Origin of the sequence: Photobacterium proteolyticum (assembly GCF_001939735.1) — a bacterium.
GTDB lineage: Bacteria > Pseudomonadota > Gammaproteobacteria > Enterobacterales > Vibrionaceae > Photobacterium > Photobacterium proteolyticum.
Window position 1 is genome coordinate 1 of the sequence record NZ_MJIL01000071.1, and the last position, 48,913, is coordinate 48,913.

The following is a 48,913-nucleotide window of genomic DNA, read 5'->3' on the forward strand; positions in this document are numbered from 1 at the left end:
GTGGTTACTGTGGGCTTAGTTTTATCCAGCGTGGCCGTGTCCGTCACCGCCGCCGCGGCATTGCCCGCGCTGTCGGTCACTGTCACCGACAGCGTCAGGGTACCGTCGTTCAGGTTACCCAGGTTGATATTGTCGATGCTTTGCGTCGCTGACGTCAGGGTGCCGTTGCCGGTCACATCAGTCCCGCCGTTGGAGCTGGAGATGGTATAGCTATAGCTGGCCCCCACCTCGCCCCCGGTAAAGCTGAAGCTTGCCGAGCTGGCTTCAGAGCTGTTGTAGCTAGTGTCATTCAGCGCCACACTGTGGCCGCTCGGCACCGCGGTATCCAGCGCACTGGCTGCCGTCACCGCTGTCGCCGCATTGCCCGAGGCATCCGTAAGCGTCACCGACAGTGTCAGATCACCGTCATTCAGGCCGCCCAGGTTAATGTTGCCGATACTTTGCGTGGCTGACGTCAAGGTCCCGTTGCCGGTCACATCAGTCCCACCGTTTGAGCTGGAGATGGTATAACTGTAGCTGGCCCCCACCTCGGCACCGGTGAAGCTGAACGAGGCGCTGCCTTTCTCCGAGTCGCTGTAGAGGGTATCGCCAAAGGCCACGCTGTGGCCTGTCGGCGCTGCAGAGTCTATAGTCACAGCCAAAGTCGACGAAACAGACGTATTCCCTGCCGTATCTGATATCATTGCTGATATATTGTGTACGCCAGTCGTTAATGCTGAACTAGGAGTAATACTCCAAACACCACCACTCACCACTGTATTGCCAACGGAGCCATCAACACTAGAGAATAGTGTAACGGTATCACCATTTGTACCGGTGCCAGTGAACGTCGGAATGTTGTCGTTAGTTATGTTATCCGAGTTTGAGGAGCCAGAATCACTGCCCGTACTCAGATCTGGAGTGCTTGGTGTACTCGGTGCGATATTGTCCAAAGTAATATTAGTGCTATCACCAGTTGAGGTGTTACCAGCAATATCAGTCTGGGTGGCCGACACCGTCAGTGTACCGTTATTAAAACCGCTGACATCCAGCTCACTTCCGCTCAGCGTCCAGTTGCCCGAGCCGTCGGCGATGACCGTACGGCTCACCGAGCTGTTAAAGTCGGTAATGGTCACCGTCACACTGTTGCCAGCCTCGGCCCCAGAGCCGGCGATCAACACATCGTTGTCTTCTGCTGCATTAACGATGCCATCACCCTCAATCGGCGTGGAGATGCTCGGGGCGCTTGGCGCTGTGTTGTCCAGGGTGATACTTTGCGTGGATGCCACCGAAGTGTTGCCCGCCGTATCGGTCTGGGTGGCTGACACCGTCAGGGTGCCATTGTTCAGACCACTGACATCCAGCTCGCTGCCGCTCAGGGTCCAGTTGCCCGAGCCATCGGCGGTCACGGTGCGGGTGGCGGTATTGTTGTTATCGGTGATGGTCACGGTGACACTATTGCCTGACTCGGCCCCAGAGCCTGTGATCAGCACATCGTTATCTTCCACGGCATTGACGATGCCGTCGGTTTCTATTGGGGTGGTGATAGTCACGGCGGATGGCACTATTGTATCAATGGTGACACTCAGCGCGCCGGATGCCGGGCTAACGTTGTTGCTATCAGAAGCCGCTTTTGCTGTGATTGCGTGCGTCACACCAGCCGCGAGTGTGCTGGTCGTGATCTGCCAGTTTCCGCCGGTTGCAGTGCCCGTACCAATAACAGTTGCGCCCCCATCCACTTGATCACTATATAAAGTAACAGTCGAGCCACTTTCAGCAGTCCCACTCAACGTCAGAGTTGTATCGCTAGTGATGTTATCGCTGTTTGATGTACCGGTATCCGAGACAGCATCCAAATCCGGTGTAGATGGCGCATCCGGCGCAGTACTCACCGTGGTAAAGCTGAAGGTGGCATCGTCACTGATCCCGGCAAAGCTATTGCCTGCGGTGTCATCAACGGCAGTGGCATCAACGCGGATGGCATAGCTTTTACTGCCAGTTAAGTTGTTGGTGGGATTGATATAAATTTTATCGTTGGTAATGCCTATACGCCCAGCCGAAGGCGCTGTGGTGGTGCCATCACTCTCGGTGGCAACATCAAACACCTCAAAGTCACTGCTATCGGTCACATTACGAATGGTGATATTGCCGCTGCCAAGCGCGATATTTTCATCAAAGTCGATAACAATATTATTGCTGACAGAAACATTAGTAGCGTTGTCAATTGGCGTCGAGTTACTGCTGTCAAAAACGGGTGGGGTTAAATCTGATGTAACTGAAGATTCAAAGTCTATAGTATCGATAATGACAAAAGTCACATTTGAACTTTGGCCTGACGTGGTAAATCGTACCTCATCAATATTGCCCCATTGGTTATCAAACGAAAGTATACCATCGTTGTAGTTGGTATTTTTAGTATAAGTAACTGAACCACTGCTATCCGATTGGGTAAAGTCTATCGTATCAGAAACAATACTGTTGCCATCTTTGTAACCTGTGATGGTTACTACATGATTAATGGTATTCGTTACTGTGGATGAATCTGTTATCGAGCCGGCCTCCATTGAAACCAGTTTAAACTCATCACCACCGCTAGATTTAAAACGGAAATCAATATCACCCACAGAGGCATTAAAACTACCACTATCTGATAAGTGATACAACAACGCATTATCAGCATTTGCACTATCAATTATCCCAAAACGATCACGGCCATCGATAGAGTCATTATATCTGGCCATTTTTCCAAAAGCCGGGGCAGCGCGAGAGTAATCGACGCCATCAAACGTGGTTGGATTAGATAATAACGCGGGGCCACCATTTTCAAAGGTGACATCATTCGGCGGCGTTGCAACTGCCACGGCAGGTACTAAAGCCACTACGGTCAATCCAACTGCAACCATTGCCTGTGTAATTTTATTTAATCTCACTTCCCTGCTCCAACAGTTTCTGTTTTATCTTAATTTCACTATCAAACTCACAACCTACAAAGGAAGTACAATAACCGATATCTTTCAATTGACTCAAATTCTCAACTCAATTTAACGAGTGGATGTATACTTTCTGAAATAACGAGTAGCTGGACCCTTATTTACAAGAAACCCGGATTTAGGGTAACAACTGATACGCTAATTATGGTATTACAGCTCATTACACCTATATTCCCTCAGCGCTCAAACAAACCTTGTAATCACAGTCAGAGGCCACTGAGTATTTAAACCCTCAATTGGGGTACCAGGGGTGGGAGTCCCCCTGGAAAATACAGCTAACTTAATTACGGCTCGGATAAATCCCATCAATACTGATGGCATAGTTCATAACCTTACTCGGCGGGTTAATCGGGAAAGAAAGACCTGATCCCGTAGCACCAATGGACACATTTGGCGCAGGAATGTTACTTGCGTCAACAGTAACCGTAACGGAATCACTTGCCATCGTTGTATTTTTTGCTTTTGAATAGGCTTTTTGTATCGGGGTCACATCAAAACCACTCGGAGTGCCACCGGTTGCCCAGTAGGCATTTTCCGCATCATTGGTGTCCCCTGTTCCATTAAAGGCATTAACCTTAGCTTGTCCTGCCAGAACTGCTCCAGGACTACCCTGGGAGGTTGCCACCGCAGGATGACTGTGCATAGGAAGATTCTCAATATACAATGCTTGAGTCTCAGAACCATAAAAATAACCCAGATACCTGGGTTCTAAACCTGGTCCAGTGCCTTGACCTACCGCAACCCGACCACGTAAGTCAGGTATGCCAAATGTAGCTCTTCCATCTCCTCCATGAAATGTACCTAACAAAGAAAACAATGCGGTGTATGATTGGATACTTTCATTCTGGCCGTAACACAAAACAAAACCACGTGGGGCAAAGTTAAATCCATATAGCTCAACTTCTCCTAAAAAGGCTTCTGTACTCATTTTCATTCCTTTGGCTCAAGATAATAGAACACCCGCTTGCAACCCAACCATTTGGGCAAAGCGGTACCCATCAAAAACACCTTGTGGCGTCGCAACAATATCCAGCTTGGCAGCACTCTCTTTAGTCGCTACCACCAAGCCTGAATTCAATCCCACTTCAATCACCGTACCCGGCGCTATACCTGCCAGATTCAGTTTCTGCTTGCTTGCTTGTATAAGCTGAATTTCATTAGCGTTAAAACGGATCCGTACACTTGCGAAATCCCCACTCCCGGCTCGAGCCATATTTACGATCTCTGTTGCAGTGTGTTGCTCCCAGTTCACGACAAGCTCTTCCGGTTGAGGAAAAGGCGCAGATGGATACTCGCCACTTTCCTGTGGCCGCCATTCAATTGTTTGGTTGTCCAATTGCTCAATAAATTGGTGTAACAATTGCGGAATAAACTGGGCACTCTTTTGATAAACGCACATCAGATTTTCAAAAGGGTGAATCGGCATATCGAGTTGTACACCAACCTCCCCTGAATCAATTTCTGTGGTTACCTTATGTACCGTCAGTTGGATACTGGATAGGCCATGCCTAACCTGCCAATATAAAGGCATTGGTCCTTTATACTTAGGTAAATCACTGGGATGGATATTATAAATATCATGATGAAAGTAATTGAGCAGTTCTTCACTAAGTATGTGGCGAAATAAATACACCATGCCATAACTTGCCGATAACGCATCCAGCTCTGCAATTAAGGGAACGGCATTCGTTGTCGAATACTTGAGTACTTTTATATCCAGCTGTTTTAAAACCTGAGTCAGTTGTAATAGATCTGGATTTGGTTCTGCATCAAACAACACAACACACGCCAAGCGCCCCTGTGTCTGTAAATACTGGATGGCCGGTAGCGAAAAGCTACTACCGGTGAAAAATGCGAATTTCCCTGTCATGCTTCGATTATCCTTTTGTTGCGATGAAGCCAGGAAGGCCTGTAAGTTGATAATAAAACTGCACCTTTTCACCACTGCTTACCACAAAATCATGAGGATTCATGGCTCTGGGCTGCATATCCACATAAAAGGTCATATCCGGACAAGGATGAGTAATTCCGGAATCATACTGACCGACAGATTCACCAGCATATGTCTCAATATGAGCGTAAATCGCCAGGATCCGATCTTTCATATCCGCAACACCGGTAGGAAGCGCTATCTTATTTGCCTTGACGACTTTCACACCACTTTGTAGCTCAATCTCAGCCATGCCCAGCAGACTGGATTTAGTAATTTTAAAAATCTCGCCTAATTCGATCCGATCAGCTTGGGCTTGCTCTGACAGATTATCAGAGTGAGTATATTCCGTCGTTTTCCATTGTTGATTAAACTCAGTTTCGCCATGAATTAACATTCCACGCACCGATATTTCTTTCGGAATTAGCCAGCCATCAATGGAGAGAAACTGGATCAAATGCTTTGCAATACTTAGTTGCCCTTCTTTTGTAAAACCATGCTGCATAGCCTCCAGCACCAGCAGATCGATATCATGTTGAGGGATATACTTAGTTGCATCCTGCTCAACAATCTCCTCAATATAATCACTGATAGAAAGATCTGCGACAAGCTGGCGAAGGGCTATTATTGCTCCTGGCTGAATATCAACTAAAGTCACTTTTAGTTGCTCGCTCGTAATATTTCCCTGTTCTTTATAAAACTGCAACAACGGCAACAATAACGGAGCGAATGGCCCACAAGCAGGATATAAAATATGAATTTGTTTTTTATGTTTTAACTGCCCTTTAACTGCTTTATCAACACCGCGGGCAAACCCACTTATACGGTAGATATCTTTAATCGTGGTACGGCAATTTAACGGGGACATAATTAACCCCGATTCGCTCACGAACTGATAAGTTAATAGTTCCTGGCTAAGCTCAGCCTGCGCCATAGACAAAACGGCACAGTCGTACATGTCCGTAAACAACTTGGTTAATGTTTGATGTTCTACTTTTTCTTCTAGCAAAACAGCTTCAATCGCTTTGGTAAAACTCTTCTGCAATAAGTCTCGTCGCTCCCAATCAGACAACTTAGCTTTAGTCAAAGACTCTAGCTGTTCTCTCAGCGAGTGTTTCAATAAATCATCCACTACAGGTTCAGCAAAACCGAGCTGCTGAGCTTGTTGCTGCTGTTTTTGTCTTATCATTCTAATTCACTTACTTATCACTAAACCTGAAATGACCAGACTTGGTCTCCACTATTACCACCAACCACCACGATAGGATCCCGACCATCAATACTTTTCACCATCTGTACCGGGTTTAATCGTGCCCGCCCGTACTGGCGTACAAATTGGTTGTCGGGTGTGAATACTTTGATTTGTCGTGCCCCCGAATCCCAGACATGAATATTGCCCAGAGAATCTATCGTGAGTGAACCTGGCCCGTTTAGCTGCTGCGGTTTATCAATACCAAACTCACCAATAGCCTGGACGAAAGCCCCGTTTGAGCTTAAGTGAGTAATAGCGTGCTGGCCGGTAAACAGCGCAAATACATCGCCGCTTTCGCTCACGGCAAAGTCTTTTAATATGCCTAATTGGTCACTAAATGGGATTTCGAATCGAGACTGCAAAGAGGCCGAATCATAAACGTGTATTGAAGACTCGTTCTGGTATGAAAGATATAAGAGATCCTGATATCGACGCGCCATTCGAAGCTGGCGTGTCAATGTCAGCGTCTCACCTTGTGGCGCTTCAACGGCAAAAGTTGGCACGTTGATTCCCAATGCAGCAACTTGCTGCTCGGTCAAGCGACTGCAATTATCTTGAGCGGCACCGTCTGTTGATAATTGATTATTGGCAAATACCGGTGCTGATAATCCCGCGACACTGGCCACGCCCAAAGCAGCAAAGCCCGTACCGATAATCTGACGACGTTGCTGATCTAATTCTGCAGGTGATCCTTTTCGCATTATTCTTGACCCTCGATTGCTGTCGTATCAGTGGTTAATGGTGTAAACGATAAGGTGTAGCCCGGCTCTGAACCTGTCGAATAACCCAGCTGCACAACACCTCTGGCCTTCGACGTCTCAGAACCGCTAATGAATTGCTGCGTCGACGATGAAAAAGGGATCACGAAAGGAAGGTTAAGGCTACAGTCATAGCCGGCTAAACTGTGATGCCCATAAACCTTAATCTCGGTGCAAATCTCGATGGCCTGAATACTACTCTGCTCGGGTAGAGCTGCACTCATGTTCAATGCCTGTTGATTACCGCTAGCGAAATCAGACGCCGTTGCACGATCCAGCCGCCCTTTCGCCGCTAACGGTATGCGTTCTCCGTTGAGATCTAGCCCATACGCAGACAGCTCAACAGCCTGCGGAATCAATGATCCTGTCGGTTTAAGGGATGATACCAAGTGCGAGAAAATACTGACCTGCGGCTCTGTCGCCAGCGCTGCCTTCATGGTTTCCGAAACAACCAAATCAAACTGGACTTCAGGCTGCCAACGGGTTGCATCGGCACAGGTATAAACTGCCACGCGATCTCCCAAGCCAAACGCATCGACTAAAGCTTGGAGCTTCTCCAAGGACTCGGCGTGAATATCGAGCATGGTTACCTGAAGCTGCTCTGCTGAAAACATCCCCATCAGCGGCAGTAATAAAGTCGCAAAAGGACCGGTTCCGGCATATAACACAGAAACGGGTTGTTCAGGGTGTAATCTTTCGCTAATGGCCTGATAGATACCGCGTACAAACACCGCGGTGCGCAACACTTCTTCCGCACACTGCGCCGCCGTTGTCATTGATACCGCCTTCCCATAGGGTGTCATGGTAAATTCGGTGTCCAGGAAAATATCGGGGTGCAAGTCCAAAGCGCTCAAATTGGCTAGGCTGGTTGCCAGTTCCCTTACCGGCTGACGTAATCCATAACGTTCTTCGTGCGGACAGGACACAATCTGCTCAGCCAACTTAGTTAACCAGGCTTGTCGCTCTGGGACTGAATAATCTGCCAGCTCACGATGCTCCGGCAGGCCAAGCATATTTCGCAGCCAGTCGTTGGCAATACAGTCAATCACCACATGGATACGGTCTTTGCTTCCCCGGTGATATACCGCATGTTCCATATCAGCATTGAGGTACCACAACTCGCCCTCGCTCATATGGGCCGACTCGCCCTCGATGATAAACTCAACATCGGGATCGGTTTGCAGGCAGAGATGAAGCCGGGCCTGACCTTTCGAGAAACACAAGCCGTGATCCCGGTGCGGTGCAATTGTTGCTCCTGGGCTCAAGCGCATTAAGCGAACAGAAAGAATGGGGCAACTTAGCTGAGCGAGAAAAGCGGTAAGTTCCGGGCAGCTCTGTAACGAGGCATAATTATCAAAATCCGCCTCAGATTCTGACTCTTCCAGCGCAAATGCCTGCAAGATCGGTGATTGGTCCTGATACTTGGCAAGACCGCGCAATGGGAACACATCCCATTCGCCGTCATAGCAAGCACGGTTAACATGGGCTAACCACTCACTATCCGACAGCGCTTCAATAGAAGCCAGCAGGGTTGGAGAGACAGGAAAGTCTAGCGGCAGACGACGGAAACCAATGTCTAACATTTGACACCAAGATACAAATAAACACATACACAATGGTAATCAAAGTTCATACTGGCGCAAAATATATAGGAATCAATCGAGATGCAAAGTTCAACATATGCAATGTTGTTCACACTTTTATCGATGCTCTGAATGTATTGTGATGAATTTATCAACAAGCTATCGGCTTTTTTCGTCCTCACTCCGAGCATCTAGCAAGCCCTAAGCCAGCCTAGTCCGCTTAAACCCCTAGCCTTTCCCCCTCACTAACTGGTAAAATCCGCCCTCAACAAAAGTCCCAAATATCAACATAGAGAGTTATTCCTCATGGGAAGAAAGTTCGAAGTACGCAAATTGTCGATGGCAAAAACGCAAGGCGCCAAGATCAAGGTTTACTCAAAATACGGTAAAGAGATCTACGTCTGTGCTAAGAACGGTAGTCCTGATCCAGAAAGCAACCTTGCACTACGCCGTTTGATTGAAAAAGCTAAAAAAGACCAAGTACCATCTCACGTTATCGAAAAAGCGATCGATAAGGCCAAAGGTGGCGGTGGTGAAGATTTTGCGACTGCGCGCTACGAAGGTTTCGGCCCGGGTAACTGCATGGTTATCGTTGACTGCCTAACTGACAACAACAACCGTACTTTCATGGATGTTCGTCAGGCATTCGTTAAGAACCACGCCAAGATTGGTGGCCCAGGTACCGTTGCTCACATGTTCGAGCACCAGGCCGTATTCCAGTTCAATGGTGACGACGAAGAAGCCGTTCTTGAAAACCTGATGATGGAAGATGTTGACGTTAGCGACATCGAGTGCGAAGACGGTATCATCACGGTTTATGCACCGCACACTGAGTTCTTCAAGGTCAAGAATGCGCTAACGGCAACAATGCCAGATGTAACGCTGGATGTTGAAGAAATCTCTTTTGTCCCTCAGACAATGGCTGAGATTTCTGGCGATGATGTAGCATCATTTGAGAAATTCCTTGATGCGCTAAACGACTGTGACGACGTTCAGAACGTTTACCACAACGCTGAAATCGCTGACTAATTAATATTTAGTCTGATGAATAGCCAAAAGCCGAGCACTGCTCGGCTTTTTTGCTTTCTAGCCTTGTTCCATTCGTTCGCACAAAAAAAAGCGGCGGCACAAGGCCACCGCAAAACTGAAGATTACTCTAAAAAATCACAAGTTTAAAAGGCTGCTCCAAAAGATTCATGAATGCGATTTATTGCATCCGACTAGAACCAAGTTTCCATCTGTAGGGCAAAGATCATTTCACCACCTTCACCCATAGTGCTTGCATCATTGTCCAGGCTCACTGAGTAGTTGTTCAGATCTTCGCTCCAATCAACATATGATGCTGCAAAACGGATTTCCGGACGCTGGAAGAAACCACCAGACGTATCTAGCTTGAAGGTTGGTGCAATAGTCGCCTTGTAGAAGCTACCGTCAGCCTGCTCGGTACCGTTGTCTAAATCCATGTACTGGTAAGAACCTTCGTACACCATCTCGAAGTTTTTGGTTAGCTCTTGAGCCAGACGAACGTTCGCCGTCGCCCATAGGAACTCATCGCCGTCTTTAACACGATCTTTGCTAAATTCACCCAGGAAAGCAGGCGCAATACGCCAGTTATCGGCAAAACGGGTTACACCGTAACTGAACAAACGCACAGCCTGAGCATCTTCGTTCAGGTTGCCGTTTGAACCAATACCCTTCAGCTCAGCACCCAGGCCCTGACCGACAAGAATACCCGTTTTGGAGAAGCCTTCACCGCCGCCGTAGAAGTTGTTGCCATGATAGGCGAGTAAAGCGTGGTAACCGTTTTCGGCACGTTTGGTCGGTGATGATGCAGTTTGATCTCTGTCTTCGTTATCAGCCGCTGTCATTGCGTTAAGCATTAACTGCCACTGGCCGATGTAATTGTTCATCGTAACAATGTAGTTTTCAACTTCCAGGCTTGAGCTATCAATGGTGCCGAAGTCACGACCATAAATAGAGAAGTTGCTCTGCCAGTCTTCGCTAAACTGAACATCATAAATACCCGCACCGGTACCAGACAAGAAGACAATGTCTGTATCCATGAAGTGAATATCGAAGTTATCGCGGTCAAAACGTTTACCAGCCCAAATGGATGCATAAGCCAGCGCACCATCAAACGAGTCCAGGCCTCCTAGCTCGGCAAAAATCTGGCGAACGTTCAGCTTAGAATCATCAGCTGTCCACTCGTTGTTGGTTTCGGTGCTGTCCGCTATCATCACGCGGTATTTTGACCATGAACCGTCATCCTGACTGATATTATGATCAAGGATGACTTCTACATAGTTGTCATCTTCAATACCCAGACGACCAACCGCTCCGCCCAGCGCACCTGCCGCTGTCATATACGGGCCTGTGCCTGATGCGCCGTTCAGGTCGTCATTAATTAGCAAACCTGAGCGAGCATAGCCGTGAAATTCAAACGCAGACGCCTGTTTCTCAGCATCAACTGCCACCTGCTCGGTCTTTTCCAGACGCTTCTCTAAATCAGCAATCCTTTGCTCTAAGCTCGCTGTATCGCCTTGAGCCAAAGCGGCACCAGAGCAAGTTACGGCAAAAGACACTGCAAGTGATAAGAGGCTTTTTTTCATCATTCTAATTCCATCTATCCATTAATTTGTAAACCACTAAACAACGGAGCTGATTATTGCTAAACCGGTTTAGTTGATCGAGCAAAACCTGCTAAAACCGTTTAGCTTTGTGATCGTAGTGTCAAAATTGCGCATTATGTGATCTAGATATATGCAGGAAAGGAATATGATTCAGCATATGAATTGCGCATAAATCACGCATAAACTCCGGTTATGCTGAAAATTTGTCAGATCGGCTATTAGACGCGTTGAGTTGTTTTTTTTGGAGCTGAGAGTTGAGGAGAACAAGCCACAAAATAGTGCAACTGATAGTGCACCCGCTCTCAAATGGTGCAACCACATTGTGTGCTGAGCACTTGTCTTAAGGAGCCCCCGAAATATCAACACAAAAACTGGCACTTTATTGCACCAATTATCCTGCTAACACTGCATTGCCAGCGCAATTCTCTGCGCTATGTTCGTTTTCCGACAATGGCACCAAGATTGCTTTAAAGGTATCAATATCATTGAGTTAGGGAAGACATAAGATGAACTTGTCGGAAAAAGAAATGCGCTGGTTGCCGTTCTGGGGATCGACGGGAAAACTAGCCATGCGAAAGGCCTGCTGGCTTAACCGTTCCCGTAGTTCGACACTTGAGCAAACGTTTGAAAGTATTGCGAACAACCGCGTTCACATACTCCAGTCATGGGTAAATAGCCAATGGGACTTCCTGCAAAATGCCGCCCTGTATGTTGCTACCAAACCTGACGACGAGAAAAACAGCGTACTAAAGCACTTACTGGAACGTAACGGTGATTTCTCAGAGCTTTTCATTGTTCAGACAGCCGGTAGCGTGAGTTTCTCAAGCTATGAAAGACATATCGGTACCCGGCACGAAAATAAAACGATACTCGAACAGGGACTGAAAGCGCCGTTCCTTCACGGGCCCTATGTCGACAAAGCAACCTTACAAATCGGCCCCTCGAGCTCAGCATTTCATGATGAAGTCACGTTGATGTTCTACCAGCCCCTCAGTGTCGACAACCAGATTATCGGTTGCCTCTGCGGCCGCGTACCCAACGATGTCATGGGGGATTTGATCCAGCGTGAAGCCGGCCATATCTATAATGAGTCCGGCGATAACTACATTTTTATGGTCGACTCTCGTCTCGATCCCACGATCCTGCCGGGTACCGCCCTCTCCCGATCCCGTTTCGAAGACAATACTTTTTCTCATGGCGAGAACCTAAAGTCCGGCGTGAACACCAACTGGGGGATGGTCAAGATACGCCAGCATACCGAGTTTGAGATCCGGTTTACCGATCCGGCGACCAACGAACTGCATCCCGGCGTGCGGGAAACCATCGCCAACGGCTCCAACCTTTATATCGATTATCCGGGCTACTCCGATTACCGGCACATTCCGGTGATCGGCAAAGGCGTGACCTTCCAGCTCAAAGGATCGCCTGATCGTTGGGGAATGATGTGCGAAGCCGATCTGGAAGAAGTCTACCGTCACCGCTCGCTTAGCTTTACCCTGAGCAAGCAATACACCCTGGCACTGATTTTCTCCCTCCTCACACCACTGCTGCTGACCCATTGGTTATCACTGCCGATCTATCAGCAGGGGCTGGTCACCCTGCTTACGATCATTCTCAGTACACTGAGTTTTACCTTCCTGGCAGCCAAACCCATCGCCCGGCAGCTACAGCAGATGTCGGATGTTATCCAGACCATCGCTGAGGGTAATGGCAACCTCAAGCAACGCTTGGATACCGTTCAGTTCAAGCCTGACGAGTCTGGAGATATGGGGCGCTGGATCAACAGTTTCATCGACAATCTCGACGGCATTATGAGCGAGATGATCCATGCATCCAGCGAGGTGAAACAGGTCAGCGAATCCATGCTCAGACGCTGTGATCTGGTTGATCAATCCACCATTGCGACAGCCAACTCAATCGATGCGATGCTGTCTCTTGCCGACAGCCAGCAGCAGGAGATTTCCAATGCAACCGTCGCAGCCAATACCATGCAGCATGAGATGCACAGTACAGTTGATAACGCCCAGAAGGAATACCAGCAAGCTGTCAGCAATACCAATAAAATCAAGGAGATTGTCGAGGCCTCGGCACGCAGTGTCAATGATGTAAACAACCAGATGCAAGAGATTGACGACATCGTCAAACTGATTTCGGAAATCACCGATCAGACCAACTTGCTGGCCCTTAACGCGGCTATCGAAGCTGCCCGCGCCGGCGAGCATGGCAGAGGTTTTTCAGTGGTGGCTGATGAGGTACGCAACCTGGCTACCAAGACATCACAGGCAGCCAATCACATCGGCAGCATTATGACCAAGTTACGGCAGGAGTCGGAAACAGCTGTCAACTTCATGGAGCAAGGAGTCAAGAATGTCGAGCAGAATACTTTCCGTCTGGATGACGGACAACGAAGCCAGAAGCTTCAGCAAGCAGTCGACACTATGTTCGATAATATCAGTCACATCGCCAGTTCAAGTGAAGAACACGCCAACACCGCTAAAAGGGCTCAGACCACCACACAATCGCTGGAGATTTCATCACAGCAGCTAGCCCGTAGAACAACGCTGCTCAAAAATGCAATCAGCCGACTCAACCAGTTGGTCGACCGCTTTGAGGTCTCAAAAGCAGCCTAAAAATCGCGCGGGTACCTATTGGCTACGCCAGCAGATATTGGCATCAAGTGCAAAAGAGGTTGGCGTTACGCGTTGACTCGACAACAATAGCCGGATCAGCTGAAAGCTGGTCTGGGCTATCTTTTCGCTGTCCTGGGCAACGGAATCAATATTAAGCGGCAGACAATCCAGCAGATCATGGTTATCAAAGGTTGCCAGCCGCATTTCTTTGCTTTCCAGCGCCTCCAAACAGTTGTGCTCTTTCAGGTAACGTAACACCCCTTCAAGCAAGGTGTACGAGGCAGTAAACAAGGCTTCTGGCAAGCGCCCAAGCTCCTGATGCAGTTGTTGCATCATTTCATAACCCGATTCCGGCTGATAGTCACGGTGACGGATCCACTCGGGGTTTTCTTCGATGCCAGCCCGCTTCAGGCCCAGCTCGAAACCCGCCAAACGGTGACGACTTGGAGACAGTTCTAACTGACCGCCGAAATAATAAAACTCGGAGACAGGGGAAACCGCGATTTTCTCAATTAGATCGGCCGTCACTTTGGCTGCATCCGTCAACACCAGAGGCAATGCTGACTGGCCAATATGCCTGTCGAGCAGCAAAACCGGGATCTGCTTGGTCAGAGTCTGGTAGAACTCATCAGATGTTTGGCTAGAAGCTACGATCAAGCCATCAATCTGACGACGGACCAGGCCATCGACGACCTGACGCTCAACGTCCGGATCATCTTCCGAGCAGGCAATCAACAATTGCAGCCCTGCCTGGCGACAAAGCTTTTCCAATTCACGAGCAATCGAGGCAAAACCAAAGTTCGTCAAGTCGGGAATAACCAAACCAATTGCATCAGAGCGGTTGGCCTGCAATGACTTTGCATGCAGATTCGGCGAATAGTGGTTTTCTCTTGCGACAGCCATCACCCGTTCACGGGTTTCTTCTTTGATCCTGAACGTCGATGCTCGACCATTGAGAACCATACTTGCTGTTGTTTTAGAGACACCCGCCAATTTGGCAATGTCGGCAATTGTTATACGTTTTCTTTCTTCCACGACTAAACCGTTTTAGCTGCTACCATCAACCTATTATCTGGCCTATTAACGCGAATGGAAAGCAAAACGAATTAAAACTGGCTTTGGATCAAAAGAAATTAGGCAGGGTTAGTACTAATTCTGGGCTATCAAGGCGTTAGTCACATTTTAGAATGGACTTTCTTTATCAAGTTCACCGCAGATGCCGGCGTTTATAGACAAAAAAAGCCAGCAAGAAACACCTGCTGGCTAGATAGACTCACTCTTCAAACGGAGGATTCAGTTCCTCGGTACGGTTACAGCCTCAATGCATTGAGCTTCACCTGAGCCTGACCATACACGGAATCAAGCGGATAGGCAGTGTCGTCAGACACAGTACCGGCCGGTTTGCCTGTCAGGATCTCAATCGCCTCGGTGACATGGCTGATAGCCCAGATCTGAAATTCTCCTTTCTCTACGGCAGCTACGACATCTTTACGGAGCATCAAGTTGTGTGCATTCGACTTGGGAATAATCACACCTTGTGTTGGCTGGCGACCTTTGATGCCACAGACATCGAAAAAGCCTTCAATCTTCTCATTTACGCCACCAATTGGCTGAGCCTCCCCGAACTGGTTCATAGAACCGGTGATAGCCACATCCTGTCGTATCGACATGCCCGAGAAAGCGGAGATGATTGCACATAGCTCAGCCATCGAAGCACTATCGCCATCCACCCCGCCATATGACTGTTCGAAAGTCAGGTGAGTGGTCAACGGGATCTTCTTCGCCTTGCCAAAAATGGAGGCAAGGTAAGCCGACAAAATCATGACACCTTTGGAGTGAATACGGCCACCAAGCTTCACATTGCGTTCGATATCAAACACTTCCCCTTCACCATAAGCCGTTGTCGCAGTAATGCGATTAGGGGCACCGAACTGGTAGTCCGTCGTCGAGATGACAGACAAACCATTGATTTGGCCAACGACCGAGCCTTGAGTATCAATCAAAGTAGTGCCGTTGGTGAATGTCTGCATCACATGATCTCTGAGCCTGCTGACCCGCTTCTCCTGACTCTGCAACGCCTGCTCAACATGGTTAGCGCGGATCATGGTGGCTTTCGACGATTTCGCCACGTAATTACTTTCGCGCAGCAAGTTGGCAATATCGGCAGAATGCAGTGACAGTTTGTTCTGATCATCCGCCTGGCGTGAACTGTAATCGATGATCCGGGCAATCGCCTTTCTGTCGCAATGCAACATTTCGCTGTCATTCACAATACTGGAGATAAAACGGGCATACTGCACTTCAGATTCGTCGGTACGCGGCATCTCATCTTCAAAATCAGCCGTCACTCTAAACAGTTCGCTAAAATCAGGATCGTAGTGCTGAAGCAACTGGTAGGTCTGATAGTCTCCAAACAAGATAATCTTCACATTCAGCGGAATATCTTCCGGCTCCAGCGAAATGGTGCCCGACAGCGTCACCTCACGCTCCAGTGAACTCACATTCAATTTTCTGGCCCGCAATGCACGCTTCAAACCATCCCAGACATAAGGACGTTCCAACACTTTCACCGCATCCATAAGCAGCACGCCGCCGTTTGCCCGGTGCAGACTGCCTGAACGGATCAGAGAAAAATCGGTAAAGACCGTTCCTTTGTAGGTGGCATTTTCCACATAGCCAAAGATGGAGTGATAGCTCGGACTGTCTTCAACCACGATAGGAAATTTCTGATCCGGCTGGCTCACCACCACATTGACCTGATAGCGCCGCGGCATTTTCTTGTCGAGCGCCGCATAGGCAAGCGCGACCTGCTCTTCGCTCTCTTCGAGGAAGATATCCAGATTATCCAGAATATCTTTCTGCATTGCAGTCAGATACGCCTTGACCTCAGATTGCCCTTTATAGGCCTCTTTTAGCGGCTTGATAAAGTGCACCACCACATCGAGGGCGACTTCTTCATTAAGCTTCTGAATTTTATCAGAGAACTCTTCTTCCAGCTCGGTAAGCTGACGAACGATACCACGAAGCTTTTTCTCCAGATCGTTAATCGTCTCTTCGAACTGTTGCTGCTCGTCTTCGGACAGTTTGGCAAAGCTCTCTTCGGTATGGGGTTCCTCACCGTTCAGCGCCACCAGCTGATACTCACCCTGAGTGGTCAGCGACAGGCTGACACTCTTCTCTTTTGCCTCATTGGTCAGGGTTAGCAATGAGCTTTCCTGCTTCTGGGTCAGCTGGTTTTTCAGCGTTTCGGAACGGCTGTAATACATTTCGTTGTCGAATGCCAACGGCAGGGCCTTGACCAGCCTCAGCATCAACTTCTCGATTTCTTTCTTGAACTTCTGCCCGGTCCCTGCCGGCAGCTTGAGCACTTTCGGGCTACGCGTTTCCTCGAAATTCGCGACATAGCACCAGTCATACAAAGGCACGCCATTGCCATTCGGATCATGACGGTTCAGATAACGAAGTACCATGGTACGCTTGCCAAGGCCATTTCGGCCGATAGCATAGATGTTATAGCCCTTCTCTTTGATCGACATAGCAAACTCAACGGCCTGCTGTGCCCTTTCCTGCCCGACAATTTCGTCAAGCGGCGTCAGGTTCTTGGTCGACTTGCAATCAGCCGCCAGTCCATTCAATTCTGATGCGCGATACAGCTTGTCACTGCTTAGAGGTGTAATTGACATAAAGATCCCTCTTTTTATGACATAAGTTACCTCCAGTGTAGACAGTAAATTATTATCTTTTAGTGACTTATCTACCGTTTAGGGGGGCATTGGCACAACTTCCGGCGCGATCGCTCACTTTATAACCATATTCTGCACGTTTTGCAGTGGCCTACGTTACGAATAGCGCAGTACTTGCCTTGAGCTACCGCTCTGCGTTGTGCTTTGATAGAATGCCGCGCTCTTTCACACCTGGTATGCGGAAAACATCGATGAAAAAAGCCCGAGTCACAATTGGTCTAAGTAACCCCAAAAGCCCTTCTAACGTCGGTGCCGTCATGCGTGCTGCAGGGTGTTACCGTGTTGATTCGGTCTGTTATACCGGTAAACGTTACGAACATGCCGCAAAATTTCACACCGACACCAATAACATCTCGGAAAAAATCCCGCTTATCGGGACGGACTCGCTGCTCGATGGCTTGCCTGACGAGACAAAAATTGTGTGTGTAGAGCTGGCTGAAGGCGCGATTCCCCTGCCGCATTTTCAGCATCCGGAAAACGCAATGTATGTCTTTGGGCCGGAAGACGGATCGATTGCGCAGGATGTCGTAGACAGAGCTGATGCCGTTGTCTATGTCCCGACAGTTGGCTGTATGAATCTGGCAGCGACTGTCAACGTGTTGCTCTATGACCGCCTGGCAAAGTCCGAAGAAATGCTAGCTGGCGATGAACTTATCCGCCAAAGCCGAGACAACCGCAATCGTCTGATTGTGAAAACCCAAGCTCCAGCAACAGCAACTGAATAAGCCATTCATAAACGTTATCTGATCCACGAAAAGCAGGCGCACTCTCAGCACCTGCTTTTGATTTTACACACACCGCTCTAGTGCCAAACTCGGCATCTCAAACTCAAACCAAGCCAGCCATTTTGTTATTAAACGCTACAAGTATTCTTTATGGCGATTACTACCAATTACCTTGACTTAACAACTACTTATTACAAGACGCATTAAACCTTACTTTTTACAAGGCCATGCTGCTTTTGTGTGATGAATGTTTGGTTGCGAGAAATATTAAACAGATATCATGTGCAACCAAATTTTTTATTTACCTTAAACGCTGTCATCAAGGAGATTGATGTGTTTTTTGTTGAGTTTTTAATTGTACTCGTCTGTATTTTAATCGGGGCGCGGATCGGTGGTATCGGTCTGGGTGTCATGGGGGGCGTTGGCCTTGCCGTCTTAAGCTTCGTGTTTGGCTTGCAGCCTACCAGCCCACCTATCAATGTGATGCTGATGATCATGGCAGTGGTTGCCGCGGCGGCATCCATGCAAGCTGCCGGTGGTCTCGACTTCCTGATCAAAATCGCCACTAAGATCCTGCGTAAAAACCCTAAATACATTACTTTTATCGCGCCGGTTGTTACCTACGTCTTCACTATGATGGCGGGTACAGGCCACGTTGCCTATTCTGTTCTTCCGGTTATTGCGGAAGTCAGCCGTCGCAGCGGCATTCGTCCTGAACGCCCGATGAGTATGGCGGTCATTGCTTCCCAGTTCGCCATTGTTGCCAGCCCAATCGCTGCTGCCGTTGTTGCACTGGTTGCCTTCCTTGAGCCTCAGGGGATCACTCTTGCCGACGTGCTATTGGTCACCATTCCGGGCACCAGCCTTGGTCTGACGGCTGCCTGTGTCATCGTCAACAAACTGGGTAAAGAGCTTAAAGATGATCCTGAGTATCGTCGCCGCATGGAAGATCCAGCTTTCCGACAGGAAATGGAACAAGAAGTGCAGGTTGAAGAGCTTGAAGTGAAACCTGAAGCCAAAAAAGCTGTTTCACTGTTCTTATTCGGTTCTTTGGTCGTCGTTCTGATGGGGGCCTTCCCGTCACTTCGTCCGAGCTTTGACGGCAATGCGATGGGCATGGCCCATACAATTGAAATTGTTATGCTGTCTATCGCCGCCCTGATCATCCTGATCTGCAAACCTGACGGTTATGCCATCACCCAAGGCTCAGTGTTCCATGCCGGTATGCGCGCCATTGTTGCTATTTTCGGTATCGCCTGGCTCGGTGACACCTTCATCGGCGGTCATGGTGTGATGGTGAAAGAAACGGTTGCCGGTCTGGTCGAAATGGCTCCTTGGACCTTCGCTTTTGCGCTGTTTGCACTTTCTGTCATGGTTAATAGCCAAGGCGCAACAACGGCTGTACTGGTACCGGTAGCCATCACCCTTGGCCTGCCGCCGGAAGTGATCATCGCGACTTTTGTTGCTGTTAACGGTTACTTCTTCATTCCGAACTACGGCCCGATCATTGCGTCAATCGACTTTGACCGTACGGGTACGACCAACATCGGTAAGTTTATCTTTAACCACAGCTTCATGATCCCGGGTCTGCTAAGCATGGTATTCAGTATTATGTTCGGCTTCCTGTTTGCCGGTATCGTACTGTAATTAAAAGCACTTCCTATCCAAGCCCTGCAATCGCAGGGCTTTTTTATATGCAAATTACTAATCCGATAGTTTGTATCCCTACAGCCATCATGCACTCATGAACCAGTTTTGATTACGTATCCTGACCCAGGCTATTTAAAATCGACCTAACCTTTTGCTCATTTTCTTCGTACTCGGTTAAGGCCTGAATCACACTAAGGCAATCCGCGCTCAACCGATACCGATTGGTATATTGCACATCGGTATAAATCGCTGCTGGAAAGTCATCGGGTATACCCAAAGGTTCAATATGACCAGCTGACGGGTTCTGGTAATTCCGGTGATGCTTGAGATTCGGCCAACTGATTAGTTCGACCGCCGCCTTGGCAATGCCAACCATCCACCCCTCCTGGACTTCCTGCGGAGAAAGGTCGAAATAGCTGTCGGTACTGACATCGGCATCAAGCCAGCTTTGCACGGTGGTAAGGTAGTGTTGATGATCATAGTCTTCTATCAATTCGCTGACAGCTGAAGACTGAAAGGCAAAAGAAGCATTGAGCTGGTAGAGCTCTGCAAGTGTCATGTTACTGAGTGCTGCCAGGGCAACCTCAAACGCCCTTTCATGCAATCTGGCTTCGACAGCCAAACGCTGTTTCTCTTCATTCAGGCGCTTTTCCTTTAAATGCCTAATGCGATTTTTACCATCTTCAATCAGCTGCTGTGCCTGCTGCAGGACATCAATTTCTGCTGACGAATAGAGTTCGTTAAGGTCAGATAAAATAACATTTTTGATAATATTGGATGCGGTGGTCGCTTTCGCCTGTTTGCTTTTCAAAGCCTGGCTGTTTGCAAAATCGAGCATGATCAATCCCCCAATATCAAAACCACGATAGCTATGCTGCCTATGCAACAAAGGCATATGGTAAGTGCCAACTAACACCTTTATTGCAAACTCCTCTGCCGATGGACTCTCCTCTTCACGTTTGGCTGTTATCTCTAGTGTAGACAAAAAACTCTATTTTTTAGTGATTTGCCTCGTAAATGAATCGGAAACACAAAAACTAATAAGCACCTCCCTCTTTGGGAAGGCGCCTGAGAACTGTCTTTCAGCTATACCGCACTCCAATCAGTCGGCCTTCACTTCATTTGCAACTTTCTGCAGAGACCGCAGAAACAATGTTATCTAAATAATATAACCATAATTAATCTAAGCAGTATTTTCTCTTACCAGCTATATATGTTTCCTTTATGTTTTGTTGTCCACCCATAATCATCAATGAAAATAATTTATCTTCCAAGTCATTTGAATTATTGACTCTAAGCTCTTGGAGATCATTTACAGCCCAGTCTATTACTACGAAATCGGCAACTTTGCCTTCTGTAAAACTACCAACTTTATCATCAATACTCAGAGCTATAGCTCCACCTAATGTTGCTAAGAAAAAACCTTTAAGTGCGGATAATTTATTACCCTCGAGTAGATTTACCTTATAAGCCTCATTAAGAGTATCTAACTGGCAAAAACTAGTTCCAGCCCCAATATCAGTACCTAAACCAACACGAATATTTTTCTCTTCCGCTTTTGACAACTTAAATAAACCACTCCCTAGAAATAAATTCGAAGTAGGGCAAAAAGATATTACAGAGTTGGTTTTAGAAATATCATCCCATTCATCATCAGTTAAATGGATAGAATGTGCAAATACAGACTTATCACCAGACAAGCCATAATAATCATAAACATTAAAATAGCTTTTTCTTTCTGGATATAATTCTTTTACCCACTCTATCTCATTTCTATTTTCACATAGATGCGTATGAACATAAACATCTGGATATTTCTCTTTTAGCTTACCAGCTAAAGTCAGCTGTTCCCTTGTTGACGTAGGTGCGAACCTTGGTGTAATAGCATATTTTAATCGTTTCCTGCTATGCCACTTATTAATTAGGGCTTCTGATTCAATATAACTCTTATCAGCAGTATCAAGTAAATAGTCTGGAGCATTTCTGTCCATCATTACTTTTCCTGAAATCAAAAGCATATTTTCATTCAAGGCCTCTTCAAATAAGGCTTCTACTGATTCAGTATGAACAGTACCAAAAACTAAGGCAGAAGTTGTCCCATTCTTCAATAATTCTCTAATGAAAACCTTTGAAATCTTCCTTGCATAGTCTATATCAGAAAACTTTTGTTCGGTCGGAAATGTGTATGTCTCCAACCATTCTAATAGTTGTTCTCCATATGAGCCAATCATTTCTGTTTGAGGGTAATGAATATGTGTATCTATAAAACCAGGAACAACTAAATAACCTCTTTTATCTTCTATGTTTTCAAATCGTTTTTCATCCTCATCACTATACTCTCTTAATTCAATTATTCTACCCTTCTTAATAATCATCAACCCATCATTAAGAAACTCATAAGAACTTAGTTTATTACTACATTTCGATGGGTCTTCAATGAAGTGAAGAAAACTAGAGCGAATTACCAAATCTAAACTATACATATATACCATGTAAATAAAAATCACTCTAAATAATATGAAGCAATGATGAACTCAAGATGAACATTCTGTTAATCATGAGTTTATTGAATTAAGTCAACTATGTATTGACCACCGCACCAACAGTGGTCGGAGCTCTTAACCACCCAAAATACTGATAGCATTCCTTATAAAGGATAATAAGAATAATTATTAAATAGGAGGAATATATGAAACTGGTACACCAATTGCCAATGCCCCCAATCGATGGATTTCTTGGTCATGTTTCATATCTTCAAAAGCCGAATGTTCATCAGCAACTTCTAAAATGGGTTAACGAATATGGCACAAGTTTTCGTTTAAAGCTGGGAATGAAAAATGCGTTGGTATTAGCAGAGCCTGAGCTTATTAAAGGCGTACTAAAATCACGCCCAGACCAATTTAGGAGATTGAAAAACATTGAAAGTGTATTTGATGAAGCAGGCTTAAACGGCATTTTTTCAGCCGAAGGTACTCGATGGAAACATCAAAGAAAACTCACAGAGCCAATGTTTCAACCAAGTCACCTTAAGCACTTTTATCCAAAGTTAAGCATAATTACCGAAAGGTTACAAAAACGATTTTCTGATCTTGCTGATTCAGGCGAAATCATAGAGTTGCTTGATGAGTTTAAACGATACACTGTTGATGTTACCTCTTTACTCGCTTTTGGAGAAGATTTTAATTCTATTGAACAAACAGAAACACCTCTCACGCAAAGTATTAACCATATTTTTCCTATGGTAAACCGACGATGTAAGTCGCCTATTCCACTATGGCGTTTTTTCAAAACCACTCATGATAAACAGTTTGATACAAGTCTAACTTATGTTAAGCATTTTGTTTCTGGCTGCATTGAAAAGCAACGAACTCTAATTGCAACAAATCCTGAGCTAGCAAAAGAACCTGAAAATATGTTGCAAATCATGATTACCGAGCAGAAGAAAGACGCAACATTTAGCGATCAGGATATACTTGCAAATGCAATGACCCTGCTACTAGCAGGAGAAGATACAACAGCAAACACTTTGACGTGGATGTCATACCTGCTCTGTTATAACCCCAAAGCAGAAATATCTCTTACGTCAGAATTCGAAAGCTTAGAAGAAACCAAGTATCTTGCATGGCCAATACCCCGGCTACCTTATCTAACAGCAGTCATGTACGAGGCGATGCGCCTTAAGCCAGTAGCTCCACAACTTTATATAGAACCACTCTCAGATACTTTCATTGGAAGTATTAAAGTTAAAAAAGGCACTCCTATATTTGTTATGCTGCATGCTAATGGTTTTAACTCTGATTTATTTGATTCTCCTGAGTCCTTTTCACCTGAACGCTGGCTAGGGAAGAATAGAGCATCTTTCTCTAATATTCAGCCATTTGGAACCGGAGCCAGACTGTGTCCTGGACGCTCATTAGCCATAATGGAGATTAAATTGGCATTTCACGCTCTTTTCAATGAATTTATTATTGAGCCTCAGCAATCAGCAGATGAAGTAGTAGAGAACTTTGCTTTTACCATGTCACCCGTTGGCTTTAAAGTTCGGCTAACAAAGCGTTAAATACTTTACTTACTATTAGACCAACGTACCATTTATAATCTATCTCTTGTTCATAATCCAATGTTCAAGAGATTTATAAATACACTTTATATGGTTATCACTAGTTAAATTATCAAGCAATTTACAACTATTATAAGTTCAGCCTTAATTAAGATAGCTTTAAAAATATCGCTTATTTTTTTTGATTATACTACCAACCATACACCATACTCTCAAAGCGGCTATGTATTTCTATAAAATAATTTTTATAGTTCGCCTAATTTTTTAAGAGGTTACCAGTACTTTAGTCTTGTTAATATTATTTTATATGATGATAAAATTACATAATCCTCATGCAATAATATCTATTAAATTACCTATATAATAGTATAATAATCGATAGATAATCCTATTGAATTTTATTTAAAAGCCGTAGCAATGTTAACGGTTTTTATTCATTAAAATAAAAAACTTGATGATATCTTTATTAAATCTAAGTGGCAACCAAGCTAAGCCTTGTTACCACTTAGGTTATTAAGGCGCGTACTGTGCAAATACTTCTGCTTCAGTCATGTTTTGGGTGTCATTACTGAAAGCATAATACTCAGGCTTCTTATCGATAAAGATTTGGTGATCCATCTTCATCTCATCTTGCTGATCAAGAATACCAGCCGTAATGATATGCTGGCTCTTCTCCTTCAACAGGTAGAACAAATGTGTCCCGCACTCCTTGCAGAAGGCGCGCTCAGCCCACTCCGAAGAGGCGTAACGACTGACAAACTCTTCACCATTAATCACGACTTCTGATCCGCCATCAACGGCAAGGAATGGCCCTCCTCCCCATTTACGGCACATACCGCAATGACATGCTCCGACATGCAAATCAGCGGCTTTAGCTTCAATTGTCACTTTACCGCATAGGCAACTGCCAGATACCGCTTGCTTCTCACCCATATGTCCTCCTTGTCTTGTTCAATCTAATAAATCATTACGACAATAACTGTATATATATACAGCAAGGTTGTTCAACTATAGATATGAAACACTGTGATCAACATGCCAGTTTATAGTTGATATCAATAGCCTGTCATCCTAATGCCACCCGATTCTGTCACTTCATCGAGTCGGTAAGCTCGCGCCAGTTCAGCTCATACTCATGCCGGTTTATCACCGCTTCTATCACACAGCGAATAACCTTATGGTGCTCGTCAAACTCAGCCTGTGTCACAATTTATATCCACTCCCAGCTTCTCCAAAAAAACACCCTGGCTGCTTGGCAAGCAACCAGGGTGTGATGTATCTACCGAAAGAAAACAGGCAAAAGCTGGCTATACCAACAATCGGCTTCCCAATGCCTTGGCCTGTTCATCATCAACAACCGCCTGTACTGAGATATCCATATCATTGTTCCACTTCAGCGCATAGGCTGAAACCGCCTCGATACTATCTGACTCGCAGATTGCAACGCCCGTTCCGCTGACCAGATCATGCCAACGTCCAATCATCTTGATCTCTTCCCCCATCATGGCCTGATCCTGCTCGGTGGTAAGCTGAGAAAAGTGAGCCAGCGTCGCATGAAGCTTGCCTTGGTGTAACTGCCAGGTAATTAAAAATGTCATCATCAGTACCTCGTTTTAGCACTGAGGATAAGTATAGATAAGGAGATGCAATGCCTGAGACACTACGCCTGAAATACTATGCCTGTGATTCTAAGCTAGAGCATGGAGTACTCAGGCCCCTAGAACGACACGCAGTTAACACCAAGGTGTTTGCCTACTAGCCTCAAGCAGTAGGGATACAATCGGCAGAGAAACATGCCCTGTCAATCAAAGCTTGTGCCTCTGATACCGGGAGCGCCTTGTCAAAATAATATCCCTGGGCACAGTCGCAACCGAGTTGTGTTAATAATTCCCGCTGCTCTTGTGTTTCAACCCCTTCTGCAAGCACCTTGACCTGCAACACGCGGCTCAACGCTATAATCTGCCGGGTAAATTCACGATCCAGCTCCGTATTACAGATATTCTCTATCAAGGTACGATCCAGTTTGAGTTTGTCTAACGAACGGCAGAAAGTTCGAATTAAGTTCAACGAGGAATAACCCGTGCCAAAATCATCCACAGCAATGTTGATCCCAGCGCTTTTGAGCTGCGTTATATTGTCCCTGAGCATGCTAATGTTCTTCGCTGTTGCTGTTTCCGTGATTTCGATTTCAATCAGCTCTGTCGGGCATTGGGTTGTATTTATGATCTCTATAATCCGTGAGACAAATGTCGTCATCTCGATGGTCTTAAAAGATATATTGATTGCAATACGAGGGGGATTAATACCATTTTCTCTCCATTCAACAATTTGTCTGCAGACCTGATTAAATACCCACAAATCAAATTCAAAATGCAAACCAATATCTTCAGCAACCCCCACAAAAACATCCGGAGGAATATAACCCAGCTCATTATGTTGCCAGCGAGATAATGCCTCGAAACCAATCAGTGCTCCACTGCACAAATCATATTGTGGCTGGAAATAGATCTTTATCTGGTTTTGTTCTATTGCCTGTGGCAGTTCTTCAATAATGAGCTTCTTAAAAACCAAATCATCTTTGGTCTGTTCCGTCGCCAGACAATATTTAGATGTGCTGAACTTCTTCGCTTCTCGCATAGCAATTTCAGCCGCCACTTCCATCGCATGATAGCTGTCGTAAATAGCACTTTCAGCACTGACACCAATGCTGAAGGATTTACTCACCTGATGGCCGCCCTTGAGCTTCAGCTGCATAGCCGCGACATCACAAAGTCGGAGGCAAATCTGGCGAACATACTCATCAAAGACATCGCTTGTCAGCCCATTGTATGCTTCAACCAACACGCCAAACTTTGCATTCGAGTAGCGAACTACCAGCCCTTTGCCGTTGAGCTTCTCCTGGAGTGTTTTTCCCAACATCCACAGGTAATTGTCACCAATATCGAAGCCATAACGAAAATTTATCGTCGAAAAGTTATCTACACAAAAAACAATCAATGCCATCTGCGGTTTTTGCGCATCTGGCAGGCGAAGTAAGTACTCAGCTTTCGAGCGTATTGCCCAACCATTAGGCAATCCCGTAATCGGATCAACCGACTTATTTTCGACGACCCTAAAATATAGCTCAAACTCTCCAGGAGCATCCGCCCGAGCCTGACATTGCACGTCGACTGGCAGTGCATAATGATGCTTGTCTTTAAACGCAGCTCTAACGCAACTCTTCTGAGCTTTGTCAGTAATATAGTCAGCAATGTTTTCATTACTGACTGTGTCTTGTGTGTCCGTATCGATCACGGACAAAACAAAATGCAGCTGATTGCCTATTATTTCAGACTCAACATAACCAACTTGTTCTGTAAAAGCGTCATTACACGCAATTACAATACCATTGTTAATCGTTAGCACTGGTAATAGCGAATATGCAATATCACTCATTAATGCACTCGTTAATATTTTTCTTATTAATATTCAGAGGAACACTGCCTCAGCATTATTTTCACTATGATACAGGACTTTTCCATTGAGCTGTTGAATATTTTATCTGATTGATACTAAATTTTATTAATACCTCAACAGCCTCAATCTCCTTTATATATAACCACTAAAAATATAGGTTAATAGATCAAATATGCGTTCAAGAAGCGTCTAATAGTTATTATTAATCATGCTTTTAGACAAAATAATCTAACGGCATCCTCTATTATCACTAGCTGATTAAACGGAAAAATTGATCGACACCATAGAAGCGGTAGACAGCTCCTACTCAAAAATAACAAACTAGGTGTTAAGTAATAGCAATTCTGCTTGTTTGGCGGGATTTAGGCACCTTGGCTATTTTCAGCACTTATTGGTTATAAGTCGTTGACAGCACCTGTTAAGACAATTTCATTTATGAAGAGAGGTAGTGGAAACTTCGCTAATATTGTATGTTTATCAAGAAGCTACAAGAACAAACACAAAATAGCGCCTGAAAGTATCAGGCACTAATCCATGATTTAAGGCTGCACCTGCGCCAACTGTGAATAATCCAGCCATTGCAGTCTATCTTGCCACCAGTATGTGGTACGCACTGGTTGCGAGAAGTCCAGCGACTCACCAACTAAAGGTGTAACCAGATCGGCGTTATGAGTTTCAGCCTCGGCAATCAAGTCATTCACAGGCTCATCCCAGCGATGAAGGAACAGCTCATAGGTAGACCAATGCACCGGAAAGAGCTTTTCAGCCCTAACATCCAGGTGGGCCTGCATGGTATGGGCGGCCTGCATATGGCCCCACCCCTCGACCGGATAACCTTTGCCGTTCTTCACATTGGCAGCCACTTCGATAAATGACAAATCGAACGGACCTAGACGCTCACCGATTTCTTTGAAATGCTCACCGTAGGCCGAGTCTCCACTGTAGAACACACTCCCGGCATTAGCCTGAATCGCCCATGAAGACCATAAGGTTTTATTCGAATCAAACAGCCCACGCCCTGAATTATGGTTAGCCGGTGCCGAGGTAATAGTCACGCTATTAAACTGCTGACTTTCCCACCAGTCGAATTCCTGAATATTGGCAGCTTTCACGCCCCACTTTTCAAGATGGCGGCCCACTCCAAGCGGAACAAAGAATTGCACATCCGTGTTGGCATAGTATCTCGCCGTATTTTCTTCCAAATGATCATAATGATCATGAGAAATCAGGATCACATCGGGAATCGGCAGATCCTCGCGGCTGACCGGCGCATCAACATTCCGCTCGAACCAGCGGGCAAAAAACGATGGTGCGGCGTACTCAAATACCGGGTCAATCAACAAACGGGTGTTGTCGACCTCAACAAACAACGATGAATGGCCCAGCCAGGTAACCCTGAGCGACTGGCTAGACTTGGCAAGCAACTGAGTATCGACAGCCTAAAACTGAAGACGCTCGGATGGTTTGTACCGGTCACGCTGCATGAAAAACTTCCACATGGTTTTTAGCATGCCTTCTTCAGAGCTCACCCTTGGCAGGTGAGAAACTACTTTACCATCAATAAATTGTGGCGAGCTCGCAATGCGCTCCTGTCTGAAATCCTCACTTCGAACAGCGTTGACATCAACCTTGTCGCTACCGCTGACAGCAATTCCAAGCGCTGCTAATACGGCGACCATAGATGCTTTTAATGTTGTATTCATTGCTTCGCTAGCCTCAAAAGTAAACGATGGTGTATACTTTTAATCTTAACGAGAATCGTGTAAAAGTAAACACAATCGTTTACTTTTATATTCATCAATGGTGCTGAAATGGTTAAAGTCGCTGAAATAAAAAAAGAAAATATTATTCTTGCTGCAATTGATATTTTCACTGAAAAAGGACTGGAGCAGGCGAGTATGGAAGCCATTTCGAAAAAGGCCGAAGTCTCAAAACGTACGCTCTACAAATACTACCCAACCAAGGAAAGTCTATTTAGCGCCATTATTGAGCGCTTGTTATCCAATGTCAGTGTGGTTAGCCAGATCCCTTTCAACCCAGAGGTGCCAGTCAAAGCCCAACTCACTGCGATGGCGCGCAAAAAAGTTGAGCTCCTGTGCTGTCCGCACTTTATCTCACTGGCCAGGATGGTGCTTTCTGAATGTATGAGCTCCAGTGATTCCGCCACACTCATGTTGGAAAAGGTACAAAACCTAGAAGGCCAGCATGGGCTGACCAAATGGATCGAACAAGGGGTTGCTGCAGGAAAACTTGATATCGAGTATCCGGAAGTTGCAGCAGAACAGTTTACCGCAGCCCTGAAATCCACAATCTTCTGGCCGCAGATACTTGTTCACCTGCCCCCTGCTAGCCAGCATGAACGGGAAATTGCAATCGAAATGGCCGTAGCGCAGTTTCTTAGTGCCTATCTCAAAGACGAATAATCCGCTTATATAAATAACCAGTTCAGCTGTGAACTGGTTATTTTATAAAAACAACAACACTTACTGTAAAAAACGCACAACGCCACAAACTTGAAACAATTAACTCATATTTCGAAAATCACCATTGAATATTACCGAAGTAGAAACTTTCATTAAAATATTCACTAATGAATATTCGATATAATTCATAATTACAAAAGGAATACCCATATATAATGTATGGGTATATGAAAATTCATCTATCTTCGAATATTTGATCTGCTTTCAAATTCTTTTGATAAATATGTAGATATGCTCCCAGATTATGGGAATTGCGTGCTGTATCCTCGGCACAAAATCGATATTGAATAAATGCGCATTTGGCATTACAGACTCAGTTGTCATCGACTCCATGATCGGATTTAGTATTACCGCTATCCCACTGATCATCAATGAAAACTCATACCTCTAACCTATATCGTTATCTCTTAAGACCCTACCTATAGCTTTCTTAAGAAATAGCCATTCAACCAGGTCATCAGAAGGAGTGTAAGCTTGAACCTCACAATTAGAAACAAGGCAATACTAGCTACAGTAACTGCAGCTTTAGTGATCATCACTGCGATGGGTGCGTATTCCTTTAATTCAAGCTGGAACATTCTTATCGATAAAACGTTCCAGCGCGAACTACCCGCAGTGTTAGGCGAAGTAAGCAATGATTTAAATGCTCAACTCAATGTCCCCGTCACTGCTTCACAAGTACTCGCCTTATCCCCTTTATTTATTCATTACTCCAGCGACACCTCAAAACAAAAAATAGCCACATACCTTTCCGACGTTAGAACAGAATTTAATGCTATCACCTCTTATTTTATTTCTGCCGACGACTATACCTACTATACGCCGGCAGGAATTTTAAAAACCATGAGTGATACAGCCTCTGCCGATCAGTGGTTTCACCAGTTTATGAAATCTAACAAGCCGTTCGAACTGTCTATTGATACCGAGGGTGCCACAGGTATTCCAACCATGTTCGTTAACTACGCGGTCATGAACAATGGGCGGCGTATTGGTGTTGCCGGTATCGGACTCACCCTCGACAAGGTTACCGAGCTTATTAGCCAATTTCGTATCGGTGATAGCGGCATTGTCTTTCTGGTCGATGATCAGGGCATTATCAAGGTACACCCGCAAAAGCAGCTGGTTGGACAATCTCTGTCTGCATTGGGAATACACGACTTTAGCGCCTTGCTGAGTACCGAGAAATCTACCGTCCGCGAAATGGACATTGCCGGTAGCCCGCAGATTATTGGTGGCAAAGCACTGCCGGGCATAGGCTGGACGCTGATCACCCAGGTGCCGAGGCAAGAAGTCTTAGCCTATCTCAACAGCTTTAGTTTCAATATGATCATTATGGGGTTGGTCATTGCTGTTATCTTTATTCCTCTGTCCGCCTGGTCGATCAACCGACTGCTATCGCCTTTTGTACATGTTGCCCAGCTGCTGGAAAATATAGGCAAAGGAGGTGGCGATTTAACCCAGCGGCTTGATGACTCACGCCATGACGAAGTCGGGCAAATTGCTCGGGGGTATAACCAGTTTGTACAATACCTAAGCCAGTTGCTCCAGAATGTGTCCGATACCGGAAAAGAAATTTCAGCATCGATTGAGAATGTTGACCAGCTTGCCTGCTCTATGGAACAGGAAATCAAGCAACAAACCAGCAAAATTGAACAAGTAGCCACGGCAATACACGAGATGGGGGCAAGCTCAGACGAAATCGCCCAAAGTGCCGATGGCGCAGCTACCAGTGCCGCTTCAGCTTCCGAGGCGATTACGACCGGCCATCAGTCAGTTACCGCCACCTATGAAAGCGTCGAAAACATGAACAAGCAGCTGAGCGATACCGATGAGGTCGTGGCGCAGCTCGCTCAGGATGCTAATTCTATCGATACCGTGCTTGATGTAATAAGCGGTGTTTCCGAACAGACCAACTTGCTGGCACTCAATGCAGCCATTGAGGCGGCCCGCGCTGGCGAGCAGGGGCGCGGCTTTGCTGTTGTTGCCGACGAAGTCAGAACCCTGGCCTCCAGAAGCCAGAGCTCGACAGAAGAGATCCGCGTTATTATTGATAAGCTGCAAAAACGCACCGATGCGGTGGTCAATGCAATAGCAACCAGTGCTGAGCTGGGCAAAAACTGTCAGACAGAAGCGTCTCACTCTGAGCAGCAACTCACGGCAATTTCTACCAACGTCAGCGAGATGAATGCCATCAACATGCAAATCGCTTCTGCCACCAGCCAGCAGTCGAGTGTGATTAATGAGATCTCTCCCCATGTCACCAGCATTGCAGAAATCGCACGCCAAAGTGATGCCATGGTTGAGCAGACCGCAAGAGACTGCCACCAGCTAAAACAAAAAGCCGATCACCTCTCCGGCCTGGTCAGTCAGTTTAAGTTTTAATACCTGACTATATCTCTCAGACATAGAAAAGCCCCCCAGTATCGTGGGGGGCTGAGTTTGATTCGGACCAGTTTAACACGTACCAAACGTCATTTGGCAAAGCAGATAGCTACTTCTTGTTTCGTAATTCCGCCATGCCATCGACGCCGGATTTCGCAACCGTCTTACCGATTTCACTCAGATCCGCCGCGTCCTCATCGTAATTGAAAAAATAAAACATCGCGTTGCCGAAAATAGCAATGGTACAACAGGCCATCACTATCATCGGAATTATGCCCAATATGTTCAATTCCATTAGGACAAAACTAACCAGCATTACAATGGCATTCATGACCATTGCGAATAACTTCTTTTTCTTATATTGCGTCATCATTACACCTCGGTGCTTTCACCGCACCCTTTGTTACCTCGCATCTATAAGCAATGAATACCATATCAGTTTTACGCAAATGTCGACCCGGTTCGCATTTGTTGGCTTTCTTCTGTGTCGCAGACCTTCATGCTTCGACTAAAAAATGTCAGATACAGACACGGGATAACAATCAGAACTACGGGCAGAGAGAACAACAGGCCATAGCCTAAGGTGAGCGACATCGGCCCCATATAGACATCAGTTCCACCCACGCCATACGCCAGAGGAAGCAACCCGGCTACCGTTGTCATTGACGTGAGTACTATCGGTCTCAAACGACTTGTCGAAGCGTCGACTATCGCTTCAAGCACAACCTTGCCTTCCGCTCTCAGCTCGTTGATCCGGTTTATCAACACCAACGAGTTGTTCACGACCACTCCTGTCATACCGAGCACACCGATGAGTGCAAAAAGAGACAATGGCTGCATATGAACAAAAAGTGCCATTAACGAGGCTGCAATGGCAAACGGGATAACGGCCATCACCAGCATGGGTTGCAGCAAAGAACCGAACATCACAGCCAGGACGAAATAAATCCCTATGATGGCCGCCGGAAAGGCCACGACGAAACCACTCATGGTCTCATTGGTATTTTCAGCCTCACCACCGATTTCCACCTTCACCGAGGCCGGTATTTTGCCTTCTAGCGCCTGCGTTAGCGTTTGACTAATCATGGTTGGTGTCAACTCTTGATCCGTAATTTGCGATGTTACAATCACCTGACGCTCGCCATTGTAGTGCTGGATCTGGCGCGGTACGTCAATGTGCTCCACTTTTGCCAATCGACTCAATGGCACCTGAGCGCCATTCGCCGTGTATACCTTCGTTGTGCTCAGACGCTGAATGTTGCGGTATTGCGCATCCATCAGCACTCGCATTTCAATTTCCTGATCACCTAGCCAGGTCGATGTTACCGTCTCGCCCTCAAAAGCAATTCGCAGCGTCGTTGCCAAGTCAGCCACAGTCAGATTGTAACGAGCCAGCCATTCATATTGAGGCATAATTTGTAACTGAGGATCTTTCAACGCTTCACTGTTAGTCACCTTATTAAGACCTGATTGCCGGTTAAGCCAGTCCGTGACCTGTACTACGGCTTCTTCTCGCTCTGATTGATTACCTCCTAGCACCCTTATTTCGACTGGCTCACCCGGTGGTGGCCCACCGGCATCGATCGACAGCTTGACGAAGGAGAGCTCATCCACCGTCTCTAGCTGTTGATTTAACTCAACAAGGATCTCTTCGGCACTGCGTTCACGCTGCTCAAAACTCGATAACACAATCAACCCCGATGTCGCAGGGCTGCTATAGGTCAGCTGATAGCTCACCAATTCATTATCCGATAGCGCCTGGATAGCCTGCTCAAGCTGGAAATGTGCTGCTTTGACATCATCCAGAGGTGTCCCCGGCGTTACCTCAGTGTAAACTTCAATATATTTAGCCGCCTCAGAAGGGAAAATATCCAGCTTCAGTGTCGTAGCCAGCCAACCGCTAGTTCCCAGCATCAGCATTGCCACCAACAAGACACTCTTTTTATAGTTCAGACAACCCGCCAGTAACCGGGTATAAGCTGAGGTAACGGACTGAAAGCGATCAGGACGGGAAGCTTTCTGCTCGGTACTCTTGAGCGAGTTGGCCAAATGTGCCGGCAAAGTAAACGTACATTCAGATAACGAGAACAACAGCGCAGCAATCACCGTTAAGGGGATCACGATAACCGCCTTGCCCATGGTGCCGGGAATAAAGAACATCGGAATAAAGACCAAAGCCGTGGTCGTCAGGCTTGCCATAATCGGCTTTATCACCTTTCGGGTTCCGTCAATGGCGGCCTCCAGCGCCCTTTTACCCTTTTCTTTCTCTTGGTAAATACTCTCGGCAATAATCACGGAGTCGTCCACAATAATACCGATCACCAGCAGCAGTGCCGATAAGGTGATACTGTCGAGGTTCATACCTAAAAACGGTAAAATAGCCATCACGCCCAGCACACAAAACGGAATCGAGACCGCTACCCAAAATGCAATTTGACGCTTGAGGATCAAGCTCAGCACCAGCAACACCAATATCAACCCGATCCCGCCGTTGATCGAGACAATCGTGAACTTATCGCTCATGTCATCAGCCAGATTCAAGCCAATCTCAAAACGATATTGATCGCCTAAGCGCTGCTGCTCGGCATTTATCAGTGCTTTGATGCTATCAATCGTGGCAATAATGTCAGCACTGGCGCTATTGGTCACAGAAAATAAAATCGCCGACTGACCATTAATCACCGCTTGCTCGGTCGCTTTCTCAAAGGTGTCGGTGACAGTCGCAATGTCCGCCAGACGAACCAGGCCACCCGATGGCAATACCCTGATCACCAGTTGCCCCAGCTCTGCTACCGACTGGATTTGCGTCATGGTTACAATGCGCTGCTCGCTGTCCCACGATTCCACCACCCCGCCGGATAGCGACAGGTTTCGGCTATTGACCGCATTGATCACGTCATCAAAAGTCAACTGGTAGCGACTGACTTTTTCGGGGTCGACCTCAATCCAGAACTCACGTTCGTTGAACCCCGTCATGGTCACACTACCCACACCGGAGAGACTTTTTAGCGCTTTTTCCAGTGACCGGGAGTAAGACTGCAACTCGGCATATTCGCCATCATGGCTCACACCGAACGTCATCACTTCGAACGCGGATGTACTGCGCTGTTCGACCACTGGCGGATTGGTAATATCCTTGGGCAAACTCTTCACACGATCGACCGCTTGCTGAATATCGCGCAAAACTTTGGTGATATCGGCCGCCTCATCCACCTCGATGGAGATATGAGAAACACCTTCCGTCGATTGCGACGTATATTTCCTGATCCCCTGAACGGACTTGAGCTCCTTTTCAATCTGATTGGTAATGTTCAGCTCAATATCCTGCGCCGTCGCCCCCGGATACTGCGTGGTAATATCCACTTCTTCAAATGCAATATCCGGCAGTTCCTGGAGCTTCAGCATGCTCAAAGAAGCCATACCGACCATCAATACCATCACCGTCAAAATACGGGCGAGAAAACTCCTGCGAGCAAAATAGGCAATTAATCCCTGCATGATCCTGACCTTTAGAATTGATTGTTAGAAGCAGTAAGGTTCGCCGGTGTTGTCGATGCATGGATTGACATCCCGGGCTTGAACAGGTGATTGGGATTATTGATTTCTACCTCAACAGGATATGCAAAGGTAACCGGATCAATTTCCACGCCGATACGCTTGATGGAAGAGCGGACTTTGAGTTCGGGATTCGCCTCTGCCCACACTTCAACTTCCTGTCCGACACGGAGCTTTCCGATATCATATTCACTGGCTAACAAACGTACGTTAAGCACATCAATATTGACGACCTGATACAGCAAGTCTCCCTGACTAACCCAGGCACCGTCTTCCACCGAACGATTAATAATATAGCCATCCATATCGGCGCTAATTCGGGTACTCGCTAAATCGAGCAGGGCTTTTTTCAGCTCGATTTGAGCCAGTGCCACCGCCGCTTTGGCTGCCTCAAAGTCCGCAACGGCAATATCGAGTTCATTCTGTGAAAGGCTATTTTTGTTTCTCAGTTCACGATACCGGTTGTAGAGAGATTGCTTAATAGACAGATCCGCCCTGACCAAAGCAAGGTTAGCCTTTTGCTTGCTGACCTCCAGTTCGAAGTCCTGCGCTTTAATTTCGGCCAGCACGCTACCTTGCGAGACTAGCGACCCGGTCTCAAACTCTGACATCTCGACCATACCGCTAATTTCAGAAACCACATTGATCATATTTTTACTCTTGGTGTGGCCGATCAGATCCACCGCAAATACAGGCGTTGATAGCAAGGCAACAGTTAAGCCTGTAGCAATCAAACTCTTTTTCATGACGATAACCCTCGATTGTCGATGGATTAAGTCTGAGGGCAAATATGTCAAGTTTTTGTCGACGGGTCGAATTGACAAAAATTCGACAAATAGTTGCTACTATAGGAACCAGAAAACAGAGACCAGATAACATTCACTTCCGAAATTACCGAGGCAACATGCTGACTAACAAACAGATATTAATCGTTGAAGATAATGACGAGTTGCAAGGTATTCTGGCCGACTTTCTGGAAGTCAAAGGAGCAGACGTTGATTTTGCCGCCAATGGCGAACGAGGCCTCAAGCTCGCAATCGAAAACGAGTTCGACGCCATTATTCTTGACGTGATGATGCCCAAAAAAGACGGTTTGCAGGTCGCAAGAGAGCTCCGGGAACAAGGATGTACAACGCCTATCCTGATGCTGACAGCATTGAACGGCAAAGAAGACTTACTCAACGGCTATCAAAGCGGTATTGATGATTTTGTGACCAAACCCTTTGATTTTCAGGAGCTGGAAGTTCGCCTCTGCGCCATTATCAAACGATATCGCGGAGAAGTCGCCAGCTCCATCATTCAATTCGGCAACTTGAAAATAGACCAAAACTCACACCTGGTGACCCGTGAGAGTGTTGAGTTGACCGTCACCCCGGTGATGTACCAAATTCTCACCATGCTCGTCAAAGCTGCGCCTGAGGTTGTCTCACGCGAAACACTTATCCATGCTATCTGGGGTGAAGACTCGCCCGATAGAGATCTCCTGCGCGGCCATATCTATTTATTGCGCAATGTGCTAGATAAGCCTTTCAAGAAAGCTATGTTGGTCACAGTACCAAAATTTGGCTTTCGGCTAGAAGAGTAATCAAGATGTTCAAATTCTTTCATGGTAATACGATTAAAGACGTCAAAACCAGGTTACTATTCATCTTTTCCAGCATCGCATTGACCTCAACCTTTCTGGCCTTTTTCCCTTTCTCTTTATATTTGGTGATCAATGAAGATAACCAGGTTGCTCAGCATTTGGCATCCTTCGAACAAATTGCCACAGAACATTACGCCCTAATACAGAATGACTTCGCTCAGCTCAGCCCGCATGTAAACGCTTATTACAATGAAGCGGCCCTACCTGATAGAATTAAACAACTAATGCCCTTCACTGAAAATGTCATCACCCGACATCGTCCGTATGATGAAGATGGCTTTATCATTTTCCATACAAGCTTCATCGATCTTCAGGGTAAAAAAACACCGCTCTATCTGACGATTGACGCACTGGCTATCGAGTTTGGCGATGACGGCTGGTACGTACTCATGCTGATATCATTTGCACTAATGATATTTTTAATTACGTTCTTGCGCTTCTCCCTGCAACGGATGTTCGATGGATTAATGTCACCCGTCATGGAGCTTAGCCACCAGCTACAACACAATCATAATGACGAATTTTCAGTCTCGGAGCGTTCGATTGACGAGTTGCAAACCCTTACCAAGCATTTGAACGAATACAAACAAATGAAAGAGCGCCTCGCCAGACAGGAGCTGATGTTCGCCAAATATGCCAGCCACGAGCTAAAAACCCCCATCGCCATCGTACTTGGCGCCGCGAATCTCCAGGGAATGAAGGACGATCCGGTGTTTCAGGCCAAGCAACGGGAGCGTATTCTCGTTGCGGCCACGAACATGCATGCAACCGTTGAGGTTTTGCTGAATATAGTGAAACAAGAAAATGCCAGCGAAGCGGGCACCATGAGAGTGGTTAGTGAGAATGAGATACCGCTGGATAAATTCCGTGCCAAACTCAAAGACGGGGTAAAGCTAAACTTTGCGATCGACCCCGAAACCCAGCTCAACCTGCCCGAGCCGGTGCTGGCAATGCTCCTCAAAAACCTGGTTAATAATGCAATTCGCTTTACCCGGCAGGGGCACATCACCATCCATATTGATAACCACACCATCAGCGTGACTGATACCGGATGCGGCCTGACAGGCAGCACCGAAACCGAGCACGGCCTCGGACTTCTTATCGTCAAGCGTTTGTGCCAAAGCTATGGCTGGGGCTTTGAGCTAAAGTCAAACCCGAAGCAGGGATGTACAGCAACATTACGTTTACTGATAAACCCGAGCTAAACTTATGCTTTTGCTTTGTATCCGATGTCTATGTCGAACAAGGGCGAAAAACAGGTAGCGTTGTACTAACAGCGATTTGATCATGCTACCAGTCCGAAAAAAGCCAGCCTTACGGCTGGCAACGGTTGGCTCGAACAGATAACACTTCAAACTATGTATTGTGTCGTCTAGGGCGCGGAATTATCAACATTCAGTACCAGGCCACCGGCAAAGTCATCTGTGGCCACCACCGAGTAGACACCACCATCTTCGACCATAGCCATGGCTTCGACAGCCGGAGTGAAGGTATCATCGCTGGCTAGGATCACAGCCAGGAAATAAGTACCGGCAGGCACGTTTAATGTGGCGGTGCCCTTGAAATCAACCCCTTTGAGGACAGCCGTTGTCTCATCAAACACACCATCTGCCGAGGCATGAATATCAACCAGGCCTAAATCACCGGCCGTCGGGCTGGCATGTACCACTCGCAGTTTGCTATACAGCGCGACAGAACGCAGATCTTCTGGAATAACCAATGGTTCGATAGTTGAATCAGTAATACTGTTCAGTTTACCGACGGCATAAATACTGGTTGTGGTACCTGCTTCAAAGCTGGTGTCCGGCGCTTCGATAACAACCAAACTGTTATCAATGGATGCAGCCACACTCAGATCGTAAGTATCAGGTGCAAGATCCAGACTCCGGAACTCCCTGAAAGCAATCAGAGTAAGACCGTCAACCGGCTCATCAGAAGCCAGTACATCGACCTCAGGCGCATCATCAACAGCATGTACTACTCTCACGGCTGCTTTCTCTTCTTTATTTCGCAACACTAATACACCCTGTCCGTCAGCGACCAAAAGATTTACTGGCGAAACTGCTCCACCGTCCACATTCGGGACTGCCGTGATCATCAAGTCACTGCCCCCCACCAGCTCAAGATCGCCACTGTCGAAAACAACATCTTTCTCGCCAGCCAGGGTAACCCGGATTCGATAGGTCTTGGCTTCGACTGTGACAGGCAACGCCATATCATCAACCTTAAACTCCAACCCGCCAACAGCAGGTTGCGCACCTTCAATACTCTCTTCAGTCGTCAGATAGATATCTACGCCTGGTACATCGGGGTGTGCATGCAACACATCGATACGGACTTCACCAGCCCCCGGCCCGATGCTCTCACGACTTAGCACAACAGCTTCAATAGCGGCGGCATTGTTGAGCGCAACAATGTCGTATTGCATGTCAGGCGCAAAGTCCAGATTGGCCCCAATCACCTCGACTTTCTCATCGCCGGGAAGCAATGCTTCTACCCCGACGTTGTAAGTTCCTTCCTCAAGATTCAAAAATCCACTTGCTGCCTGATAATCCACTTCTTCCAGCCCGCCAACCATTTTGCCGTTTAGCGTGATTGCAACCAGTGGTGCATCGCTACTGGCGTGAGTCACGCGTAACTGGGGCTCATCGTCAAGCAAACAACCCGATAATAAAAATGCCGAACCTAACACTAACGCTAACGAATTGGCTTTCATTCGAATACCCTCTTCCTGTTCATTGTTGGTCGGAAATAGTTACGAACAAGGCCATACATTCGATCATAAAATCCAGACAAAATTCTGCTTTAAGAGGCTAGGTTAATCATTTCAAAGTGTTTTTTATTACAGTCATCTATTTGCTCAATTGCTGCGTAATGAATAAAAAAAGACTATTCGGAGATGCCCGTGCCGCAAGAACTGTTTGTTTCACGTACCCTGCCTGTACTAGCGACCACTGAACATTTACTGCCTCAACAGAAGCATCAAATCAGAGGCCGCGGAATGCTTTTTAGTCACACCATTCTCGAAGCAATACGTTCAGAAGGAATGTGGATTGTCATGCAAGGTAGCGATGGTGAGACAGCCAACAAGACAGGAGATATCGTAACGTTTGCCACCATTGAGAATGTTGACTGGCTTTCTGAGGATCAGGTTATAGTCGAGCTTGAGCTTAGTCTCTGGGGAAGAGTCGATACTGAGCAGCATCACAGATCCGATCGTCTTCTTAAGGCCAGGTTTTTTCCTCTATGGCATTCCGATATCAAGGCAAGCGAAAGCGACCGGGTTGTCACCCAGCTTCAGCAGTGGCAGGCAGAATATGCCTGCCACCAGCCGCTTAACGATATCGGGTATGAGTTTAATGCTGATCCATGCTGGCTTTGCTGGCGATGGCTGGAGCTGCTTCCATTACCTGTACAGACTAAACAACGCCTACTAAAACAACCTGAACCAACCCTCTGCCTCCGCTATCTCAAAAAAATGATCCGCCAGAGTGATCGATATACCAGATAGTTGCGTTAAACAGGTATTGATCCCATGCTTGCAGTAGAACGATGATAAAAATCAGTCGAAATACTCACTCCGAGAAGATCAAGGAGCCCATGCTCAACGAAGAACAACCCACTATCGATGTGGCCTCGTTACTGTTTAATATTGCTCATTCTCGATGTAAGCAGAGCTATGAAAAACTATTCGTCCTGCTGGCACCCAAACTACTCAACTTTTCGCGCAAACAGTTGAGAGATGACGCAATGGCAATGGAAGTTGTCCAGGAAACGATGTTAAAGATCTGGTTAAAGGCCCACCTGTACGATGCGTCTAAAGGTGCAGCTTTAACGTGGATCTATTCTGTCGCTCGAAATGTGAAATTCGATCTTCTTCGCAAATCCAAACATCAAAATGATTGGGTTCAGGGGGACGATCTGTGGCCGACACTTAGCGAAGACGTCGATCCGGAGCGTCTTCCAAAAGAGTTTCATGCCATCGTCCATCGCGAGTTAAAAGAGCTTGTTGATACTTTGCCGCCAGCCCAAGCCGAAGTTGTCCGGCTTATCTGCTTGCAGGGGGCGTCCCACCAGGATGTGGCTGACGCATTAGGTGTGCCGTTGGGCACAGTAAAAAGTCGGCTTCGGTTAGCCCTGCAGAAAATGAAGGAGGCTTTGGATGAGTAATATCCACTTTCACCCTACTAATGACATACTGGCATGCTATTCGACGGGTGAGCTAGACCCGGCTTCAAGTATCATGTTAAGTGCCCATCTGGAATTATGCAGCCATTGCCGGGCCCGAGTTACCGAGTTAGAAAATAACCAAGCTCAGGACTTGGCACTGGTGTCATCAGAAACCCCGTCTGAAGCACAATCAAAAGAGCTCAATGAGCTGCTTGACAATATTCTGAGCCATGATGAGATTCCTCAGGATGACGTCGTTGCCGTCACCAATGCACACATTGAGATCAACAATAAACAGTTCCGGCTTCCCCGGGCGCTTCAACGTCATGAGGATCATATCGGGCCATGGAGCCGCTTGCCCGGAAACATCAAACGTGCCAATGTCACCACCGGCGGCCACAGCAAAATGAACTTCATCTACATGGACTGCAATAGCTCGCTACCGCAGCACACCCACCAGGGGCAAGAGATTACGCTCGTGCTTGCTGGTGAGTTTATGGATGAACATGCCACCTACAAGCCCGGTGATTTTATTGTCCAGACCTCGGCACATCACCATGCCCCCAAAACCCGGGCGGATCAGGATTGCCTGTGTCTGACACTGCTCGATGCTCCATTGCACTTCACCAATGGACTTGCCACCTTGCTGAACCCGTTTAGCCAACTGTTTTTCCGCTAAGTAAAACCTACCTACTCTTATACGGCCCATTTCGCCGACCTCCAATTACCAGCTCACTATACAACTGGTAATTGGAGATGACATCATTAAGGCTGATTAGAACTTAGTCAATTAGGTTTTTTACTCTAAACCTCTCCCATACACTGGATTTTGCATTCCTTCGGGATGTTAGTACCGAACAATTACGCGAAGCTAGCGTCCGCTATTGGTACAAAAGGCCTCTTCCCTCCATCACTAACCAACCATTGAAGAGGCCTTCTTCTACCAATCCCAGGTCAAACTCTGTTCCAAAACTGCTACCCAAGCTGCTGCCAACAGCTATCAAGCCATGTACACTCGGGGTTATTGTTATAAAACAGCAGTATAAGGATAAAACATGCTCCGAATTGAAAGTAAAGAGCGACCGCACTGGCGGGCGCTTGCCAAAGAATATGGCTTCGGCTTTCATAGCATGTACGATCAACCCTATTGGGATGAAACCGCCTACTACCAGTTTACGCTCGAGCAGATCGAGCGGGATCTGGAAGATCCCACCGAGGAAATTCACCAGATGTGTCTCGAAATCGTCGATACCGTTATCCGCGACGAATATTGGCTGCGGCGATTTCAAATTCCCGAGTCGATGTGGCAGAACGTCCACGATTCCTGGCAACGAAAAGAGCCCTCGCTCTACTCCCGGCTTGATTTTGCCTACGACGGCAAGGGACACGCCAAGCTTTATGAAAACAATGCCGATACGCCCACCTCTCTCTACGAAACCGGCTTTTGGCAATGGTTGTGGTTGGAAGATCTGGTCAAAAACGGCTCGATAAGACGAGATGCTGATCAGTTCAACCTGCTGCAGGAGCTGTTGATGGGGCGCTTTCAGGAACTGGCCAGCCACCAGCCGGGCCAGACCCTGCATTTTTCCTGCTGCAAAGATACCGAAGAAGACCGCGGCACCGTGCAATACATGGAAGACTGTGCCAAAGAAGCCGGACTCTCGACAGCCTTTGTCCATGTTGAAGATATTGGCCTGAACGGCAAGGGCGAATTTACCGATCTGAAAGATAGACCGATTCGCTGGATGTTCAAGCTCTACCCGTGGGAGTTTATGTTTCGCGAGGAATACGGCAACAAACTGGCGGGGGCCAACGTCAACTGGCTGGAGCCGATGTGGAAGTCAATCCTGAGCAACAAGGCGTTGCTGCCGATGCTGTGGCAAAAGTTTGAAGGTCACCCCAACCTGCTGCCCGCCTATTTTCCCGATGATCGAAAGCTCGGCAACCTGCAAGATTATGTCATCAAGCCAATTTTTGCCCGAGAAGGAGCCAACATTGAAATCGTCCAGGCAGGCCGGCAGACTCTGCGAACCGAAGGCCCCTACGGCGATGAAGGCGTGATCTACCAGGCCTATCACCCGCTGCCAAAGTTTGGCGACTATTACACCCTGATTGGCAGCTGGCTGGTTGATGACAAAGCGGGTGGGATCTCAATCCGTGAAGATACCTCCCGGGTTACCCAGGACATGTCACGATATCTGCCGCATATAATTTTGTAACAGTTCTCGGTAGCTCGTCTCAATNCCGTGAAGATACCTCCCGGGTTACCCAGGACATGTCACGATATCTGCCGCATATAATTTTGTAACAGTTCTCGGTAGCTCGTCTCAATAACAATCAGTGAGCCGATAGAGCAATATCATTCAATACGGCTCGCACGACTCAATTTACCCTGAGGATTCTTTTTTTTCTCGGGGTTTTATTATGCTTTCAGTTTTTTCTCAATGATTGTCTTTGCTGTATGGGATCGGCAGCGGCGGGGAGTTTCATCAGTCACTACCGATCAACCACCAGAAGACAAAGCGCCCTCAATATCGCGATGGGTGCGCTCTTGGGTGGTTCAGTCATGTCCATGCTGTGGGGGCACTATCAAAAGAAACAACAGGGCGTTCTTTAATGATAGACTCCATAAAGACGACTTAATAATTAACTGGAATAAAATTACACTAGATACAATAGGCTATATATATGACATGTTAAACCAAGACGTTACACAGGCTCTGGGGAATCCCCACAAAATCATGAATGATTCTCTATGATTAGGTTCGTTACATGCGTTGGTTTACTTGGCTTATGGCTTTGATTGTTAAAAGTTTAGTGTCGTATTTGAGCCTCAAGCAACCTGCTTTCTAAATTCTGTGTTTGTGGATAATGCATTAGATTTGAAGATGGTTTTCGTGTCTAATTATTGAATGGAAAGGGAATTTTGTGGGGATTCCTGAGACACAGGCTTTGTTGCGTAAATCAGTTTGAACTCTCTCGGAAAGTGACGATCTGAACGTTCATGTTTCATCGTTAGCTATATGAGCCATGAGTAAAACCAAGGTCCGTTACAAGACCAATAACTGGAAAGAGTATAACCAAGCCTTGATCAACAGAGGCTCAATAACCTTCTGGATTGATGAAGAAGCAATATCGTCATGGTGCTCTTCGTCTCTTCATGGTGGACGTGGCCGCAGTAATCAATACTCCGACCTATCCATTACTACAGCGTTGATGATTAAGCGACTATTCAACCTATCACTGCGTGCCACAGAAGGCTTTATTAACTCGATACTGGCGTTAATGAAAGTGTCACTACAATGCCCAAGTTATACTCGCCTCAGTCGAAGAGCAAAAGACGTTGATGTTTCAATTAAAATGCCTATCAGAGGTGAAATTCGACATCTCGCTATTGATGCAACGGGGCTAAAAGTATTCGGTGAAGGCGAATGGAAAGCCAAGAAGCATGGTGCCGAAAAGCGGCGTTTATGGCGTAAGCTTCATCTTGCTGTAGACGCTGATACACATCAGGTAATCAGTGCTGAACTATCCCTTTCAACGGTTACGGATGGTGAAGTTCTTCCTGAATTATTGAAGAAAACTCATCGCAAAATACAGTCAGTATCAGGTGATGGCGCTTACGATACTCGTCTATGTTATCAAGCGATTAAACGTAAACACGCAAGGCCACTCATACCGCCAAAAAGTGGTGCAGCATACTGGGAAGACGGGCACCCAAGAAATCAAGCCGTTGCTTGCAAACGCATACAAGGTAGCAATGAGTACTGGAAGAAAACGTCGGGCTATCACTCTCGGTCAATATCCGAAACGGCAATGTCGAGATATAAACGACTTCTTGGTTCAAGCCTGAGTCTAAAAGATTATGATGCTCAAGTAGGTGAAGCCTACGCAGCTGTTAGAGCTTTAAATAAGCTATCGAGCCTTACCATGCCTCAAACAATTAGAGTTGATTAACCCCAAACAAATGTTGAATCCGTTCAGCTTAAATTCGATTTACGCAACAAAGCCTGGCCAACTGTAACAGACACTGTTGTGGGAGCGTTTTCATCAAATATAATCACAATCAACGATGCTACATATAGACACATTGCAGCTTGCCATGGCTCAAAAATAAAGCCCCAAAAAAGTGGGGCCTTAGTTGTCGTTAGAACATGTAACGCGTAGTTATGGTTAGGTTGCCGATATCATGTGCATCAATATTAAATAACGTGTAGTTTAACCCAACGTCAAGGTCGCTGGTTATTTGATATCCCAATTCAATACCATAATAAACATCAGTGCCACTATCTTCACTTTTCAGCGTTGATATACCACTGCTGGTGTTCTTATTTTCCCAGAATAACAAACCAATATTTGCACCTAAGTACAATTCCTCGTTAATTTTGTATTGATAACCTGCGCCTGTAGATATACCACCAGCTGATATTGGTTGAATTTCGGCAGCTGCTTGCTGGAACGCACTTTGATCTAATGTCATACCATCAATCGTTACAGAAAAACTTCCTAAATCCTGATAGCTAATATCAACAAACACATTATTGTCAAATTGAAAAATAACACCAAGTCTCCAGCTGCGATCCGAATCGTCTAATGTGACTACCTGCGCATCAAGCATGCTTAACTGGCTATTCAGTTTGGCTTTCGATACGTTTGCTTTTGCCTGACCCAAACTTGCTATTACTCCCCACTCAGCCTGAGCTGGAAGAGAAAGTGCACTTAATGCCAACATAATAAAGCTAACGAATTTGATATTGTTCCTCTGCCTTAGAATCAGCAATGGAAATAACAGTAATGTCAATAATGACATGCTGCCACCAGCGGATTTAGACTCATTCACTACAGTCGTACTTTCAAATGCATCAACATTAATATTGATAGTTGCACTTGCTTCACCGCCCTGTTCATCTGAAATTGTGTATGTCACTGTATCTGTACCGTCAAAGCCAACTGCTGGAGTATATTGAACCTGATTATTGATAATAACGGCTGCACCATAAGTTGCGGAGGCTGAGGTAATGATTAATGTGTCGCCATCGTCATCAACATCGTTATTTAGTACATTAATGTTAATTGCGGTTCTATCATCAGTCGACGCACTGTCTTTATTGGCAATCGGAATGCGGTTGCCAATTATTGTAATACTGACCTGTGCACTTACTGTTCCGCTATTACCATCAGAAACCACATAAGTGATGGTATCCGCTCCCACATGGTCTGTTTGCGGAACATAGTTTAATGAAGTATCTGCCATGATCTCGACTACACCGAAATCTGCACTTGCACTTATAACTCTAAGTTCATCGCCATCTGGGTCAACATCATTGGTTAATACATCAATAGTAACAGCTTCGTTCCAAATTGTGGTGATGACATCATCTTCAGCAACTGGCACCATATTGCTGTTCAAATAAACGCCAACACCGCCTGGATCAACAATGCTTCCATTCGCGATACTGTCATTATCATTCGGGCCGCCATCAACAACTTGTAATTGTACGCACCAATGACCTTCAGTCAGACCTAATTGCCATTCCTTGCTACCTGGAGGCGGACAAAAGCCCGGCTCACCTAAAGTCGAAAATAGCTGATTCTCGGCATCCTCGACAAAGTTACTCCAGCCAGCAGAATCAGTGTATTTACGATAAATAGCATTGGCTGGAATTGGCTGACGTTGTGGTAATACCAGCTTGTATTCCTGGCCAGGCTTTTCTAAACCGAGGACTACATAGTCAAAAATACCACCAACAATTTCAAACTCAGTATCTTCACCTACAGCTTGCATCGCTTCTTCTTGCGTTAATAACAAACTGCCACTTTGTACATCAGTGGCGGCTAAACCCTTACGTAAACAAACCCCAGATTCACCTTCAACTAGGAATGTCACCTGTGTGCCGACAGTTTCAGGCATTATATTACAGTCATTTATAGCATCTAGGTAATCTGCGATACCGTCGCCATCCTGGTCACCAAACCCTTCTTGTAAGTCAGGAATGAGATCTCCATCAGTGTCAATATCGGTTAATGTCGGTAACGTACTTACAACTTCTAAGTAGATTTCCGCATGCGTTGATGCTACTGGTGTACCGGAATCATCGACCACTACAGTTAACTTGTGAACGCCTACCGATAACTCCGCGGCATCGAACGAGACAATGTTTGACATTTCCCCACTGATGAATGTACTTAGTTCATCAGAAGTGCTCGACCATGATAAAGCGTGGGTGTCTGTGACGTTTTGGTCGCTAATCGCTGCTGTTACTATCACTTCACCATCAGCTTGCGATAATAACATGCGGCTTTCATTTTGCTGCATAGCACTTAGTATCACCTCTGGTGCGATATTTTCCTCTGAAAGGGTAATTGTTTGTACGGATTGCGATGAAATATTTACAGTATCGGATAAGCTGACCACAATAGTTTCACCATTATCAGCAATACCATCATCAAACGTTTCAAAGGTAATGCTTGCGGTATTGGTTTTTCCAATCGCCACCTCACCTGACACAAGGCTATGGTCTTCCCCTTCTATTGCATCGCCTGATACAGAAAACGGCACAATTACAGGGTAAGTTGGAGATGTACCATTTAAGTAGAAGTTAACGGTAACAGTGTTTCCTTCAACTACTATTTGATCTTTACCGATAGAAATTAATGGGTGCACTTGCACATTCTGTGCGGATATTGACTGATGGCCATCAGCATCAGTGGCTTGCCAGTAAGCTTTAGTAATTCCCGGCGGGAACATCAGGTGATCATCTACTAACGAGACGGGTAAGGAGTTACCATTTACATCAACAGCTTTCGCTACTCCTAAGTCTATTTTGGTATATAAAGCCGTTGCGTTAATTACAACATCTTCTGGCAAGGTGAGCATTGGTGCCAATTCATCAAACAAGCCATTAATTGTCAGACTTATCGTTGCGGTATCCGTTTCGCCATTACCGTCAGAAATAAGGTAAGTTAACTCCAATGAGCCAATGAAGCCTGACGGTGCTGCGAAAACTAACTGGCTATTCTCAATCGAAACATTGCCAATATCAGCAAAAGCAGAAGTAACGACTAAGGTGTCATTATCGACATCGCTGTCATTACTTAATACGGAAAAACTGTATTGGTTTTCATCATCCTTATCAAACTCAAAGACATCGTTTTCAGCGACAGGTGCATCATTAACTGCTTCAATTGTTAGTTCAACGGTGGCCATTTCTGACACTCCCCCCTCATTATCCGTCACGGCGAAGGTAAAGCTGTCACTGCCATTAAAGTCAGCATTGGGGGTGTAGTTCAGG

36 protein-coding genes are annotated in these 48,913 nt (G+C 46.3%); 14 read left to right on the forward strand and 22 right to left on the reverse strand.

All coding sequences use genetic code 11. The annotated features are described in order from the left end of the window. The 6 genes from BIT28_RS12735 to BIT28_RS12760 form a co-directional block, all read right to left on the reverse strand. Nucleotides 1-2,909: beta strand repeat-containing protein (locus BIT28_RS12735; RefSeq protein WP_245823687.1), on the reverse strand; the 2,909-nt coding region annotated here is incomplete at its 3' end. A 340-nt stretch (nucleotides 2,910-3,249) separates the two neighbouring features. Continuing rightward, on the reverse strand, nucleotides 3,250-3,897 hold the full coding sequence (locus BIT28_RS12740) for a phage tail protein (RefSeq protein WP_075764243.1): 648 nt from the start codon (nucleotides 3,895-3,897) through the stop codon (nucleotides 3,250-3,252). A 15-nt stretch (nucleotides 3,898-3,912) separates the two neighbouring features. Continuing rightward, nucleotides 3,913-4,839 carry a methionyl-tRNA formyltransferase gene (locus BIT28_RS12745; RefSeq protein ID WP_075764245.1) on the reverse strand — a complete coding sequence of 309 codons (927 nt, stop codon included), beginning with the start codon at nucleotides 4,837-4,839 and terminating at the stop codon, nucleotides 3,913-3,915. Between the two features lie 7 nt (nucleotides 4,840-4,846). Next, nucleotides 4,847-6,088 carry an SAM-dependent methyltransferase gene (locus BIT28_RS12750; RefSeq protein ID WP_075764247.1) on the reverse strand — a complete coding sequence of 414 codons (1,242 nt, stop codon included), beginning with the start codon at nucleotides 6,086-6,088 and terminating at the stop codon, nucleotides 4,847-4,849. 20 nt (nucleotides 6,089-6,108) lie between these two features. Continuing rightward, entirely contained in the window at nucleotides 6,109-6,852 is a 744-nt protein-coding gene (locus tag BIT28_RS12755) for an NHL repeat-containing protein (RefSeq protein ID WP_075764249.1), read from the reverse strand. Beyond that, nucleotides 6,852-8,492 carry an aspartyl/asparaginyl beta-hydroxylase domain-containing protein gene (locus BIT28_RS12760; RefSeq protein WP_075764251.1) on the reverse strand — a complete coding sequence of 547 codons (1,641 nt, stop codon included), beginning with the start codon at nucleotides 8,490-8,492 and terminating at the stop codon, nucleotides 6,852-6,854. The genes BIT28_RS12755 and BIT28_RS12760 overlap by 1 nt, the downstream gene beginning before the upstream one ends. Nucleotides 8,493-8,798: 306 nt before the next feature. On the opposite strand from BIT28_RS12760, the gene BIT28_RS12765 reads away from it, so the two are divergent. Then, entirely contained in the window at nucleotides 8,799-9,521 is a 723-nt protein-coding gene (locus tag BIT28_RS12765) for a YebC/PmpR family DNA-binding transcriptional regulator (RefSeq protein ID WP_075764253.1), read from the forward strand. Nucleotides 9,522-9,712: 191 nt separating this feature from the next. On the opposite strand, the gene BIT28_RS12770 is transcribed toward BIT28_RS12765, so the two are convergent. Continuing rightward, nucleotides 9,713-11,101 (reverse strand): carbohydrate porin, encoded by a 1,389-nt coding sequence (locus tag BIT28_RS12770; protein WP_075764305.1) that lies wholly within the window; start codon nucleotides 11,099-11,101, stop codon nucleotides 9,713-9,715. A gap of 527 nt (nucleotides 11,102-11,628) precedes the next feature. Here BIT28_RS12770 and BIT28_RS12775 point away from each other — a divergent pair. Further along, a complete protein-coding gene (locus tag BIT28_RS12775; protein WP_075764255.1) occupies nucleotides 11,629-13,752 on the forward strand; it encodes a methyl-accepting chemotaxis protein in 2,124 nt (707 codons plus the stop codon). Between the two features lie 15 nt (nucleotides 13,753-13,767). Here the strand turns inward: BIT28_RS12775 and BIT28_RS12780 are convergent, their stop codons facing one another. Further along, nucleotides 13,768-14,787 (reverse strand): LacI family DNA-binding transcriptional regulator, encoded by a 1,020-nt coding sequence (locus BIT28_RS12780; protein ID WP_075764257.1) that lies wholly within the window; start codon nucleotides 14,785-14,787, stop codon nucleotides 13,768-13,770. A 275-nt stretch (nucleotides 14,788-15,062) separates the two neighbouring features. Continuing rightward, complete coding sequence (locus BIT28_RS12785) at nucleotides 15,063-17,435, reverse strand: Lon protease family protein (RefSeq protein WP_075764259.1); 2,373 nt, start codon at nucleotides 17,433-17,435, stop codon at nucleotides 15,063-15,065. A gap of 251 nt (nucleotides 17,436-17,686) precedes the next feature. On the opposite strand from BIT28_RS12785, the gene BIT28_RS12790 reads away from it, so the two are divergent. Both BIT28_RS12790 and BIT28_RS12795 read left to right on the forward strand, forming a co-directional pair. Next, nucleotides 17,687-18,220: an RNA methyltransferase gene (locus tag BIT28_RS12790; protein WP_075764261.1), complete on the forward strand. Its 534-nt coding sequence runs from the start codon at nucleotides 17,687-17,689 to the stop codon at nucleotides 18,218-18,220. A 333-nt stretch (nucleotides 18,221-18,553) separates the two neighbouring features. Further along, nucleotides 18,554-19,867, forward strand: coding sequence for an anaerobic C4-dicarboxylate transporter family protein (locus tag BIT28_RS12795; protein WP_075764263.1), 1,314 nt, complete (start codon nucleotides 18,554-18,556; stop codon nucleotides 19,865-19,867). Between the two features lie 112 nt (nucleotides 19,868-19,979). Here the strand turns inward: BIT28_RS12795 and BIT28_RS12800 are convergent, their stop codons facing one another. After that, a complete protein-coding gene (locus tag BIT28_RS12800; protein ID WP_139310466.1) occupies nucleotides 19,980-20,855 on the reverse strand; it encodes a hypothetical protein in 876 nt (291 codons plus the stop codon). Nucleotides 20,856-21,048: 193 nt separating this feature from the next. After that, nucleotides 21,049-22,362, reverse strand: coding sequence for a guanine deaminase (gene guaD / locus BIT28_RS12805; protein WP_075764267.1), 1,314 nt, complete (start codon nucleotides 22,360-22,362; stop codon nucleotides 21,049-21,051). Between the two features lie 197 nt (nucleotides 22,363-22,559). Here guaD and BIT28_RS12810 point away from each other — a divergent pair, with 197 nt between their 5' ends. Then, nucleotides 22,560-23,930, forward strand: a complete 1,371-nt coding sequence (locus BIT28_RS12810; RefSeq protein WP_075764269.1) for a cytochrome P450 — start codon at nucleotides 22,560-22,562, stop codon at nucleotides 23,928-23,930. Nucleotides 23,931-24,443: 513 nt separating this feature from the next. Here the strand turns inward: BIT28_RS12810 and BIT28_RS12815 are convergent. The 6 genes from BIT28_RS12815 to BIT28_RS30270 form a co-directional block, all read right to left on the reverse strand. Beyond that, complete coding sequence (locus BIT28_RS12815; RefSeq protein WP_075764271.1) at nucleotides 24,444-24,863, reverse strand: GFA family protein; 420 nt, start codon at nucleotides 24,861-24,863, stop codon at nucleotides 24,444-24,446. Nucleotides 24,864-25,020: 157 nt separating this feature from the next. Continuing rightward, nucleotides 25,021-25,137 carry a TIGR02450 family Trp-rich protein gene (locus BIT28_RS29310; protein WP_217696628.1) on the reverse strand — a complete coding sequence of 39 codons (117 nt, stop codon included), beginning with the start codon at nucleotides 25,135-25,137 and terminating at the stop codon, nucleotides 25,021-25,023. A gap of 100 nt (nucleotides 25,138-25,237) precedes the next feature. Continuing rightward, nucleotides 25,238-25,531, reverse strand: a complete 294-nt coding sequence (locus BIT28_RS12820; protein WP_239413760.1) for a DUF3303 domain-containing protein — start codon at nucleotides 25,529-25,531, stop codon at nucleotides 25,238-25,240. A 160-nt stretch (nucleotides 25,532-25,691) separates the two neighbouring features. Beyond that, nucleotides 25,692-27,365, reverse strand: a complete 1,674-nt coding sequence (locus BIT28_RS12825; RefSeq protein ID WP_075764275.1) for a putative bifunctional diguanylate cyclase/phosphodiesterase — start codon at nucleotides 27,363-27,365, stop codon at nucleotides 25,692-25,694. Between the two features lie 560 nt (nucleotides 27,366-27,925). Continuing rightward, nucleotides 27,926-28,810 (reverse strand): MBL fold metallo-hydrolase, encoded by an 885-nt coding sequence (locus tag BIT28_RS12830; RefSeq protein WP_342743768.1) that lies wholly within the window; start codon nucleotides 28,808-28,810, stop codon nucleotides 27,926-27,928. A 15-nt stretch (nucleotides 28,811-28,825) separates the two neighbouring features. After that, a complete protein-coding gene (locus tag BIT28_RS30270; RefSeq protein ID WP_342743769.1) occupies nucleotides 28,826-29,089 on the reverse strand; it encodes a hypothetical protein in 264 nt (87 codons plus the stop codon). 108 nt (nucleotides 29,090-29,197) lie between these two features. Here BIT28_RS30270 and BIT28_RS12835 point away from each other — a divergent pair, with 108 nt between their 5' ends. Together BIT28_RS12835 and BIT28_RS12840 are read left to right on the forward strand one after the other, a co-directional pair. Continuing rightward, on the forward strand, nucleotides 29,198-29,809 hold the full coding sequence (locus BIT28_RS12835) for a TetR/AcrR family transcriptional regulator (RefSeq protein WP_075764277.1): 612 nt from the start codon (nucleotides 29,198-29,200) through the stop codon (nucleotides 29,807-29,809). Between the two features lie 534 nt (nucleotides 29,810-30,343). Next, a complete protein-coding gene (locus BIT28_RS12840) occupies nucleotides 30,344-32,251 on the forward strand; it encodes a methyl-accepting chemotaxis protein (RefSeq protein WP_075764279.1) in 1,908 nt (635 codons plus the stop codon). A gap of 109 nt (nucleotides 32,252-32,360) precedes the next feature. Here the strand turns inward: BIT28_RS12840 and BIT28_RS12845 are convergent, their stop codons facing one another. The 3 genes from BIT28_RS12845 to BIT28_RS12855 form a co-directional block, all read right to left on the reverse strand. Then, entirely contained in the window at nucleotides 32,361-32,624 is a 264-nt protein-coding gene (locus tag BIT28_RS12845; RefSeq protein WP_139310468.1) for a DUF454 domain-containing protein, read from the reverse strand. A gap of 68 nt (nucleotides 32,625-32,692) precedes the next feature. Then, nucleotides 32,693-35,749, reverse strand: a complete 3,057-nt coding sequence (locus tag BIT28_RS12850; protein WP_075764283.1) for an efflux RND transporter permease subunit — start codon at nucleotides 35,747-35,749, stop codon at nucleotides 32,693-32,695. Between the two features lie 11 nt (nucleotides 35,750-35,760). After that, nucleotides 35,761-36,552, reverse strand: coding sequence for an efflux RND transporter periplasmic adaptor subunit (locus tag BIT28_RS12855; protein WP_075764285.1), 792 nt, complete (start codon nucleotides 36,550-36,552; stop codon nucleotides 35,761-35,763). Between the two features lie 158 nt (nucleotides 36,553-36,710). On the opposite strand from BIT28_RS12855, the gene BIT28_RS12860 reads away from it, so the two are divergent. Both BIT28_RS12860 and BIT28_RS12865 read left to right on the forward strand, forming a co-directional pair. After that, on the forward strand, nucleotides 36,711-37,391 hold the full coding sequence (locus BIT28_RS12860; protein WP_075764287.1) for a response regulator transcription factor: 681 nt from the start codon (nucleotides 36,711-36,713) through the stop codon (nucleotides 37,389-37,391). 5 nt (nucleotides 37,392-37,396) lie between these two features. Further along, entirely contained in the window at nucleotides 37,397-38,656 is a 1,260-nt protein-coding gene (locus BIT28_RS12865) for a sensor histidine kinase (RefSeq protein WP_075764289.1), read from the forward strand. Between the two features lie 167 nt (nucleotides 38,657-38,823). Here the strand turns inward: BIT28_RS12865 and BIT28_RS12870 are convergent, their stop codons facing one another. Then, nucleotides 38,824-40,167, reverse strand: coding sequence for a DUF4397 domain-containing protein (locus BIT28_RS12870; protein WP_075764291.1), 1,344 nt, complete (start codon nucleotides 40,165-40,167; stop codon nucleotides 38,824-38,826). A gap of 189 nt (nucleotides 40,168-40,356) precedes the next feature. On the opposite strand from BIT28_RS12870, the gene BIT28_RS12875 reads away from it, so the two are divergent. The 5 genes from BIT28_RS12875 to BIT28_RS12895 all read left to right on the forward strand — a co-directional run bounded on the left by BIT28_RS12875 (nucleotide 40,357) and on the right by BIT28_RS12895 (nucleotide 45,578). Continuing rightward, a complete protein-coding gene (locus BIT28_RS12875; RefSeq protein ID WP_075764293.1) occupies nucleotides 40,357-40,962 on the forward strand; it encodes a hypothetical protein in 606 nt (201 codons plus the stop codon). Nucleotides 40,963-41,051: 89 nt separating this feature from the next. Next, complete coding sequence (locus BIT28_RS12880; RefSeq protein ID WP_075764295.1) at nucleotides 41,052-41,621, forward strand: sigma-70 family RNA polymerase sigma factor; 570 nt, start codon at nucleotides 41,052-41,054, stop codon at nucleotides 41,619-41,621. After that, nucleotides 41,614-42,300: a ChrR family anti-sigma-E factor gene (locus tag BIT28_RS12885; protein ID WP_075764297.1), complete on the forward strand. Its 687-nt coding sequence runs from the start codon at nucleotides 41,614-41,616 to the stop codon at nucleotides 42,298-42,300. The genes BIT28_RS12880 and BIT28_RS12885 overlap by 8 nt, the downstream gene beginning before the upstream one ends. A gap of 376 nt (nucleotides 42,301-42,676) precedes the next feature. Further along, nucleotides 42,677-43,840, forward strand: a complete 1,164-nt coding sequence (locus BIT28_RS12890; protein ID WP_075764299.1) for a glutathionylspermidine synthase family protein — start codon at nucleotides 42,677-42,679, stop codon at nucleotides 43,838-43,840. Nucleotides 43,841-44,651: 811 nt separating this feature from the next. Then, a complete protein-coding gene (locus tag BIT28_RS12895) occupies nucleotides 44,652-45,578 on the forward strand; it encodes an IS5 family transposase (RefSeq protein ID WP_075764301.1) in 927 nt (308 codons plus the stop codon). Between the two features lie 190 nt (nucleotides 45,579-45,768). Here BIT28_RS12895 and BIT28_RS12900 read toward each other — a convergent pair. Then, a partial coding sequence (locus BIT28_RS12900; RefSeq protein ID WP_139310469.1) for an Ig-like domain-containing protein occupies nucleotides 45,769-48,913 on the reverse strand: 3,145 nt, incomplete at its 5' end.

Coding starts and splice junctions, on each gene's coding strand:
- BIT28_RS12740 (WP_075764243.1), bottom strand. CDS start 3,897: ATGAGTACAGAAGCCTTTTTAGGAGAAGTTGAGCTATATGGATTTAAC.
- BIT28_RS12745 (WP_075764245.1), bottom strand. CDS start 4,839: ATGACAGGGAAATTCGCATTTTTCACCGGTAGTAGCTTTTCGCTACCG.
- BIT28_RS12750 (WP_075764247.1), bottom strand. CDS start 6,088: ATGATAAGACAAAAACAGCAGCAACAAGCTCAGCAGCTCGGTTTTGCT.
- BIT28_RS12755 (WP_075764249.1), bottom strand. CDS start 6,852: ATGCGAAAAGGATCACCTGCAGAATTAGATCAGCAACGTCGTCAGATT.
- BIT28_RS12760 (WP_075764251.1), bottom strand. CDS start 8,492: ATGTTAGACATTGGTTTCCGTCGTCTGCCGCTAGACTTTCCTGTCTCT.
- BIT28_RS12765 (WP_075764253.1), top strand. CDS start 8,799: ATGGGAAGAAAGTTCGAAGTACGCAAATTGTCGATGGCAAAAACGCAA.
- BIT28_RS12770 (WP_075764305.1), bottom strand. CDS start 11,101: ATGAAAAAAAGCCTCTTATCACTTGCAGTGTCTTTTGCCGTAACTTGC.
- BIT28_RS12775 (WP_075764255.1), top strand. CDS start 11,629: ATGAACTTGTCGGAAAAAGAAATGCGCTGGTTGCCGTTCTGGGGATCG.
- BIT28_RS12785 (WP_075764259.1), bottom strand. CDS start 17,435: ATGTCAATTACACCTCTAAGCAGTGACAAGCTGTATCGCGCATCAGAA.
- BIT28_RS12790 (WP_075764261.1), top strand. CDS start 17,687: ATGAAAAAAGCCCGAGTCACAATTGGTCTAAGTAACCCCAAAAGCCCT.
- guaD (WP_075764267.1), bottom strand. CDS start 22,362: ATGGTATATATGTATAGTTTAGATTTGGTAATTCGCTCTAGTTTTCTT.
- BIT28_RS12810 (WP_075764269.1), top strand. CDS start 22,560: ATGAAACTGGTACACCAATTGCCAATGCCCCCAATCGATGGATTTCTT.
- BIT28_RS12815 (WP_075764271.1), bottom strand. CDS start 24,863: ATGGGTGAGAAGCAAGCGGTATCTGGCAGTTGCCTATGCGGTAAAGTG.
- BIT28_RS12820 (WP_239413760.1), bottom strand. CDS start 25,531: ATGATGACATTTTTAATTACCTGGCAGTTACACCAAGGCAAGCTTCAT.
- BIT28_RS12825 (WP_075764275.1), bottom strand. CDS start 27,365: ATGAGTGATATTGCATATTCGCTATTACCAGTGCTAACGATTAACAAT.
- BIT28_RS30270 (WP_342743769.1), bottom strand. CDS start 29,089: ATGAATACAACATTAAAAGCATCTATGGTCGCCGTATTAGCAGCGCTT.
- BIT28_RS12835 (WP_075764277.1), top strand. CDS start 29,198: ATGGTTAAAGTCGCTGAAATAAAAAAAGAAAATATTATTCTTGCTGCA.
- BIT28_RS12845 (WP_139310468.1), bottom strand. CDS start 32,624: ATGATGACGCAATATAAGAAAAAGAAGTTATTCGCAATGGTCATGAAT.
- BIT28_RS12850 (WP_075764283.1), bottom strand. CDS start 35,749: ATGCAGGGATTAATTGCCTATTTTGCTCGCAGGAGTTTTCTCGCCCGT.
- BIT28_RS12855 (WP_075764285.1), bottom strand. CDS start 36,552: ATGAAAAAGAGTTTGATTGCTACAGGCTTAACTGTTGCCTTGCTATCA.
- BIT28_RS12860 (WP_075764287.1), top strand. CDS start 36,711: ATGCTGACTAACAAACAGATATTAATCGTTGAAGATAATGACGAGTTG.
- BIT28_RS12865 (WP_075764289.1), top strand. CDS start 37,397: ATGTTCAAATTCTTTCATGGTAATACGATTAAAGACGTCAAAACCAGG.
- BIT28_RS12870 (WP_075764291.1), bottom strand. CDS start 40,167: ATGAAAGCCAATTCGTTAGCGTTAGTGTTAGGTTCGGCATTTTTATTA.
- BIT28_RS12880 (WP_075764295.1), top strand. CDS start 41,052: ATGCTCAACGAAGAACAACCCACTATCGATGTGGCCTCGTTACTGTTT.
- BIT28_RS12885 (WP_075764297.1), top strand. CDS start 41,614: ATGAGTAATATCCACTTTCACCCTACTAATGACATACTGGCATGCTAT.
- BIT28_RS12890 (WP_075764299.1), top strand. CDS start 42,677: ATGCTCCGAATTGAAAGTAAAGAGCGACCGCACTGGCGGGCGCTTGCC.
- BIT28_RS12895 (WP_075764301.1), top strand. CDS start 44,652: ATGAGTAAAACCAAGGTCCGTTACAAGACCAATAACTGGAAAGAGTAT.